General features: G+C 52.3%; 51 protein-coding genes and 3 tRNA genes (2 of these 54 running past the window's edge). 28 read left to right on the top strand and 26 right to left on the bottom strand.

The window, feature by feature from the left end; all coding sequences use genetic code 11:
- A protein-coding gene (locus J1784_RS19945; RefSeq protein WP_217150627.1) for a glutamine amidotransferase-related protein crosses the window boundary here: on the bottom strand, nucleotides 1-644 show its 5' portion. It extends 559 nt beyond the left edge of the window; only the first 644 of its 1,203 coding nucleotides appear in the window; the start codon lies at nucleotides 642-644; its stop codon lies off the left edge, out of view.
- 204 nt (nucleotides 645-848) lie between these two features.
- Here J1784_RS19945 and J1784_RS19940 point away from each other — a divergent pair, with 204 nt between their 5' ends.
- The 6 genes from J1784_RS19940 to J1784_RS19915 all read left to right on the top strand — a co-directional run bounded on the left by J1784_RS19940 (nucleotide 849) and on the right by J1784_RS19915 (nucleotide 7,865).
- Nucleotides 849-2,057 carry an aminotransferase class I/II-fold pyridoxal phosphate-dependent enzyme gene (locus J1784_RS19940; protein WP_217150626.1) on the top strand — a complete coding sequence of 403 codons (1,209 nt, stop codon included), beginning with the start codon at nucleotides 849-851 and terminating at the stop codon, nucleotides 2,055-2,057.
- A gap of 150 nt (nucleotides 2,058-2,207) precedes the next feature.
- Nucleotides 2,208-2,283: transfer RNA gene (locus tag J1784_RS19935), tRNA-Asn, on the top strand.
- 132 nt (nucleotides 2,284-2,415) lie between these two features.
- The gene (locus J1784_RS19930) at nucleotides 2,416-3,114 is read left to right on the top strand and encodes an RluA family pseudouridine synthase (RefSeq protein ID WP_217150625.1); all 699 of its coding nucleotides are present in this window, start codon (nucleotides 2,416-2,418) and stop codon (nucleotides 3,112-3,114) included.
- 198 nt (nucleotides 3,115-3,312) lie between these two features.
- The gene (gene shiA, locus J1784_RS19925) at nucleotides 3,313-4,632 is read left to right on the top strand and encodes a shikimate transporter (RefSeq protein ID WP_217150624.1); all 1,320 of its coding nucleotides are present in this window, start codon (nucleotides 3,313-3,315) and stop codon (nucleotides 4,630-4,632) included.
- Nucleotides 4,633-4,752: 120 nt separating this feature from the next.
- Nucleotides 4,753-6,201, top strand: a complete 1,449-nt coding sequence (locus tag J1784_RS19920) for an AMP nucleosidase (RefSeq protein WP_217150623.1) — start codon at nucleotides 4,753-4,755, stop codon at nucleotides 6,199-6,201.
- A gap of 233 nt (nucleotides 6,202-6,434) precedes the next feature.
- Nucleotides 6,435-7,865 carry an EmmdR/YeeO family multidrug/toxin efflux MATE transporter gene (locus J1784_RS19915; RefSeq protein ID WP_217150622.1) on the top strand — a complete coding sequence of 477 codons (1,431 nt, stop codon included), beginning with the start codon at nucleotides 6,435-6,437 and terminating at the stop codon, nucleotides 7,863-7,865.
- Between the two features lie 74 nt (nucleotides 7,866-7,939).
- Here the strand turns inward: J1784_RS19915 and J1784_RS19910 are convergent, their stop codons facing one another.
- Nucleotides 7,940-8,416: a DUF805 domain-containing protein gene (locus tag J1784_RS19910; protein WP_217150621.1), complete on the bottom strand. Its 477-nt coding sequence runs from the start codon at nucleotides 8,414-8,416 to the stop codon at nucleotides 7,940-7,942.
- Nucleotides 8,417-8,507: 91 nt separating this feature from the next.
- Nucleotides 8,508-9,578: a LacI family DNA-binding transcriptional regulator gene (locus J1784_RS19905; protein ID WP_217150620.1), complete on the bottom strand. Its 1,071-nt coding sequence runs from the start codon at nucleotides 9,576-9,578 to the stop codon at nucleotides 8,508-8,510.
- 278 nt (nucleotides 9,579-9,856) lie between these two features.
- Here J1784_RS19905 and J1784_RS19900 point away from each other — a divergent pair, with 278 nt between their 5' ends.
- Nucleotides 9,857-11,113, top strand: coding sequence for a maltoporin (locus tag J1784_RS19900; RefSeq protein ID WP_120506857.1), 1,257 nt, complete (start codon nucleotides 9,857-9,859; stop codon nucleotides 11,111-11,113).
- A 256-nt stretch (nucleotides 11,114-11,369) separates the two neighbouring features.
- Here the strand turns inward: J1784_RS19900 and J1784_RS19895 are convergent, their stop codons facing one another.
- From J1784_RS19895 to J1784_RS19870, 6 genes are all read right to left on the bottom strand, one after another.
- Complete coding sequence (locus tag J1784_RS19895; RefSeq protein WP_217150619.1) at nucleotides 11,370-11,687, bottom strand: PTS sugar transporter subunit IIB; 318 nt, start codon at nucleotides 11,685-11,687, stop codon at nucleotides 11,370-11,372.
- Nucleotides 11,688-11,765: 78 nt separating this feature from the next.
- Nucleotides 11,766-13,835 (bottom strand): beta-galactosidase, encoded by a 2,070-nt coding sequence (locus J1784_RS19890; RefSeq protein WP_217150618.1) that lies wholly within the window; start codon nucleotides 13,833-13,835, stop codon nucleotides 11,766-11,768.
- A 64-nt stretch (nucleotides 13,836-13,899) separates the two neighbouring features.
- The gene (locus J1784_RS19885; RefSeq protein WP_217150617.1) at nucleotides 13,900-15,111 is read right to left on the bottom strand and encodes a glycoside hydrolase family 53 protein; all 1,212 of its coding nucleotides are present in this window, start codon (nucleotides 15,109-15,111) and stop codon (nucleotides 13,900-13,902) included.
- 4 nt (nucleotides 15,112-15,115) lie between these two features.
- Nucleotides 15,116-15,967: a sugar ABC transporter permease gene (locus J1784_RS19880; protein ID WP_217150616.1), complete on the bottom strand. Its 852-nt coding sequence runs from the start codon at nucleotides 15,965-15,967 to the stop codon at nucleotides 15,116-15,118.
- A 13-nt stretch (nucleotides 15,968-15,980) separates the two neighbouring features.
- Entirely contained in the window at nucleotides 15,981-17,282 is a 1,302-nt protein-coding gene (locus J1784_RS19875) for a carbohydrate ABC transporter permease (RefSeq protein WP_217150759.1), read from the bottom strand.
- A 78-nt stretch (nucleotides 17,283-17,360) separates the two neighbouring features.
- Nucleotides 17,361-18,587 (bottom strand): extracellular solute-binding protein, encoded by a 1,227-nt coding sequence (locus tag J1784_RS19870; protein WP_217150615.1) that lies wholly within the window; start codon nucleotides 18,585-18,587, stop codon nucleotides 17,361-17,363.
- Nucleotides 18,588-18,863: 276 nt separating this feature from the next.
- Here J1784_RS19870 and J1784_RS19865 point away from each other — a divergent pair, with 276 nt between their 5' ends.
- From J1784_RS19865 to J1784_RS19850, 4 genes are all read left to right on the top strand, one after another.
- Nucleotides 18,864-19,967 (top strand): ABC transporter ATP-binding protein, encoded by a 1,104-nt coding sequence (locus J1784_RS19865; protein WP_217150614.1) that lies wholly within the window; start codon nucleotides 18,864-18,866, stop codon nucleotides 19,965-19,967.
- A 166-nt stretch (nucleotides 19,968-20,133) separates the two neighbouring features.
- On the top strand, nucleotides 20,134-21,285 hold the full coding sequence (locus tag J1784_RS19860) for an ABC transporter substrate-binding protein (protein WP_217150613.1): 1,152 nt from the start codon (nucleotides 20,134-20,136) through the stop codon (nucleotides 21,283-21,285).
- Nucleotides 21,286-21,336: 51 nt separating this feature from the next.
- Nucleotides 21,337-23,310 (top strand): catecholate siderophore receptor CirA, encoded by a 1,974-nt coding sequence (gene cirA / locus J1784_RS19855; protein WP_217150612.1) that lies wholly within the window; start codon nucleotides 21,337-21,339, stop codon nucleotides 23,308-23,310.
- 84 nt (nucleotides 23,311-23,394) lie between these two features.
- Nucleotides 23,395-24,363 (top strand): D-2-hydroxyacid dehydrogenase family protein, encoded by a 969-nt coding sequence (locus tag J1784_RS19850; RefSeq protein WP_217150611.1) that lies wholly within the window; start codon nucleotides 23,395-23,397, stop codon nucleotides 24,361-24,363.
- A 54-nt stretch (nucleotides 24,364-24,417) separates the two neighbouring features.
- Here J1784_RS19850 and tmaR read toward each other — a convergent pair whose 3' ends face one another.
- A complete protein-coding gene (tmaR, locus tag J1784_RS19845) occupies nucleotides 24,418-24,750 on the bottom strand; it encodes a PTS system regulator TmaR (protein WP_120130871.1) in 333 nt (110 codons plus the stop codon).
- Between the two features lie 157 nt (nucleotides 24,751-24,907).
- Entirely contained in the window at nucleotides 24,908-26,005 is a 1,098-nt protein-coding gene (locus J1784_RS19840) for an FUSC family protein (RefSeq protein ID WP_217150610.1), read from the bottom strand.
- 225 nt (nucleotides 26,006-26,230) lie between these two features.
- On the opposite strand from J1784_RS19840, the gene sbcB reads away from it, so the two are divergent.
- Nucleotides 26,231-27,658, top strand: coding sequence for an exodeoxyribonuclease I (gene sbcB, locus J1784_RS19835; protein ID WP_217150609.1), 1,428 nt, complete (start codon nucleotides 26,231-26,233; stop codon nucleotides 27,656-27,658).
- Between the two features lie 705 nt (nucleotides 27,659-28,363).
- Here the strand turns inward: sbcB and J1784_RS19830 are convergent.
- Nucleotides 28,364-29,740, bottom strand: a complete 1,377-nt coding sequence (locus J1784_RS19830; protein ID WP_217150608.1) for an APC family permease — start codon at nucleotides 29,738-29,740, stop codon at nucleotides 28,364-28,366.
- Between the two features lie 462 nt (nucleotides 29,741-30,202).
- Nucleotides 30,203-31,621, bottom strand: a complete 1,419-nt coding sequence (locus J1784_RS19825; protein WP_217150758.1) for a glutamine synthetase family protein — start codon at nucleotides 31,619-31,621, stop codon at nucleotides 30,203-30,205.
- A 355-nt stretch (nucleotides 31,622-31,976) separates the two neighbouring features.
- Here J1784_RS19825 and puuD point away from each other — a divergent pair, with 355 nt between their 5' ends.
- The 3 genes from puuD to J1784_RS19810 are packed head-to-tail and all read left to right on the top strand — an operon-like array spanning nucleotide 31,977 to nucleotide 34,706.
- On the top strand, nucleotides 31,977-32,780 hold the full coding sequence (gene puuD / locus J1784_RS19820; RefSeq protein WP_217150607.1) for a gamma-glutamyl-gamma-aminobutyrate hydrolase: 804 nt from the start codon (nucleotides 31,977-31,979) through the stop codon (nucleotides 32,778-32,780).
- A gap of 4 nt (nucleotides 32,781-32,784) precedes the next feature.
- A complete protein-coding gene (puuR, locus tag J1784_RS19815) occupies nucleotides 32,785-33,342 on the top strand; it encodes an HTH-type transcriptional regulator PuuR (RefSeq protein ID WP_112291936.1) in 558 nt (185 codons plus the stop codon).
- A 50-nt stretch (nucleotides 33,343-33,392) separates the two neighbouring features.
- The gene (locus J1784_RS19810; protein ID WP_217150606.1) at nucleotides 33,393-34,706 is read left to right on the top strand and encodes an NAD(P)/FAD-dependent oxidoreductase; all 1,314 of its coding nucleotides are present in this window, start codon (nucleotides 33,393-33,395) and stop codon (nucleotides 34,704-34,706) included.
- Nucleotides 34,707-34,761: 55 nt separating this feature from the next.
- Here the strand turns inward: J1784_RS19810 and J1784_RS19805 are convergent, their stop codons facing one another.
- Complete coding sequence (locus J1784_RS19805) at nucleotides 34,762-34,956, bottom strand: hypothetical protein (RefSeq protein WP_120130863.1); 195 nt, start codon at nucleotides 34,954-34,956, stop codon at nucleotides 34,762-34,764.
- Nucleotides 34,957-35,150: 194 nt separating this feature from the next.
- Here J1784_RS19805 and J1784_RS19800 point away from each other — a divergent pair, with 194 nt between their 5' ends.
- The gene (locus tag J1784_RS19800; protein WP_217150605.1) at nucleotides 35,151-36,878 is read left to right on the top strand and encodes a potassium/proton antiporter; all 1,728 of its coding nucleotides are present in this window, start codon (nucleotides 35,151-35,153) and stop codon (nucleotides 36,876-36,878) included.
- A gap of 41 nt (nucleotides 36,879-36,919) precedes the next feature.
- On the opposite strand, the gene osmE is transcribed toward J1784_RS19800, so the two are convergent.
- On the bottom strand, nucleotides 36,920-37,252 hold the full coding sequence (gene osmE, locus J1784_RS19795) for an osmotically-inducible lipoprotein OsmE (RefSeq protein ID WP_120506876.1): 333 nt from the start codon (nucleotides 37,250-37,252) through the stop codon (nucleotides 36,920-36,922).
- 243 nt (nucleotides 37,253-37,495) lie between these two features.
- Between osmE and J1784_RS19790 the strand changes: the two genes are divergently transcribed.
- Nucleotides 37,496-38,095: a cupin gene (locus tag J1784_RS19790; protein ID WP_217150604.1), complete on the top strand. Its 600-nt coding sequence runs from the start codon at nucleotides 37,496-37,498 to the stop codon at nucleotides 38,093-38,095.
- 6 nt (nucleotides 38,096-38,101) lie between these two features.
- On the opposite strand, the gene J1784_RS19785 is transcribed toward J1784_RS19790, so the two are convergent.
- The 5 genes from J1784_RS19785 to J1784_RS19765 form a co-directional block, all read right to left on the bottom strand.
- On the bottom strand, nucleotides 38,102-38,578 hold the full coding sequence (locus tag J1784_RS19785) for a GNAT family N-acetyltransferase (RefSeq protein ID WP_217150603.1): 477 nt from the start codon (nucleotides 38,576-38,578) through the stop codon (nucleotides 38,102-38,104).
- Nucleotides 38,579-38,962: 384 nt separating this feature from the next.
- On the bottom strand, nucleotides 38,963-40,033 hold the full coding sequence (locus tag J1784_RS19780) for an ABC transporter ATP-binding protein (RefSeq protein WP_217150602.1): 1,071 nt from the start codon (nucleotides 40,031-40,033) through the stop codon (nucleotides 38,963-38,965).
- Complete coding sequence (locus tag J1784_RS19775; protein WP_217150601.1) at nucleotides 40,026-41,795, bottom strand: ABC transporter permease; 1,770 nt, start codon at nucleotides 41,793-41,795, stop codon at nucleotides 40,026-40,028. Before J1784_RS19775 ends, J1784_RS19780 begins: the two co-directional genes overlap by 8 nt.
- Nucleotides 41,796-41,870: 75 nt before the next feature.
- Complete coding sequence (locus J1784_RS19770) at nucleotides 41,871-42,959, bottom strand: ABC transporter substrate-binding protein (protein WP_217150600.1); 1,089 nt, start codon at nucleotides 42,957-42,959, stop codon at nucleotides 41,871-41,873.
- Between the two features lie 199 nt (nucleotides 42,960-43,158).
- Nucleotides 43,159-44,049 carry an SDR family oxidoreductase gene (locus J1784_RS19765; protein WP_217150599.1) on the bottom strand — a complete coding sequence of 297 codons (891 nt, stop codon included), beginning with the start codon at nucleotides 44,047-44,049 and terminating at the stop codon, nucleotides 43,159-43,161.
- A gap of 137 nt (nucleotides 44,050-44,186) precedes the next feature.
- Between J1784_RS19765 and J1784_RS19760 the strand changes: the two genes are divergently transcribed.
- A complete protein-coding gene (locus J1784_RS19760; protein ID WP_217150598.1) occupies nucleotides 44,187-45,131 on the top strand; it encodes an AraC family transcriptional regulator in 945 nt (314 codons plus the stop codon).
- Between the two features lie 72 nt (nucleotides 45,132-45,203).
- On the opposite strand, the gene J1784_RS19755 is transcribed toward J1784_RS19760, so the two are convergent.
- Nucleotides 45,204-45,291 (bottom strand) — tRNA-Ser (locus J1784_RS19755).
- A gap of 195 nt (nucleotides 45,292-45,486) precedes the next feature.
- A tRNA-Ser gene (locus J1784_RS19750) sits at nucleotides 45,487-45,574 on the bottom strand.
- Nucleotides 45,575-45,843: 269 nt separating this feature from the next.
- On the opposite strand from J1784_RS19750, the gene yccA reads away from it, so the two are divergent.
- Together yccA and tusE are read left to right on the top strand one after the other, a co-directional pair.
- Nucleotides 45,844-46,509 carry an FtsH protease modulator YccA gene (gene yccA, locus J1784_RS19745; RefSeq protein ID WP_217150757.1) on the top strand — a complete coding sequence of 222 codons (666 nt, stop codon included), beginning with the start codon at nucleotides 45,844-45,846 and terminating at the stop codon, nucleotides 46,507-46,509.
- A gap of 107 nt (nucleotides 46,510-46,616) precedes the next feature.
- The gene (gene tusE, locus J1784_RS19740) at nucleotides 46,617-46,946 is read left to right on the top strand and encodes a sulfurtransferase TusE (RefSeq protein ID WP_217150597.1); all 330 of its coding nucleotides are present in this window, start codon (nucleotides 46,617-46,619) and stop codon (nucleotides 46,944-46,946) included.
- 6 nt (nucleotides 46,947-46,952) lie between these two features.
- Here tusE and yccX read toward each other — a convergent pair whose 3' ends face one another.
- Entirely contained in the window at nucleotides 46,953-47,231 is a 279-nt protein-coding gene (gene yccX, locus J1784_RS19735; RefSeq protein WP_217150596.1) for an acylphosphatase, read from the bottom strand.
- Nucleotides 47,232-47,329: 98 nt separating this feature from the next.
- On the opposite strand from yccX, the gene rlmI reads away from it, so the two are divergent.
- Both rlmI and hspQ read left to right on the top strand, forming a co-directional pair.
- Nucleotides 47,330-48,523, top strand: a complete 1,194-nt coding sequence (gene rlmI / locus J1784_RS19730) for a 23S rRNA (cytosine(1962)-C(5))-methyltransferase RlmI (RefSeq protein WP_217150595.1) — start codon at nucleotides 47,330-47,332, stop codon at nucleotides 48,521-48,523.
- 137 nt (nucleotides 48,524-48,660) lie between these two features.
- A complete protein-coding gene (gene hspQ / locus J1784_RS19725) occupies nucleotides 48,661-48,978 on the top strand; it encodes a heat shock protein HspQ (protein ID WP_217150594.1) in 318 nt (105 codons plus the stop codon).
- Nucleotides 48,979-49,075: 97 nt separating this feature from the next.
- Here hspQ and J1784_RS19720 read toward each other — a convergent pair whose 3' ends face one another.
- On the bottom strand, nucleotides 49,076-49,489 hold the full coding sequence (locus tag J1784_RS19720) for a CoA-binding protein (RefSeq protein ID WP_217150593.1): 414 nt from the start codon (nucleotides 49,487-49,489) through the stop codon (nucleotides 49,076-49,078).
- 189 nt (nucleotides 49,490-49,678) lie between these two features.
- On the opposite strand from J1784_RS19720, the gene J1784_RS19715 reads away from it, so the two are divergent.
- Together J1784_RS19715 and J1784_RS19710 are read left to right on the top strand one after the other, a co-directional pair.
- Complete coding sequence (locus tag J1784_RS19715; protein ID WP_217150592.1) at nucleotides 49,679-50,329, top strand: DUF2057 family protein; 651 nt, start codon at nucleotides 49,679-49,681, stop codon at nucleotides 50,327-50,329.
- A 117-nt stretch (nucleotides 50,330-50,446) separates the two neighbouring features.
- Nucleotides 50,447-50,908 (top strand): methylglyoxal synthase, encoded by a 462-nt coding sequence (locus tag J1784_RS19710; protein WP_217150591.1) that lies wholly within the window; start codon nucleotides 50,447-50,449, stop codon nucleotides 50,906-50,908.
- Nucleotides 50,909-50,978: 70 nt separating this feature from the next.
- Here the strand turns inward: J1784_RS19710 and helD are convergent, their stop codons facing one another.
- On the bottom strand, nucleotides 50,979-53,033 hold the full coding sequence (gene helD, locus J1784_RS19705) for a DNA helicase IV (RefSeq protein ID WP_217150590.1): 2,055 nt from the start codon (nucleotides 53,031-53,033) through the stop codon (nucleotides 50,979-50,981).
- Between the two features lie 194 nt (nucleotides 53,034-53,227).
- Here helD and J1784_RS19700 point away from each other — a divergent pair, with 194 nt between their 5' ends.
- Together J1784_RS19700 and yccS are read left to right on the top strand one after the other, a co-directional pair.
- The gene (locus tag J1784_RS19700; protein ID WP_112287387.1) at nucleotides 53,228-53,689 is read left to right on the top strand and encodes a YccF domain-containing protein; all 462 of its coding nucleotides are present in this window, start codon (nucleotides 53,228-53,230) and stop codon (nucleotides 53,687-53,689) included.
- A gap of 37 nt (nucleotides 53,690-53,726) precedes the next feature.
- Entirely contained in the window at nucleotides 53,727-55,868 is a 2,142-nt protein-coding gene (gene yccS / locus J1784_RS19695) for a YccS family putative transporter (RefSeq protein ID WP_217150589.1), read from the top strand.
- Between the two features lie 27 nt (nucleotides 55,869-55,895).
- On the opposite strand, the gene J1784_RS19690 is transcribed toward yccS, so the two are convergent.
- The gene (locus J1784_RS19690) at nucleotides 55,896-56,528 is read right to left on the bottom strand and encodes a TfoX/Sxy family DNA transformation protein (protein WP_217150588.1); all 633 of its coding nucleotides are present in this window, start codon (nucleotides 56,526-56,528) and stop codon (nucleotides 55,896-55,898) included.
- Between the two features lie 216 nt (nucleotides 56,529-56,744).
- Here J1784_RS19690 and sulA point away from each other — a divergent pair, with 216 nt between their 5' ends.
- Both sulA and ompA read left to right on the top strand, forming a co-directional pair.
- Nucleotides 56,745-57,251, top strand: coding sequence for an SOS-induced cell division inhibitor SulA (sulA, locus tag J1784_RS19685; RefSeq protein ID WP_120130844.1), 507 nt, complete (start codon nucleotides 56,745-56,747; stop codon nucleotides 57,249-57,251).
- Between the two features lie 357 nt (nucleotides 57,252-57,608).
- On the top strand, nucleotides 57,609-57,671 hold the 5' end (the start) of the coding sequence (gene ompA / locus J1784_RS19680; RefSeq protein ID WP_120130843.1) for a porin OmpA. Its footprint extends 1,014 nt past the window's final position; only the first 63 of its 1,077 coding nucleotides appear in the window; it begins with the start codon at nucleotides 57,609-57,611; its stop codon lies off the right edge, out of view.

The following is a 57,671-nucleotide window of genomic DNA, read 5'->3' as shown; positions in this document are numbered from 1 at the left end:
ATTACCTCATGCATATGATCTTCCAGCGCCTGCGGTGCGGCGTACACCATGTCCAGAGATAAAGACAACGCATCTGCAGCGTCACCCAGAGCAGCCAGTGTGGCAGGATAAATGCTGCATTGGTCTGACTGAGTGCCGACCAGCGCAATGCGCAATGACGGTCCGGTCTGTGGCGGCATGTTCTGATTTATCCAGCGCCCGTAGCGGTCACGCCACCAGCATCCCGACGTTTCATCGGTCTGTCCGTGGCGGCTGAATACATAGCCCTGATTGGCGCGCTCAACCGTCACCAGCTCATAATCCAACAAGTTATCCCGCACCTGTCTGGCGATTTGCGTGAACTGGATAATCTGCATCGGCCCGAGCGGAACAACCACATCCTGCGTGCCGTATGTATTAAGCAGGCCTTCCAGCTCCATGACTTTTCCGGCGCTTTGTGGATTCATCCGCTCAGTCCACAGCAATCCACTGGTCATCAGTTGTCCTTCACCGATGACGTGCTGACAGGCATCCGGATAACGTGCGATATCCCAACTCACCGGCAGGTGGGCTAACGGTAAATGTTTTTGTGCTGCCAGTATTGCCGCCATCGCCCCGTACAACGATGGCTCAGGTGTGTCATGTGCGACAAATATAAAAGACATAAGACAACCTTGAAATATAAAAGGAAAGTGACGGCACTTCGCAGGCTTCGGATCCAGCCATATGAGGTGCCCTGCCATTTCCACCGGTAAAATGCTGCTCAGCGCGAAGAAATTATGAGCAAAGCAAAAAGAAGAATGGTAAGTTTAAATTGGTTTTAATGATTCACATAATACAATTTTGTTATTGTTCAAACAGGGGAAACAATGTCTGCTGAATTTCTTGCACCACGTTTACGTCGGGTGCGCCCTTCGCCGACAGCGGCGATTTCCGACCAGGTTCGCGCATTTACTGCTTCTGGTTTTGATGTGATCAACCTCGGTGAAGGTGAACTCGATTTTGATACACCCCCACATATTAAGCAGGCAGGCATCGACGCGATTGTACAAGGTGACACAAAATACACCGCCGTTGCCGGTACCGCCGCATTAAAACAGTCCATCATTACTAAGTTTAATCGCGAAAATGGGATCAGCTACCGTGCGGACGAAGTGATTGCAGGCAGCGGAGCCAAGCAATTGATCTTCAATGCACTTTTAGCCACCGTTTCTTCCGGTGATCAAGTCATTATTCCTGCGCCCTATTGGGTTTCTTACCCTGATATGGTGGCACTGGCAGAAGGTGAGCCAAAGATCGTCCCTTGTCTGGAAAGTCATGGCTGGAAGTTGCAGCCGGAAGATCTTGCGACAGCAATTACTCCGCAAACCCGCTGGGTTATCCTCAACTCGCCAAATAACCCAACGGGCGCAGTGTATTGCGCGAAAGAATTAAAAGCGCTGGCCGCCGTTCTGCTGGATCATCCGCATGTGCTAATTATGGCGGATGATATCTATGAACAAATTTGTTTTACCTCCGGTGAATTCGCCACGCTGGCACAGGTCGAGCCGCGCCTGAAGGATCGCATCCTCACGGTCAATGGCGTTTCTAAAGGCTATTCGATGACCGGCTGGCGGCTGGGTTATGCCGGAGGCCCCGCCTGGCTGATTTCTGCGATGCAAATTTTGCAGTCGCAAAGCACGTCAAATCCAAGCTCAATATCTCAGGCTGCGACCGTTGTCGCTCTTGAACAGGGCAGCGAATTCATTACACAGTGGATTGAAATTCTGGCACGCCGCCGTGCCCTGATTATGAACTGTGTTAGCGCCATTGATGGTCTGAGTGCTGACATTCCGCCTGGTGCTTTTTACGTGTTTGCCAATTGCCAGGGAATGCTGGGTAAGACGATGCCTTCCGGTGAGGTTCTGAGCACGGATGAGGATTTCGCCGCCTATCTGCTAACGTCCGCTCACGTGGCGACACTTCAGGGTTCAGCTTTTGGCGCTCCAGGATATTTGCGCATCGCGTATGCCATCGATGACAAGCGTTTACAGGAAGCCTGCGACCGTATAACCCGCGCATGCGACGAATTACGCTGATTTTCAAAAGGTATGACTGAGCACAAAAACGGACCCTTTTGACTCTATTGTCAACAACTTGACCAAAGTATCAGCAAACGAACACATTTATAGAGTTTCCCCTTTGACATGCCACGGGGCAGTCGCTATTATTCGCCCCGTTCCAACGATTCCTCTGTAGTTCAGTCGGTAGAACGGCGGACTGTTAATCCGTATGTCACTGGTTCGAGTCCAGTCAGAGGAGCCATATTAGAAACGCCCGCTTAAGGAAACTTAAGCGGGCGTTTTGCTTTTGTGTTTTTTGCATCTGTCCGGTTAACGTCGCCACCTGCTTTAAAATTCGTTATCATCCGCTCCCACTCTTTCTCCGGTTAGCCTGATGTCTGCGATTATTGATACCTTTATTGCCCCGCCCTGCCATGAAACGATCGAGATCCTCTTTCAGGACGAGCATCTGGTGCTTATCAATAAACCCTCCGGATTACTCAGTCTTTCGGGGAAAAACCCACAAAATCTGGATTCTGTTCATCACCGGCTGGTAAAGCTATTCCCCGGCTGCACCCTGATACACCGTCTGGATTTTGGCACCTCCGGCCTGATGGTGCTCGCACGCAACAAAGCGATTAATGCCGCCCTGTGCCAGCAGTTCAGCCAGCGTGCAGTGACCAAAGTTTACAGCGCACTGCTCTGCGGTCATCTCGAGCAAGACGAAGGGACGATAGACGCACCGATTGCCAAAGACCCGGCGCTGTTCCCGCTGATGTCGATATGTGCCGTCAACGGCAAGCCGGCCCGCTCAGGTTACCGGGTGGTTGAGCGGTTTTATCATGAGCGGGAAAATGGCTCATCACTGCCTTTAACGCGGGTCCAGCTGATGCCGGAAACCGGGCGCACTCATCAGCTTCGCCTCCATTGCCAGCATCTGGGTCACCCTATTTTAGGTTGTGATCTGTATGGCGGCCTTTTGCAGCCCGGCACGGAACAGACTCCTAGACTGATGCTGCACGCCAGTGAACTGCACTTTGTTCATCCCGTTAGCCAGGAGCGGGTCGCAGCCAGCAATATCAGTCCGTTCTGAAAATCTAAGCCTCTGTAATGCCCCTGATCCGCACTCCCCCCAGCGTTAAATTCCCCTTCTTCCTGCAAAAGCGTTTTTAACCTGGCGATTGACGCTGTAGTCTCAGTAGCGGTTTTATTTAGCAACCGCCAGATAAACCCCCTTTACCTATTTTAATAACTAAAAAGTTTAGAAATCTGAGGAACAGACAGGACAATTATGGACTCCATGCTCACTGCCCCCCGCCCCGATGAGGAGACACCTTCCTATAACCGTGCCCGCCGCGCTGCCTGGGGAAGCTTCGTCGGAGCAGTCGTTGACTGGTTCGATTTTTTACTTTACGGCATCACCGCAGCGCTGGTGTTTAACAGCGAGTTCTTCCCGCAAATCGATCCAGCAATGGGCACGCTCGCGGCGTTTGCCACCTTCGGCGTTGGTTTTCTGTTTCGACCGCTCGGTGGCATTGTCTTCGGCCATTTCGGGGATCGTCTGGGCCGTAAAAAAATGCTGATGATGACCGTGTGGATCATGGGGATCGCTACCGCGTGTATTGGTATTCTCCCCTCATTCGCGACAATTGGCTGGTGGGCTCCGGCGCTGCTGGTCAGCCTGCGTGCTATTCAGGGGTTTGCAGTCGGTGGTGAATGGGGCGGCGCAGCGCTGCTGGCCGTTGAAAGTGCGCCATCCGGTAAAAAAGCCTTCTACAGCAGCGGTATCCAGATGGGTTATGGTGTCGGCTTGTTACTCGCGACCGGCCTGGTATCTCTGATAAGCAGCCTGACAACGGATGCCCAGTTCATGAGCTGGGGATGGCGTTTGCCGTTTCTGTTCAGCGTTGTGCTGGTGCTGGGCGCACTGTGGGTGCGTAATGGCATGGAAGAATCAGTCGAGTTCGAACGCGCTCGGGAAGAACAGCCCAAAGAAGCCAATAAAAGCTTACCGGTATTCGAAGCGCTGTTTCGCCACCCTGGCGCCTTTTTGAAAATAATCCTCCTGCGCCTGTGCGAATTGCTGACGATGTACATTGTTACTGCGTTCGCACTCAACTACTCGACGCACAATCTGGGGATGTCGCGTGAACTGTTTCTGAATATCGGACTGCTGGTCGGCGGTATCAGTTGCCTGACCATCCCGCTGTTCGCCTGGCTGGCAGACCGCTTCGGACGTCGTCGCATCTACATCACCGGCGCATTAGTCGGCGCACTGAGCGCTTTCCCGTTCTTTATGGCGCTGGAAGCCCGGTCAATTGTCGGCGTGGTGATCTTCTCGCTGCTGCTGGCAAATATCGCCCACGATATGGTGGTTTGCGTGCAACAGCCGATGTTTACGGAAATGTTTGGGGCGGGTTATCGCTACAGTGGCGCGGGTGTAGGTTATCAGGTGGCCAGCGTGGTGGGTGGCGGGTTTACGCCCTTTATTGCCGCCGCGTTACTGAATTTCTCAGGGGGCGCATGGCATTCTGTCGCCATCTATCTGATGGCCGGTTGCGTACTCTCGGCCCTCACGGCGATGTTTATGAAAACGTCTCAGCCGCACTGAACCGCGAACCTGTTAAAAAAGCATCATCCGGCTCATCTGACCGAATAAAACATTGGCGGCACGGGCCGGACAAGCCATATTTAAAGTGACTGATGATGAACGAAGCACAAAGGAAAACGCATGGATAACAAGTCCCTCACCGCTTCGCAGGCGATTGAGAAGCTCGAAGAGATGTACAACTGCTCTGTGGCCGCATTACGGGTGGCGATTAAAGACTTCATCGTTGAGGGGACGCTGCCTGAAAGTAATGCGCGTGCCGCCGGACTGTTTGTTTACCCGGAACTGCGCGTTACCTGGGACGGCGTAACGCCTGCTAAAAACCCGACACGCGCCTATGGTCGTTTTTCCCATCCCGGCCGTTATGCCAATACCATCACACACCCTGAATTGTTCCGTCATTATCTGCTGGAGCAGCTTTCCCTGCTGGAAGATGAATATGACGCGGTGATAGAAGTCGTCCCTTCCCAACAGGAAATTCCGTATTCCTACGTCATTGACGGCTCAGACCTGATGCTCGACCGTTCAATGAGTGCCGGACTGGCGAAGCATTTTCCAACCACTGAACTCTCGCAAATCGGCGATGAAACCGCAGACGGCCTCAGTTATCCCGGCGATATCTTCCCGCTGTCGCATTTTAATGCCCTGCGCGCTGATTTCTCGCTGGCGCGCCTGCGTCATTACACCGGCACGCTGATTGAACACTTCCAGCCGTATGTGCTTTTCACCAACTACACCCGTTACGTCGATGAATTTGTAAGCTGGGCATGCGCGCAGATTGCCGATCCTGACAGTCCTTATGAGGCGCTGGCGTGCGCGGGCAGCGTATTCATTACCGCTGAGACGCAGAATCCGGAACAGGCTGTGTCTGATCTGGCCTGGAAAAAGCATCAGATGCCGGCTTATCACCTGATTGCCCGCGACGGCGCAGGCATTACGCTGGTCAATATCGGCGTCGGTCCGGCGAATGCCAAAACCATTTGCGATCACCTTGCCGTTTTACGTCCGCACGTCTGGCTGATGATTGGTCACTGCGGCGGATTACGTGAAACGCAGTCGATTGGGGATTACGTTCTGGCGCACGCTTATCTGCGCGATGATCACGTTCTGGACGCCGTTTTGCCACCGGATATCCCGATCCCAAGTATTGCCGAAGTGCAGCGCGCGCTGTACGACGCAACCAAAAAGATGAGCGGAATGCCAGGTGAGGAAGTGAAGCAGCGACTGCGCACCGGTACCGTTGTAACGACTGACGACCGCAACTGGGAATTGCGCTACGCCGCTTCGGCACTGCGCTTTAATCTCAGCCGCGCCGTCGCTGTCGATATGGAAAGTGCGACAATTGCCGCGCAGGGTTACCGGTTCCGCGTACCTTATGGCACGTTGTTGTGCGTATCGGATAAGCCATTACACGGTGAAATCAAACTGCCCGGCCAGGCGAACAAATTCTACGAAGGCGCCATCTCAGAACACCTGCAAATTGGTATCTGTGCCATCGATCTGCTGCGCGCCGAGGGCGATCATCTGCATTCACGCAAATTGCGCACGTTTAATGAGCCGCCGTTCCGCTGAAAACTGCTCCGAATTCCCCTAAATAGTTCGGGTTGCAGGAAGGCGGCAAGTTTGATAATCCCGATGAACTTACATTCAGTAAGTGATTCGGGTTATTAAATGTAGCCAACGCATCTGCGGCACGAAATATGACGGGGAATTAAGGATTTCCCAAAAAAGACTTTGCATATTGCGAAGTCTTTTACCATCATAAATTAAAACGCTGTTCTACTTTCTTCCACACTGGAACTCTCTTGCAAAACGTCATCGTCTCTTTGCGCAAAGCCATCGAGCGCACGCCCTGGTATCCGAAAAGGCGTTCTTACCGTACTTTGTTCTGGCGCGAAATCACGCCCCTCGCTGTGCCTATCTTTTTTGAGAATGCCTGCGTCCTGCTGATGGGCGTGCTGAGTACTTTTCTGGTCAGCTGGCTGGGCAAGGAAGCAATGGCAGGTGTTGGCCTCGCTGACAGCTTTAACATGGTGGTGATTTCGTTCTTCGCCGCGGTTGATCTCGGGACTACGGTGGTCGTGGCCTTCAGTCTGGGAAAACTTGATCACGAACGCGCCCGCGCAGCTGCACGTCAGTCGCTGGCCATCATGACGGTTTTCGCCGTACTTCTCGCCATACTTCTGCAGTTTTCCGGGCATGTGATTATCGACATGATTGCAGGCAATGCGGAGCCGGAAGTCAAAGAACTGGCGCTTTCTTATCTGCAAATGAGTAGCTGGAGTTATCCGGCGGCGGCCATCGCGCTGATCGGTTCCGGTGCTTTGCGGGGTGCCGGGAACACCAAAATCCCGATGTTGCTGAATGGCGGGATGAACATTCTTAATCTGGTGATCAGCAGCGTGCTGATTTATGGCTGTTTCGGCTGGCACGGTCTTGGCTTTATCGGTGCCGGTCTCGGGCTGACGATTGCCCGTTACATCGGGGCGATTGCGGTCATTTTCGTGCTGATGGTCGGATTCAATCCATCGCTGAAAATCTCGCTGAAAAGTTATTTTCTGCCGCTTAACACCAATATTTTGCGAGAAGTGCTGGGCATCGGTATTCCGGCCAGTATTGAATCGGTGCTGTTTAACGGCGGTAAACTGCTGACGCAGGTTTTTGTCGCCGGTATGGGCACCAATGTTATTGCCGGTAACTTTATAGCCTTCTCGATTGCCGCATTGATTAACCTGCCGGGAAATGCGCTGGGTTCCGCGTCTACCATCATTGTCGGCACGCGTCTGGGTAAAGGGCAGATTGCACAATCCGAGCGCCAGCTGCGCCATATTTTCTGGTTATCAACTTTCGGGCTGTGCGTGCTGGCGTTCCTTTCCGTGCCGTTTGCCGGTTTGCTCGCACGTTTTTACACCAACGAACAAGATGTCATCGACGTCGTAAAAATTCTCGTCTGGCTTAACGCCGCCTTTATGCCGTTCTGGGCGGCTTCCTGGGTATTACCTGCCGGACTGAAAGGCGCCCGTGATGCGCGCTTCACAATGTACGTATCGATGCTCGGCATGTGGGGTTGCCGTATTGTGGTCGGCTATTTCCTCGGAATTGTTCTCGGCTTTGGCGTGGTCGGCATCTGGCTGGGGATGTTCCTCGACTGGATCGTGCGCGGGATATTCTTTTACTGGCGCATGGCGAGTGGTCGCTGGCTGTGGAAATACCCGAAAACGAAAAGAACTGAATAATTGCGGGACTGAAAAACGGGAAGAGTTTGCCGCGCGGCTGGCGGCAAACCTGGTATGACGTAAAAGGGCTGACGTTACTCCACAATCCGGGACTGTACTTCCTCCGGCGGCCGGGACTTCTGGCAGCAGAGGTAAATCATGACCAGCAGCGGAACCCAGCCGAGAAGAATACCCAGCACGATGGTGCCATTCGCATAGGTTTCAGGGCTGGCATATTGTTGCAGGATCATATTGAGTAAACGGGACACGATCCCCGCCAGATAAACGCCGCCAAACCACCAGCCTGAGCGGTTAATATCATGCATACGGCGGATGCCGACGGCCAGAATCGGCAATGCCAGCGCCAGCGCGTAAAGGGTATAAGCCATACCGGCATACATGACACCGTACGGATTGCCTGCCAGCGCCAGAACGGTCGCCACTGTCCCGGTCAGCAAAATCATCAGCAGAATATTAACTAAGGTGAATACCCAGAACTCTTTGCGGGTCGCCCGCCCTTCAAATTTTACGTAGCCTTTCCAGCCCTGTACAAAACACTGCCATACAGACATCAGCTCATATCCTTTTGTTTATCATTCGAAATCTTTCATATCTTAAACGTAATTAATAACATTCTGAAATCATTATTTGCCCGTGTCTGTTTCACTGACCGCGTAACTGCCGCGCCAGACTATCGAGCTGATCGGCTATCTGATTGAGATCTTTATCCTGCACACCCGGCGCACTTGTGGAGTTGCGAACCACCAGTCGGGCAGGCAGCACTTTCGAAGGCATATCTTCTTTCTCCTCAGCCAGCAAATGCTCAACCGCTTCTTTGCTTTGCAAATCGAGATCCAGCGAAACGGTGGTCAGTGCCGGATGGAAGAACGCGCTGTCGTAGGTGTCATCGTAGCCCACGATTGAAACCTGCTGCGGGATAGCGACATTGTGCTGATGCAGAGCGCTGATCACGCCCAGCGCCATCTGGTCGTTCCCGACAAGAATGGCGGTAAATTGCGGCGTTTCGCGCAGCATCTGCAATGCACTGTAGTACCCACTTTTTGCGCTCCAGTCGCCATGGATAACCGTCACCGGCACAATGCCCTTCTCTGCCAGCGTTTCCTGCCAGCTTTGCAGGCGCAAACGTGAAGAAACCGAATCATCCGGCCCCGCCAGTAAAGCAAAATCCCGATGACCGAGACCGAGCAGATATTCCACGCTGGCACGTGAACCGTCGGCTGGATTGAAACAGACATTGAATACCGGACTGGTCGGATCGACATCCAGAAACAGGCAAAGAATGTCGCGATTGTTTTCGAAGATGCGTTCAGCTTCGGCGCTTTCCAGCGGAATGTTGATGATGACCTTTTCGACGCGCTGCGATTTCAGCTCATTAATGGAATCCTGAATGCTCTGATTCACATCCTCATCAATCATGGAAATCAGCACCTGGTATCCGGCCTGATGGGCATATTTTTTGACCGACGCAGCAATCTGAGAAGGCGCGTGCAGCGCCAGAGACGTGGTCACCAGCCCGAGCGTAAAGCTTTGTTTTCCCACCAGTTGCTGAGCCAGCCGGTTTGGCACATATCGCAGGACTTCAATCGCCTGCTCGACCTTATGGCGCGTGGCGTCTGAGACGTTGGCCGACTTGTTTAATACCCGCGAAACCGTCTGATACGAAACACCGGCATAGCGGGCAACATCTTCTAATGTCGAACTTTTTGATTTCATTCTTTCCCCAGCGTGCAACCCGTGATGTAGCCCAATCTCATGATAATCCAGCCAAAGTACGGGATCTCATTTAAAAGTTCAATCTGAGGCAACGCCTCACCCATAAGTTATACGTTAACATAATGCATATTCGTGATTTAAATCACCAAGCGTTTATTTTAAACACACAAGTTATGGATCTAACTCACAATTCAGAATGTGCAAAATTGATCATTATTGTTTCTGGGTATCTTATAGATTCCGTTAATGTGAACGTCATACAATTATAAGGAAAACAAATGAAACACGATTTACGCACTCTGGCTGTGGCGGTTTCCCTCGCCCTCACGGCAGCTCCTGCAGTGGCAAACGATATTGATTTTCACGGGTATCTCCGTTCCGGACTTGGCGTTTCCGGTGGCGGCAGTCTGGAGCAATTCCAGAAAAACAAAGTCGGTCGTCTGGGCAACGAAAACGACACTTACGGCGAAGTGGAACTGGGTAGCGAAGTTTATAAAAAGGACGACGTCAGTTTTTATGTCGATTCGATGGTCAGCATGGTTTCAGACGGTTCAAATGATGACGAAAGTACCGTCAATGACGACGCGCAATTTGGCCTGCGTCAGCTGAATCTGCAAATTAAAGGGCTGGTACCGTGGGATAAAGATGCGGTCATCTGGGGCGGTAAGCGTTATTACCAGCGCCACGACTTACACATCATCGATACCAAATACTGGAACATTTCCGGTGCTGGTGCGGGTATTGAAAACCTGAAAATGGGCGAAGGTGCGTTGTCTCTGGCGTGGATCCGTGGCGATGCTAATGACGTGGATTACCGCGTGGATGGCAATAACGACGTGAACATCAACTACATCGACGTGCGTTATGCCGGTATCAAACCGTGGAGCGGCGCGTGGATGGAAATCGGTGCCGACTACGCCATGCCAAACCTGTCGCATGACCAGAAAGAGTACGGCGGCCTGTACGACGCGGATAACGGCGTGATGCTGACCGGCGAAATCAGTCAGGATATGTGGGGCGGTTACAACAAACTGGTGTTGCAGTACGCCAACAAGGGCCTGGCACAGAACATGATTTCGCAGGGCGGCGGCTGGTACGATATGTGGAACTACACCAATGACGCCACCGGTTATCGCGGCATCATCACCGGCCTTATTCCGATCACCAGCAAGTTCAGTCTCAACCACGTTCTGACTTATGGCCATGCCGAAAACATCACCGATTACACCGACACCACTGAGCTGGTTTCTCTGGTGGGTCGTGCGCAATACCAGTGGACAGATTATGTGCGTACCATCGGTGAAGTCGGTACGTTCTACCAGAAAGACGATTACAAAAATGGTTCGAACTACAAGCAAGGCGGTCAGAAATACACGCTGGCGATGGGTCTGGCAGCGGGTCCGGAGTTTATGTCCCGTCCTGAACTGCGTGTGTTTGCGTCCTATCTGAATGATTCTGAGCATGGCAATACGTTCGACGATCATACTAAATCAGATACGTGGAACTTTGGGGTACAAGTCGAAGCCTGGTGGTAAATTTCCTTCATTCTTGTAGCTGTTGCTGCGTTGGCTACAACTCCAATAATTTTGGAAATGTGAAGTAATATTGTAAAAAAAGAAATATCCTCATTGTTATAAAGCGACAGACAAAAACTTAATTTCTCTTGTAGGGGATCGTTACGTTTTTTCTCCGCACAGCAGCATCATTATTATATTTTATACAAAGCAGAAACAATAAAGGCAGCCTTGTGTCGGGCTGCCTTTATTTTTGACGTTATTTAAATAAAAAACCTTAATGACCTTTTAAGCCAAATTTCTCAGTCATTAATTTCTTCAGGCTGTCGGATTGCTTGCCAAATATGGCGTGCACTTCCTGACCGATGATCACCACGCCAATCGCGCCAGTCTGCTGGATAGACCCAGAGTTCACACGTTTCAGTTCCTTTACCGTCACCCGCAGACGGGTAATGCAGGCATCAACGTTAACAATATTATCTCGTCCGCCAAGTGCCTCGATTAATAACACCACATCGGTGGATGGCGGGATATCATTTTCAGGGGTTTTATTCTTCGCAGAGAATACATGCATAAAGTCTTTAATATTTACCATGATGAACACTCTCTTTCAGGAATGAAAAAAAACGTGCAACCGGGAAACCTGATTGCACGTCTGTATTAAAATAAAAACTTAAGAATGGGCAGATAACCGGCGTGTCAGGATCTGATATCCAAACGCCGGAAGCGTCAGTTTGCGAGGTAATATTCCACCATGCACCATGTCGCTGTAATCCGCCGTTAAGGTGAGGGTCTGGCTCTGCGCCGCATAGTTTTGCAGGAAGATAAATTCACTTTCACCGTCGGTACGCCGCGCTGCTGTCATTCCTTCTGGCAGGTCAGTGTCAATCGCCCGTGGAAGCCGCATTTCTTTCGCCAGCGCGGTATAAAAATCGGTGTGGAAGTTGTGATCGTTACGCGAAGCCAGATAATACGCCTGCCCTTTGCCAAGCAGATTGACGGTTACGGCAGGCATTCCGGCATAGAAATCATCGCCGTAGGTTGCCAGCGCAGCCGCGCCTTCCAGATGAATGACTTCACACAAAGCAGAGGCGCGATACGGGCCGTTTAACCCCAGCGCATTGCCTTCCACACCGCTGACGCTGTTGTGCTGATCGTCGGTCAGACTGTCAATTTCTTCCGACCAGATACCGAGTACCGGGCGCAACGGGCCGGGGAATCCGCTCAGGAAACATAAATCGCTTTCATTAACGATACCGCTCCAGTACGTCGCGACAAACCGGCCACCGGTCTGTACGAACGCAGTGATCCGCTCGCCGACGCCTGCACGCACCATATACAACATCGGCGCTATCACCAGGTCATAACCCGTCAGATCGCAGTCGGCGTTGATCACGTCCACCGCAATGCCCTGCGCCCACAGCGCGCGGTAATGACCGGCGACGGTGTTTTCATATTCCAGCCCCTGATTGCGCGGGCCAAGGGAATCGTCCATCGCCCAGCGGCTTTCCCAGTCAAATATAATCGCCACTTTCGCTTCCACTCGGCTGCCTGCCACCGGTGAAAGTGCAGATAAAATCCCGCCCAGTTCAGACACTTCACGCCCGACGCGGGTATCAATATGCCCGACGTGATCGACCACCGCACCGTGGAATTTCTCTGAAGAGCCGCGACTTTTACGCCACTGGAAATACTGTACCGAATCCGAACCGTGCGCGACTGCCTGTAAGGAAGACAGAATGTGCATACCCGGCCTCTTCAGTTTGCTGACCGGTTGCCAGTTGGTGAAACTCGGCGTCGATTCCATCAGCACAAATGGCTGGCCCTGTTTCAGCGTACGCATCAGGTCGTGATACATCGCGGTGTAAGCCGCCAGACTGATATCGTCTTTACGGGTGTGCCACATCGGGTAGCTGTCCCACGAGATGAAATCCAGCACGCTGGCAAGTTTCCAGTAATCGTAATCGTAGAAATATTCCATGAAATTAGTGGTCGCCGGCAACGCCGGATTCTCCGCTTTCAGCGGGCGGATTTCGTCGCTGCAAAAACGCGTAACCTGATCGGTGTTAAAACGGCGCCAGTCAAGATTCAGGCCATGAACGCCGCTTTCACCCTGCGGCGACGGCGATTCTATCTGCGCCCAGTCGGTATAGGTGTGGCTCCAGAAGGTGCTCCACCAGGCTTTGTTCAGCGCATCGAGCGTGACATAACGGGCTTTCAGCCAGTCGCGGAAGCGGGTCTGACAATAGTTGCAGTGACACTCGCCGCCGTATTCGTTGGAAATATGCCAGCCGATCACCGCCGGATGATGGGCGTAACGCTTCGCCAGCGCGCTGTTCATCAGCTGCACTTTTTCTGCATACACGGGCGAACTCATGCAGTGATTGTGGCGCCCGCCGTGCAGCGCTTTTACGCGGTCGCGGCCTACACGCAGGACTTCCGGATATTTTTGTGACATCCATGCAGGCCGCGCGCCGCTGGGCGTGGCGAGAAATACCGAGATACCGTTTTCATGCAATCTGTCCAGCACCTGATCCATCCAGCCAAACGTAAAATGACCTTCTTCGGGTTCCAGCGCCGACCAGCTGAAAATCCCGACAGACATGACATTACAGCGTGCCTCTTTCATCATTTCGACATCGCGGATCAGGACATCAGGGCTTTCCAGCCACTGTTCCGGGTTGTAATCCGCGCCATGCAACAGCCCGGAAATTTTACTGCTCAGAAGAGGGAATTTCGTCATGTTGGGTCCTTAGAAACTTTAAGAAAGTTAAACTCCCCGGCCAATGAAGCCGGGGAAAAAGGGATTAATTGAAGACTTTGATAGAAGGAAGAACCTGACCGTCGCAGTTGAACAACGCCTGATTTTCGCGGGCATTGCCCTCTTTCCAGTGGTCGTTGATGTAGGTCATACCGGCAGGTGTCGCCCAGCCTGCGCCGTCCACGGCGATCCAGGTCGGTTCCCAGTAGAACAGGCCTTTGCCACGATGATCCGGCACCGCGACCAGACTTTTGATCATGTCGCTGAGGAAATCGGCCTGTCCCTGCACCGTGCCCGGATAGCCGCCGTCTTTGGCTTCTTTTTCCGTAAAGCTGTTTTCGGCCGCGTCGCAGTTTTTGGTGGTATAGCCGTACGCCACTTCAACGACGATCACGTCTTTGTTGTAGCGTTTGCTGATGTCGTCCATGTTGGCCTGTAAGGCAGAAACCGGGCCATTCCAGTAGGTATAAAATGACAGACCGATGACGTCGTAAGGCACTTTGCGCTGATTGATTTCATCGAACCACCAGCGGAAGGTATCGTTCTTGGTGCCTTCGGCCAGATGCAGCATGATTTTGATGTCAGACGGATTCTTTTCATCCGCACGCACACCGGCAATTGCGGCATTCAGCAGCCCGGCCAGACGGTCAAACTCACCGCCGCCCGCACCCCAGCTTTTGCCTTCCGGCCATAAAATTCCGCCGTTCATTTCGTTGCCGACCTGCACCATATCCGGCTCGGTGCCCTGCTCGCGGAACTTAGCGATGACCTCGCGGCTGTAATCATGAAGAGTGGTTTTCAGCTGCGGATAATCCATTTTCTCCCAGCTTTTCGGCTTGAACTGTTTGCCGGGATCGGTCCAGAAATCGCTGTAGTGGAAATCGAGCAGGATTTTAAAACCCTGCGCTTTGGCGCGTTTCGCCAGTTCCAGCGTGGTGGCCAGGTCGTTATTGCCGCCGCCGTACGGATGCCCCTGCGCGTCTTTCGGATCCACCCACAAGCGCAGGCGCACGTAGTTGAAACCGTTTTGTCTGAGGATCACCAGCGCGTCGGTCTGTTTGTGGTTTTCATCAAAGAATTTGCCGCCGTGTTTTTCCACATCAATCAGCGTGGAGATGTCGGCCCCTTTGATGAAATCCGCCGGGACGTTGGCGACTTTTTTAATCACCACGTCCTGTGCCACAACAGAAAATGACATCGCCAGCAGCACGCAGGCCATTGCGCTTTTATTGAAAATCTTTTCAGAAAAGAAAGTCATCGAATTATCCTTTTGTACTGCCAGCCGTCAGGCCGGAGACGAAGTATTTTTGTAAGGCGAGATAGAAAATGGCGACCGGCACGGCAATCAGCACCGCGCCCGCGGCATACAGGGTGTAATTCGCGCCCATCTTTTGTGCGACCAGGTTGTACAAACCAATCGGCAAGGTGTATTTATCCGGCGTACGCAAAATGGTGCTGGAGAGAATGAAATCGCCCAGCGGCCCCGTGAAGGAAAACAGCGCGATCACCGCCAGAATCGGTTTCGATAACGGCATGATGATTTCGATAAAAATGCGGAAATTACCCGCGCCGTCCATGCGCGCCGATTCATCCAGATCTTTTGGAATGGCATCGAGATAGCCTTTCATCAGATAAGTGTTCATCGGGATCATGCCGCCGACGTAAATCAGCACCAGCGCCAGATGGCTGTTAATCAGACCGAGCAATTGCGCCAATACAAAGATGGCGATCAGCGCCGAAAACTGCGGGATCATCTGCAATAACAGAAAAAGCATCAGCCCGTCTTTACGACCTTTAAAGCGAAAACGTGAGAACGAATAGGCGGTGAAGCTGACGCAAATCAGGGTCAGGATCATGGTCAGGAAACTGATTTTCATCGAGTTCCAGTACCAGCCGACGTAATTCACTTCGCCGTTAAACAGGTCTTTGTAATGCTGGAACGACAGGTTTTCAGGAATAATCGACGTACTGAGCAGGCTGTTACCGGCATTCAGCGACGCGCCGACGGTCCAGATCAGCGGATAAATAATAATGACCGCCACTATCAGCAACAGGAAATAACTCAACCCCAGGCGGATAAACCGGTTTCTTTTAATACTGCTGTTCTTACTCATACCCTTCTCCCGGTTACGCCATATCATCTTGTTTAAATGAATTGGTTGAGCGGAATTGCCACAGCGCAATACCGACCACAAATATCGACAGCAAAATCGTAATGGTCGCGGCAATGGCATATTGCGAAGATGACATAGTGAGTTTATATATCCACGACACCAGAATATCCGTTCCGCCTGCATTTGAACCGGCAACTGCCGGACCACCGTTATTAAACAGATAGATAATATTGAAGTTATTAAAGTTGAAGGTGTATTGCGTAATAATAATCGGTGCAATGGAATATAAGACCAGCGGCAACGTAATGGTTTTAAGCTTCTTCCACGTGCTGGCACCGTCCATCGTTGCCGCTTCATATAAATCGTTCGGAATGGCCTGCAATACGCCGGTGGTCATCGCGAATACAAACGGGAAACCCAGCCAGGTCTGCATCATGATAAGCGCCGTTTTGGTCCAGAACGGGTCCGTCAGCCAGGATTTCGGCTCAATGCCTAACGCCGCCAGAATACCGTTGTTAATCACGCCAAAAGAGTCATTGAACATTCCGGCAAACACCAAAATGGTGACAAAGCCCGGTACTGCCCACGGCAAAATCAGCACGGTGCGGATCAGCGCCTTGAAGCGCAAATCTTTCTGGTTCACCAGAATTGCCAGCATCACGCCCACGGTACATTGCAGCGTGGTCGCCAGCACCGTCCAGACTACCGTCCATTGAAGGACATCCAGCAGAGTCGAGCGCCAGATATTGAGCGTGAAGATATTAATAAAATTTTTGAAGCCCACCCAGTCAACTAATTTAGCCGGTGGCGTGTGATACAAATTGTAATTGGTAAACGCAATCGAGAAGCCGAATATAATCGGGAAGACCACCACAAACACCAGTAAAATAAATCCCGGCGTAATCATTAAATACGGAAAGCCTTCGCGAAGAAGCAAATGATATTGCTTACGTACACTCGGTAATTCCATGCCTTTATCACGACGTTTACCGTTTGCCCACGCATCGCGCAGACTCCAGTAATAAAAGCCCACGCCAAACGCCCCGATTAATACGCTGATAATGCCTTTAGCTAACAGGAATATGGAATTATCACGCGGCACTTCTTCGCCCAACGTATACAAACCCCATAATCCCTGACGCAGGAAATCATAGAAGACGCCGGCAAAACAAATAAGAATGATAAAAAACAATACTCCCTTGGCCCATTGCCGGTTATAGAACTGCCCGAAACCGGGGATCAGCGCCAGCCCCAGCGCAGCCGGTGCATGATGACTGGCGTTGAGCGGCGCCTGATTTTCTTCATGAAGACGCATAGACACAAAGATGTTCCTTTCACTGGTGAGGGCGTGAATTCACGCCCTCCTGTCAGACGTACAAAGTGTGTTACCGGATCACTCGTTGCTGGCTTTCGCCGCCTCGATTTGCATCTGGATATTTTTCACCGCATCGTTGAGCGCAGCTTCGACCGGTTGTTTGCCGGTTACACCCAGCTGGATACCGTTGTTGGCCGGGCCCCAGACTTCCTGCATTTCCGGAACACCCGGCATCGCCGTTGCGCGGGTAGACTGTTCGGCCACCGCGTTGGCTTTCTCATCGTTCTTGATCATCGGATCGTTAACCAGTGCTGTCAGTGCCGGGATTTCTTTGGTCACTTCGTACCGCACTTTGGCGTATTTCGGCTGGTTGATGAAGGTGATGAATTTCTCGGCCAGCGGTTTTTGCTTGCTGTAGGTCGATACCGCATACCCTTTCACACCAAGGAACGAGCTCATCGGTTTACCGTTTGGCAACAGCGGCAGCGCTTTCACGCCATAGTTAATGCCCGCGGCCTCATACGGCTGGAAAGCCCACGGGCCGGTGATGACGGCTGCGGCTTTCTTCTCGGTAAACAGTGAATCAATCGCGTTAAGCCCGTTTTCACCGACAATCCCTGCCGGGAATAATCCGCCGGCATAGAATTTTTTCAGGTAAGTGATGGCTTCGACGCTGCCCGGTTTATTCAGGCCGATATCCTCAACGTTTACCTCGCCTTTGGCGTCTTTCCCGAAGATGTAGCCTCCCATTGAGGCCATCGCGCCGTAGGCGTAATACACTTCGTCAAACTTGGCCAGCAGGCCGTATTTGCCTTTCGCCCGCTCTTCTTTGGAGAAAGTGTAATACTCGTCGAGGCTCGCCGGGGCCTGTGGCAGCAGGTCTTTGTTGTAAATCAGCACCAGCGTTTCAACCGCCTTCGGCACACCGTAAGTCTGGCCTTTCAGCTGAAATGCGTTGATGGCTGACGGCGTAAAGCTGTCGGTAAATGCTTTATCGAGCGTCAGCGGCGCCAGTAAACCCTGCACGACCGCCGTACCTAACTGGTCATTGGGAATGACGACGACGTCGGGGCCGATACCTGCCGGACCATCCAGACGTAATTTCTCCGTTTGTTGTGCATAAGGCGTTTCCTGCACAACGACTTTAACGTTGTTCTCTTTTTCAAAATCTTTCACCGCGTCGGAGATACCGGAAGATTTCTTAATATCTTCCCAGACAAGTAACTGGCCCTCTGCTGCCCGGACGGCCTGGCTGCTCAGACTTAATGACATCATTACCAGGGCAGTAAGGTGTGTAATTTTCATTGTTGCTCCTGAATGTGAAGGTATAACATTTTTGTAGGGTTAGTAACGACATTAAATCCACCGGCAACATTAAAAAACCCTTAAAAGCTGATTTGCAGAGGGCTAATGTCGGGATAAAATCTATGTTATACGTTAAACTTACAAGCTAAAAATCACTACAAAAAGATGCGGATTGTGTGATCTTCTCTCCAAAATTCGAACCCGCCTGTGCAAACGTTTACACAAGGTGGTTATAGTCCGAAACATCAGCGGTATGAATTCTTTATGAGGTCAAACATGTCCAGCATCAGACTTAAAAATGTGGTCAAACGTTTCGATAAAACCGTGACGTTGCATGGCATCAATATTGATATTGAGGACGGCGAGTTCACCGTTTTCGTCGGGCCATCGGGATGCGGGAAATCCACCCTGCTGCGCATGATTGCCGGACTGGAAGATATTACGGAAGGAGACGTTTACATTGGCGAGCAGCGGGTGAATGACGTCGACCCTTCCCGGCGCGGTGTGGCGATGGTGTTTCAGTCCTACGCGCTGTATCCGCACATGACGATTGCCGAAAACATGGGTTACGGGCTGAAAGTGAACGGCGTGCCGAAAGAGGAAATTCGCCATCAGGTCGAGATGGTCGCCAAAACATTGCAGCTTTCTCATCTGCTGGACAGAAAACCGAAACAGCTTTCCGGCGGTCAGCGTCAGCGCACCGCCATCGGGCGCGCAATTGTGCGTAATCCGCAGGTGTTTATGTTCGATGAACCGCTGTCTAACCTCGATGCCGAATTGCGTGTGGATATGCGTTTACACATTTCCAAGCTGCATCAGGAACTGAAAACTACGATGGTTTACGTGACGCACGATCAGACCGAAGCCATGACGCTGGCGGATAAAATCGTGGTGATGAATTACGGCAAAGTCGAGCAGATGGGCGCGCCGATGGACCTTTACTACAATCCGGTGAATCAGTTTGTGGCCGGTTTTATTGGTTCACCGAAGATGAATTTCCTGCCTGCCGAAGTCCTGAGCTGGCAGCCGGAAAGGCTCGAAGTGCGCCTGACACCAGAGAAAACCCTGACGTTAGCGCTAAGCACCTCTGAACTGGGGGCTGGCGATAAAGTGACGCTCGGTATCCGTCCTGAACATCTGCTTTCGCAGGAAACCGAAAACGTGCTGGAATTTAACTGCGAAGTGGTCGAGCGGTTGGGCAACAGCACTTATCTGTTCGGCCAGTGTTACGGTACCGACGGTTTTAAAATGCTGCTGCCGGGCGATATGGCATTCAACCCTTATCAGAGCCTGACCACCTGGTTCGATGCCAAACGCTGCATGGTCTTTTGCGAAGACGGCCTGCGTATCAGCGCCCCAAGCCTTTCCCATCTGCATTAATCTTATTTAACCCCCCTTTCACTGTGACTCGATCCGCCCTTTCCGGGCGGTTTCCAGCCGTGTCTCATTCATCAGCCTGATACGAAATGTAAACAGCATTGATAATCGTTATCATTTCTTTTAATGTTGCCGCCTCTTCAGGGAAACGTAAAGGAATCGGAAGAAGATGAATTATCAGCAGAATACTTTCAGTACGCTCTCCGGCAAACGAATTGCTGGCGGATTAGCAGGGCTCACGTTCGGGCTGATCAGTATGACGGCGCAGGCTGTCACCGTAACAGATATTGCCGGGCGCACGGTCACGGTGCCGGATGAAATTCAGCGCGTAGTGCTCGGAGAAGGCCGGTTGTTCTTCGCCCTTTCCCTGCTCGAAGGGCAGAAGCCTTTTGACCGCATTGTCGGCTGGCAGGGGGATTTCCGTAAGCTTGACCCGCAAACCTATGCCACGTATCAGGCCAAATTCCCGCAAATCGACAAAATCCCGCTGATTGGCAATACCAGCGCCGACAGCATCAGCCCTGAAAAAGTGCTCACGCTGAACCCGCAACTGGCGATCTTTGGTTTATCTGGCCACGGGCCGGGAAAAGAAAGCGAGCTGGTGAAGCAACTCCAGAAAGCCGGTGTACCGGTGGTGTTTGTTGATTTCCGCACCTCTCCGCTCAAAAACACCCTGCCAAGTATGGAACTGCTGGGCAAAGTGCTGAACCGCGAAAAACAGGCGCAGGACTATATCCGCTTCTATCAGGACAATATCAAACGCGTCACCGATGTGACCAAAGACATTCCTGAGCAGGATAAACCGAAAGTCTTCATCGAGCTGCGTGCCTCGACGGCCGATGAATGCTGCCGCTCAGCCGGTAACGGCAATATGGGTGATTTTATCAGCCAGGCGGGTGGCGTGAATATCGCCAAACCTCTGCTGCCCGGCCCTCTCGGTCAGGTGAACCTGGAAAAAGTTATCGCCTCGCAGCCGGACGTGTATCTGGTCAGCGGTGGCGCCAAACCGCCAAAAGCGGGCGATTCGTTGCCTGCCGGTTTAGTGCTGGGTGCACAGACAACGCCTGAACAGGCGAGTGCCAGCCTTAAACCGCTGCTGGCGCGTAAAGGCATCAGCACGCTGAAAGCTGTCGAAGATGGCCGCAGTTTTGGCATCTGGCACAACTATTACAATTCCCCGTACAACGTGCTGGCCGTACAGGTCTTCGCTAAAGCGTTTTATCCGCAGAAGTTTGCCGACCTCGACCCGCAACAAACACAAAAACAACTTTATAAACAGTTCCTCGCCGTCGAACCGACCGGCACTTACTGGACAGAGTAATAGGGACACAGCTCCGGGCTGCCGGGGCTTTTTATCTCACGGAGAGAAGAAATGGCTAAGGCTAAATTTACACCGGCGGTTAAAGCCGGGCTGCTCGCGCAACTTATTGCTGCCGCGATGCCGGTGATGGCGGAAGACGCCAGCGAAGTGAAAGAAAAAGAAGAACAGATGGTGGTGACTGCTTCCTCCATCGAACAAAATCTCAAAGATGCCCCCGCCAGTATCAGCGTGATCACCCGCGAAGATCTGCAAAAGAAACCGGTACAAAACCTCAAAGACGTACTGAAAGACGTTCCCGGCGTGCAGATAACCAATGAAAGCGACAACCGTCAGGGCGTGAGTATCCGCGGACTGGGCAGCGGCTATACGCTGATTTTGGTCGACGGCAAACGCGTGAATTCCCGCAACGCCGTATTCCGCCATAACGATTTTGATTTAAGCTGGATCCCCGCTGAATCAATCGAGCGCATCGAAGTGGTGCGCGGGCCGATGTCATCTTTATACGGCTCCGACGCGCTGGGCGGCGTGGTCAACATCATCACCCGCAAAGTTGGCACCCGATGGCACGGCACGCTGAGCGCCGACACTACCGTTCAGGAACACCGCGATCGCGGCGACAGCGGCAATGGCAACTTCTTCGCCAGCGGCCCGCTGGTTGACGATTTACTGGGTGTAAAAGTGTATGGCGCGCTGGGTAAACGGCAGAAAGATCAGGCCAGTTCCGCCAGCGGCAGCACCGGTCAGCCACGTATCGAAGGTTATACCTCACGCAACGCCAACGTCGAATTTTCACTGACGCCGGATGAAGATCAGGACATCACTTTCGGTTACGGCGCAGACCGCCAGGATCGCGATTCCGATACGTTGGATAAAAACCGCATCGAACGCGAAAACTACTCGGTCGGCCATAATGGGCGCTGGGGACTGGCGAATACTGAACTGCGTTTCTACGGTGAAAACATCGAAAATAAAAATGCCGAAACCATCACCTCGAAAAACAATTCTCTCGACGGCAAAGTCGTGGTGCCGCTGGGCGATTACAACCAGTTCCTGACGTTCGGCGGCGAATACCGCAACGACAAACTGGAAGACGGCGTGAACATGAAAAACGGCGGCAGCACGCAGGCCAATCAGTACGCGCTGTTCCTGGAAGATGAATGGCGGATCTTCGAAAGTCTGGCGCTGACTGGCGGCGTGCGTATGGACGACCACGAAAACTACGGCGTCAACTGGAGCCCGCGTGCCTATCTGGTCTACAACGCCACCGACACCGTGACGATGAAAGGCGGCTGGGCATCGGCCTTCAAAGCGCCGTCGCTTTTACAGCTCAGCCCTGACTGGCAAAGCGCTTCGTGCCGCGGCAGCTGTAACGTGGTAGGCAGTAAGGATCTGAAAGCCGAAACCAGCGAAAGCGTGGAATTCGGCCTGTATTACGCCGGTCAGGAAGGAATGTGGGAAGACGTGACCGCCAGCGCCACAGTATTCCAGAACGATATCGACGACATGATCACGGTTATCCGCACCGCTAACCGCAGTCTGGCACCGACGTATCAGAACTTTGCTGGTTTCGATGCCAGCGGCAATCCGATCTTCCAGTATTACAACGTCAACAAAGCGCGGATCCGCGGACTGGAAACCGAATTCGGTTTACCGTTGACCAACCAGCTGAACCTCAGGCTGAATTACACTTACAACGACGCCCGCGACCTGAGTAACGGCGGCAACAAACCGTTGTCCGAACTGCCGTTCCACACCAGTAACGCGACGCTCGACTGGAAACCGCTGGATGCCTGGAGCTTCTACCTTTCCGCTAACTACAAAGGCAAAAGCCGCACCGTCACTGACGACAACGCCACGCCGGGCGGATACACCATCTGGAACACCGGCGGTTCGTATGCGGTCAATAAAGCAGTGAAAATTCGCGCAGGCGTACTGAACCTGACGGATAAAGATCTCAACCGCGACGATTACAGCTATAACGAAGATGGCCGCCGGTATTTCGCCGCCGTGGATTACAGTTTCTGACAATAACCTCCCGCCGGGACACTTCACGTCCCGGCAGTTTCAGTGCTATATCTCTTTATCATTATTTTCAGATAAGGGATTTCCATGCTACTGCAATGCCTCATTCTTGATGATTACCAAAACATTTCCCTTTCGCTGGCTGACTGGCAGGTACTTTCGCCGCAGGTAGAATGCCGCGCACTTACCGAACATATTGAAAACGAAAACGTACTGGCCGAAACCCTGAAAGACGCGGAGATCCTGGTGATTATGCGTGAGCGCACTCCGTTCACCGCTGCGCTGTTTGCCCGTCTGCCAAAGTTAAAACTGCTGATCACGTCCGGTATGCGCAATGCATCAGTAGATCTCGCGGCAGCGAAAAAGCACGGTGTGACCGTATGCGGAACCGGCAGCGGACAGGCCGCACCGGTGGAGCTGACCTGGGCGCTGATCCTCGGACTGGCGCGGCATCTGGTGACTGAAAATAATGCATTACGCCACAACGGTCCGTGGCAAAGTACGCTCGGTTTTGGCCTGAGTGGTAAGCGACTAGGTTTGCTGGGACTGGGCAAAATCGGACAGAAGATGGCGCAAATCGCCCAGGCATTTGGCATGGACGTCTGTGCGTGGAGCCAGAACCTGACCGCCGAACGCGCTGCTGAGCATGGCGTGACACTTTGCACATCGAAAGAAGAATTGCTGCAAACCAGCGACGTGGTGTCCATCCATCTGGTGCTCGGTGAACGTACGCGCGGCTTGCTAGGCACTCAGGATCTTGCACAGATGAAGCCCTCCGCCCTGCTGATCAATACCTCGCGCGCGGCGATTGTCGATCAGACGGCCCTGCTCGATGCGTTACAAAACGGTGTGATTGCCGGTGCCGGGCTGGATGTGTTTGACGTCGAACCCTTGCCTGCTGACCACCCATTCAGAATGCAACCCAACGTGCTGGCGACGCCGCATCTGGGCTACGTTTCCGACGGCAACTATCAGGTGTATTTCACTGAAGCCGTGGAAGATATTCAGGCGTTTCTGGCGGACAAACCAGTACGTGTGCTGGAACAGAGCAAATAACAGGCGTAAAAAAACCGGGCACATACCCGGTTTTTGCTTCAGGCGGCGACGAAATTACTTGGTTTCGTTGGCTTTGATTTCGCCCATCGCTTTCAGCTTCTTGGACATTTCACGACGTTCTTTCGACAGGTCTGCATTGCGGATGATGTAATCATCAACACGATCTTCATAGTCGCCGCGCATGCTGGCAATGATCGCCTGAATTTCGTCGATGCTCATACCCTGCTTGATGTAATCGCTCAGGTTGTCGAGCAACAGAACACGTTTCTGGTTGTCACGGATTTTCTTTTCGTTGTCAGCAATTTCACGTTGTAATTTGTTTTTACGACGGAAAATGCGCACAAACTCCAGAACGTCCTGGAAACTCGGCTTATTGATATTGTCCATTTTAACACCTTCGATTAAGTTACACAGATTCAGTGACTGACTTGTCGCATCCCGTTTTGCCACCTGAAAGAGTAGCGTAGCAAAGAATGGTTTGCGCACTCAGATAATCGTCCAATGGCTTTATCTTACCCGTTTTAGGCCACAGACAAAAATCCCTTCATGCTTTCGTTGTTTTACCGCTGCTTATTTGAGCGTCTTCTTTCTGCATCGTCATGGTGATGAGGTCGCCCATAGACTTCAGTTGTTCCGCCACCTGCGCGCTCAGCCAGACATAACCATAGACCTGCGCTTCCAGATGATTTGCCGCATTCATTTCTACCATAAGCGCTTTCAGTTCGTCCGCAGACTCATTGAGCTGATGATTGATGGTCAGTTCATCACCCTTCGTGCCGTTCATCAGCATAAGACTGAGTTTTTCAAGCGTGCTGAGCATCAGCAACTGCGCACTGCGCAGCGTGCGGGCATTGAGCATCAGAAAATGGCTTTCACGCGAACTCCAGTAAGCATCGGCCAGCAGTTCCAGCGTACACAACAGGTTGCGGCTCAGCGTCTGGATAGCGTCAAACACTTCGCGTGGTATATGTGATTCTTTACTGGCGGGCGCGAACAAAGAACGCATCTTGATCATCTGGCTCATAGACGTTTTCATTTTGCCGTGCAGATGCGGACGTTCGAGCATATTCGGCGACAGCCACGCGCTGTAGAGTTTGTTCAGCGACATCAGGTAATCGGCCATCTGCATGCGCCAGTGAACAAACGCGCGCTGCGGATAAATACTGGCAAAAAACAGCGCCAGCAGGGATCCGAAAATCACATCGCCCGACCGCCAGAGTGCCATTTTCATATCCCCCGGCCCCGCCCCGCAGACGACTGCCAGCGTAATACCAATCAGCAACGCCATATACGGACGTTTACCGAGCGTCAGATAGCCGCAGACAAACATCACTATGCCGCACCAGACCAGCATTACCGGAAACGAATACAGCTCAAGCCATAGGGCAATCAGCCCGGAAGCTGCGCCCAGAACGGTGCCCGTAATGCGCTCAAGCACCCGCTGGACGACATTTCCCCAAAACGAAATCGGCCCCATCACCACCACCAGAGTGATCAGCGGCCAGGTACCTTCGGGGATTTCAGTCAGCCGGACAATCAGAAATGTCAAAATGAACGCCACCGCAATACGCAGGGCGTGAGTGATGCGGTAATTACGGTAAATGACGTTATCCAGCTGAGAAATTTTCTTATCGAGACGCACGTTGGGCCTGCCGTAAGGCTTGAATTCAGATTAGGCGGTAGTTTAGCCGAGTTGTCACAGGCATTCACCCCGGTTATGTCAGGGTTTTGGCTGTTTGATGCCGGATAAGGTGTCGTTTTTAGCGATGGATTCCACCTCAGTGCATTTTGTCATGACATCATTGTGGCGGATGGTATCCTATCTGGAGTTCGTCCCCATTCCCGCAGTGATAAGGTTATTTTCGTAATGTCAGACAAGCCGCAAAAAACTTTTTATTTCCATGATTACGAGACCTTCGGTAAGAATCCGGCGCTGGACAGGCCGGCGCAGTTTGCCGGAGTAAGAACCGACGAAGATTTCAATATCATTGAAGAACCTCTGGTAATTTATTGCCGCCCTTCTGACGATTATCTGCCAGAACCTGAAGCGGTGATGATCACCGGCATTACGCCACAAATCGCGCTGGAACGTGGCGTGATCGAAGCCGAGTTTACAGCGCAGATCCATAAAGCGTTCAGCGTGCCGGGCACCTGCATTGTCGGGTATAACAATATCCGTTTCGACGATGAAGTCAGCCGTAATATCCTTTATCGCAACTTTTATGACCCTTATGCCTACAGCTGGCAGAACGGCAATTCCCGCTGGGATTTGCTCGATGTGATGCGTGCCTGTTATGCGCTGCGCCCTGAAGGCATCAACTGGCCGGAAAATGATGACGGTTTCCCGAGTTTCCGTCTGGAACATCTGACCAAAGCTAACGGCATTGAACATGAAAATGCGCACGACGCGATGGCTGACGTCTACGCCACCATCGCGATGGCGAAGCTGGTGAAACAGGCACAGCCGCGTCTGTTCGGTTTCCTGCTGGAACACCGCAGCAAGCATAAGCTGAATACGCTGATCGACATCCCTGCCATGGCACCGCTGGTGCATGTCTCCGGTATGTTTGGTGCTGCGCGCGGCAACACCGCCTGGGTCGCGCCGCTGGCGTGGCATCCTGAAAACAAGAACGCCGTGATCATGTGCGACCTTGCCGGTGATATGTCGACGCTGTTAGATCTTAATCCTGATGAAATGCGTGAACGTCTTTACAGCCGCCGCGACGCGTTACAGGCAGGTCAGTCTCCGCTGCCGATCAAACTGGTGCATATCAATAAATGTCCGGTGCTGGCTCCGGCCAAAACGCTGTTGCCGGAAAACGCCGAACGTCTGGGCATTGATCGTCAGCGCTGTCTTGAGAATTTGCAGCTACTGCGCCAGAACCCGCAGGTGCGCGAGAAAGTGGTCACGATGTTTGCTGAGGCCGAGCCCTTTACGGCATCTGATGACGTGGATGGCCGCCTTTACGATGGCTTCTTCAGCGATGCCGATCGCGCCGCAATGCGCATCATTCTGGAAACCCGCCCGGAGAACCTTCCTGCGCTGGATCTGACCTTTAACGATTCGCGCATCGAGCCGCTGTTGTTCCGTTTCCGTGCGCGCAACTACCCTGCCACGCTGACTGACGCCGAGCAAAAACGCTGGATGGCACATCGTCAGGACAAACTGACGGACGAACGTGTGCAGGCGTATATTTTAGAGCTTGAGTCGCTCTATAACTTGCATGAGGGGGATGTTGAGAAGATGGCGCTTCTCAAGGCGCTGTTTGAATACGGGAAGAAACTGCTCGGGTGATTTTGGGGATTCCCCAAAGGCCCCTTTTTGAATAGTGCAAATTTCGGTTTTTCAAAAGCAGTGAGTTACCGTCGTTAAAAACTGACCGAGTAAATTTCGGTTTCTCACGTGCAATGATCATTTAACTCGTTGCGCCGAAACCGCCCAAAGGAGGGAAGTGCTTCCCCTCCTTTGGATACCTCCGCGCTTTTTTACTGCGCGCTATCGCAAGCACGACGGACAAGTTCTGTCACTTAAGCGAGTGGCGCAAAATGTCATCGCTGCGCGATTCCCGAATTTCAGGTTTCGAGCCATATGTCTCGAACCGTTCATTCGGTGCCATTTTTGAGCACGCCAATCCACTTTTCTAAAAGATAAACATCAGTTTGCTGTTGAATTTAAGATCGTGCGGGCGATTCAAAAATCTTGCTGAACGGAGCGGCTTCGAGACCTATGGCTCGAAGACCGAGAGAAGGTACCGCACAGCGGCAAGATTTCCAGCCTGTCGCAATAGCACCTGAAACATTGTAAAAAGCGAAGCGCGTAGTGAAAAAAGCGAGGAGAGTCGAGAGAGGAAAAGCACTTTCCTCTCTCGTCGGTTTCGGCGCAAAAGGCCATTTGACAACCTTTATTGAAAAACCGAAATTTTCATAAATCCGACTTTCGAGGCCGCCATTGCAGCGGCCATCTGCAAAAAAGTTTCCTGCCCTTTCTAAAGGGCAAACATCAAGCTTCCGGCGCTATCTCACCACTCATCTGCGGCGGCTGCTTCCTGAACGCATTGGTGATAAACGCCAGATACCCGAGACCAATCGCGCCCCAGACTAAGCCCAGCGTCATCGAGCTCGCTTCCAGATTCAGCCACAGCGCACCAACAGTCAGCGCACCAATCACCGGCAGGACCAGATAGTTGATGTGATCTTTCAACGTGCGGTTACGTTTTTCACGGATGTAGAACTGTGAAATTACCGACAGGTTCACAAAGGTGAACGCCACCAGCGCACCAAAGTTAATCAGCGCGGTTGCCGTCACCAGATCAAACGTCACCGCTGACATCGCCACTACGCCCACCAGCAAGACGTTGAACGTCGGGGTACGCCATTTCGGATGCACATAACCGAACAGTTTTTCCGGGAATACGCCGTCACGGCCCATCACGTACAGCAGACGGGAAACACCCGCGTGCGCTGCCATACCGGATGCCAGAACGGTCACACAACTGAAGCACAGGATGACAGACTGGAAGAACTTACCTGCCACGTACAGCATGATTTCAGGCTGTGACGCATCGGGATCTTTAAAGCGCGAAATGTCCGGGAAGTACAGTTGCAGGAAGTAAGACACCACAACAAAGATCACGCCGCCAATCAACGCGGTCAGGAAAATCGCTTTCGGAATAACTTTGCCTGCATTCGGGGTTTCTTCAGACAGTGAGCTGATGCCGTCGAAGCCCAGGAACGAGAAGCAAAGTATGGTTGCGCCGGTGATCATCGGCACCACGTGCGCATTCTCACTGAAGAATGGTTTAGTGGTTGCCAGCGTGCCCATGCCCTCGCCCATGTAAACGCCACGGACTAACAGACCCAGGAAGACCACCATGATCGCGACCTGTACCACAACAATAATGCTGTTGAGGTTAGCGACGACCTTAATGCCACGCAGGTTGAACGCGGTCATCATACCAACCAGCGCCACCACGAATATCCACGACGGTATGCCAGGGAAGATGGCTTCCAGATAGATTTTCGCCAGCAGAATGTTGATCATCGGCATGAACAGGTAGTCCAGCAGCGATGACCAGCCGACCATAAAGCCGACGTGCGGGCTGATGGCTTTTTGCGCGTAAGTATAAGCAGAACCGGCAGACGGGAAACGCTGCACCAGTTTGCCGTAGCTCACGGCAGTAAACAGTACGGCGATCAGCGCGAAGATATACGCGGTGGCGACGTGACCATCGGTCAGGCCGGAAACGATGCCGAACGTATCGAAAATGGTCATCGGTTGCAGATAGGCAAGCCCCATCATGACGACCTGTACCAGTGTCAGAGTTTTACGCAGTTGTACGCGCTGAGTGGCCGGAGCGGCAGATGTATTAGCAGACATGGCTCAGCCCTCCCTGGATTGCAGACACCGGGCGCTTAAACGCCTCTGAAAGCAACGAACAGGGAAAACTTCGTGAGTTATTACCAGTAAACGGGGGATAGATCTTCACGTCGCTGATTGCGAAGGTGAAGGCTGTGCGAATTTGGCCGCAGCTGAAAGAAGCACCGGCGGGCACCGGTACAGGTTTGAAGTATTGCCCCATGTTACATTTCCTCATAGTGGCGACCGTTTTTAATTTGGGATCGCACACGAACCTTGTTATCTATCCGGATCTGGGTCCGGCCTCTGTTGAATTAGTTTGGGTACTGCATATACAAAAAAAATAACCGGCGCCTTTAAGCGTCGGTTATCTGCAGTGCGGCGTATTTTGCACAAATCACGCATGAATGACAACATTCAGAGGCGTCGAGTTACGAATTCTTTTCCAGTTTTAAACATCCGTGCATGTGCATTAACCATTTACTACGCGTTTTTCAGCATCCAGTCTATTTCCGTCTCCGTTACACGCCGTTCAAACTGCAACAATTCGTCAGATTTACAGGTGTGATAGACCTGGGAAAAACGTTCACCAAGGATTTTTTTCAGCGCGGGCTGCTCATCAAAATCATACAGCGCATCGCTCTGGCGGATAGGCAGCGGAATACCTTCCTGTTCCAGACCGTTACCGGTGACGGGTTCCGGTAATGGCAGCTCGTTATCCAGACCATACAACATGCCCGCCAGCACGGTAGCGACCACTAAATACGGGTTGGCATCAGCTCCGGCCACGCGGTATTCCACTCGGTGATCGGCGGTTGTGCCACACGGAACACGCAGCGCAACGGTGCGGTTATTGTGGCCCCACGACGCCTGCGTCGGCACATACATGCCTGGCTGGAAGCGGCGGAAGGCATTGATGTTCGGCGCTAACACCGCCATCGAGGCAGGCATTAAAGCAATCATTCCGGCGAGAGAGCGTTTCATCAGCTCAGAATCTTCGCCACCGGCACCGGCAAACAGGTTTTTGCCGTTATCGTCGAGCACGCTCAGATGGATGTGCATCCCGCTGCCCGCGTATTCATCGTACGGTTTCGCCATAAACGTGGCGTCCATATCGTGATTTTCTGCCACCAGACGCACCAGACGTTTTAGCATCAGCGCGTAATCGCAGGCACGCAGAATGTTTTCACTGTGATGCAGATTGATTTCGAACTGTCCCGGCGAAGACTCAGCCACCGCGCCGTCCGCAGGTAATCCCTGAATGTGCGCCAGACGGTCAATGTCACTCAGCACATCGGCAAAGTGATCGAGATTATCGACGGAGTAAACCTGGGTATGCATGCTGCGTTCCTGCGTGCCAGGCGTACACGGCGGCTGAATATAGCCTTGTGCATCGCGCTGCCTGTCGAGCAGATAGAACTCCAGCTCTACCGCTACCACCGGGAACAAACCCCGCTGGCGCAATGTTTGCCAGATATGATTCAGCACATTGCGTGGTTCAACGTTAAAGGGAGTGCCATCTTCGTCAAGCATGGTCAGAAGCAGCTGACCGATATGTTCAGGGTCGGAAGCTGACGGCGTTAAAGTACCGGGAACCGGAATACAGATGCGATCGGGTTCGCCCAGTTCCTGGCCTAACCCGGCTTCTTCCACGACATTACCGAGAATGTCCATAGCGAATACCGATGCTGGGAAATAACAGCCTTTTTCGAGTTTACGGAGTGCTGAGACGGGAATGCGTTTGCCGCGGAAGGAGCCATTGAGATCGGTGAGCAGGACGTCGACGTGAAGGGTTTGCGGGTGACGCTCCAGGTACTGAGTAACTTCATCCTGGAACGCGCTACTTCGCTCTTCAGCGTGCTTAGCGAGGGGTTCGCTAATCTCTTTTTTGATTTCATTCATCAGTTCAGTCGCTTGCATAGGGTTTCCGCCATTTGCTGGTTTCCGGCATGTCAGGCACCACCATGATGCCAGCCGGTTATCTTTACCGGGTCATTACTCTGTTCAATGCAGTGCTCTCATGGTCTCAGGATCCTCTCACTCTTGTTCAAAGCTCTTTTATGCTCAAAATAACAGCCATATGATTAACCCTAGCCTTAACATTAATTATTTGCAACACCTACATATGCGCAACATATCCGTTTGAAAAGCGACCTGAGCGCTGCTAAATTGGTCAATGTAAGGTCAATATTCTGAGCAGTAACGTGCGGGGAGGTGCGTGCTGTCAGCAAATTCATCTACTCAACGAGGCGGTATTATGGGCAATATATTTTCCACGGCACCTGCGGGAAAAGAGACGCGCTACAGACCTGTCATCGGGGTAGTCATGTGTGAGAACACAGTCGATGAAAATCCTGCCCTGACGGTCCACGAAAAGTATCTGGACGCCATCTTTAACGCCGATGCCCTTCCCGTCTGTCTGCCACATGAACTGGCAGCACGCGAAGGCGCAATAGACCAGATTCTGCGCGGTCTGGACGGCGTCTTCCTCACCGGCAGCCCCAGCAATATTGAGCCCCATCAATACGGTGAAGAAGGCGTCGAGGAGCTGGCCGATCCCGGCCGCGACCGCCTGAGTTTGCAGTTAATCCGCGCAACGCTGGATAAGAAGATCCCACTGTTCGCTGCCTGTCGCGGATTGCAGGAACTGGTGGTTGCCACCGGCGGCAGTTTGCACCGTAAAGTGCAGGACGTGCCGGGATATATGGATCACCGCGAAGACACCACTTTGCCGCACGACGAGCAATACGCGCTGGTGCATCCGGTGCATATCGAACCCGGTGGCTTACTTTCAGAATTGTTACCCGATTATCAGCAGTTTCAGGTGAACTCCCTTCATGGTCAGGGGGCCAACCGTCTGGGCGAAGTACTGACCGTGGAAGCACGCGCACCGGACAATCTGGTGGAAGCCGTGAGTGTCCGCAATCATCCGTTTGCCCTTGGTGTGCAGTGGCATCCGGAATGGCACAGTCTGACGGATCCCGTATCCCGCCAGCTGTTTGACGCTTTTATCGCTGCCTGTCGCAAAGGCCATCTGGCCCGGAGCGCACGAGAGGAATAAAAGGATGAGCGAAGTCAGTCTGGCGCCAGGTCGCCGGCTTTCTGAAATTCGCCAGCAACTCGGTATGTCGCAACGCAAAGCCGCCGAGTTGTCTGGCCTGACACACAGCGCCATCAGTACCATCGAACAGGACAAAGTCAGCCCCGCCGTGAGTACATTGCAGAAGTTATTGCGGGTTTACGGGCTGTCACTTTCAGAGTTTTTCGCCGAGGAACATAAAAGCAACGAGCCGCGCATCGTGATTAATGCGGCAGATTTAATCGAAATCGGCAGCCGTGGCGTGTCCATGCGCATGGTCCACAACGGCACGCCGAACCACACCGTCGCCATGTTGCTGGAAACCTACCAGCCCGGCAGCACCACGGGCGACAAAATAAAACATCAGGGTGAGGAAGTCGGCACCCTGTTAGAAGGAGAAATCATCTTAACCGTCAACGGTCAGAGTTACCCGCTGCGTGCGGGGCAAAGTTATGCCATTAACACCGCGAACCCTCACAGTTTCAGTAATATTTCGACGCGGATTTGCAGGATTGTTAGCGCACATACCCCTAATACCTTCTAGTTGTCATCGATTCTGGGCGAGGCAACGGAACCCTAAAGAAGGATGTCACCATGAGTGCTCATACAGGAAGTCCCCGCGCTGCCGGTGTGCCGCACACCGACAGCTATTATGCCAGTTCCGTCAACGAGCACGCGCCGTGGCCGGAACTGACTGACAATATTGAGTGCGATGTCTGTATTGTCGGTGCCGGTTATACCGGCATTTCTTCTGCTTTATATCTGTGCGAAGCCGGGTACGACGTGGTGGTGCTTGAAGCCGCCCGCGTCGGCTGGGGCGCCAGCGGGCGAAACGGCGGACAGGTCGTTAATTCCTACAGCCGCGATATTGATGTCATTGAAGAACGCTACGGACGTCAGACCGCCGACATGCTCGGCAGCATGATGTTTGAAGGCGCCAGCATTATCCGTCAGCGCATCGACCAGTACGCCATTGACTGCGACTATCGCCCCGGCTGCATTTTTGCCGCCCTCAGTGCGCGCCAGCTGGCGAAGCTGCGCGACCAGCAAAAGCTGTGGAACCGTTACGGCCATACCGAACTGCGTCTGCTGGATGAAACGGCGGTACGACGTGAAATCGCCACAGACCGTTACGTTGGCGGGCTGCTGGATAAAAACGGCGGTCACCTTCACCCGCTCAATCTGGTGCTGGGTGAAGCAGAAGCGGTGCGCCGTCACGGCGGACGTATTTTCGAAGGCTCTGCGGTCACGCGCATCGACCACGGCGAACCGGTGTTAGTCCATACCGCCAAAGGTCAGGTAAAAGCGAAATATGTGATTCTGGCAGGTAATGCCTATCTGAGTCAGCAGCTTGCGCCGCGCCTGACGCGCCTCAGCATGCCGTGCGGCTCGCAGATTGTCGCTACGGAGCCGCTGTCGGACGACATGGCGCTATCGCTGCTGCCGAACAATTACTGCGTGGAAGACTGCAACTATCTGCTCGATTATTTCCGCCTGACCGCAGATAACCGGATGCTGTACGGCGGCGGCGTGACGTATGGCGGCAAAAATCCTCCGAATATCGATTCAGTGATCTTGCCCAAACTCAACCGCACCTTCCCGCAGCTGAAAGGCGTGAAAATCGATTACCGCTGGGGCGGCAATTTCCTGCTGACGTTATCGCGCCTGCCGCAATTCGGGCGGCTGGAAAATAACATCTATTACATGCAGGGCGACAGCGGGCATGGCGTGACGCTGACGCATCTGGCTGGAAAACTCATCACCGAAATGTTGCGCGGCGACGCTGAACGTTTTGATGCGTTCGCCCGCCTGCCTCATATGCCGTTCTTCGGTGGCCGCAATTTCCAGGTGCCATTTACCATGCTGGGCGCGGCGTACTATTCCCTGCGCGATCGTTTAGGCGTGTAAACTCTGATCCCCGCAGAATTTCTGCGGGGATTTTACACTGGCAAAAAACAGTCCGTCAGCCTTTGCCCGCGACCGGGAATTCGCTGTCAGTGCCCACTTCGGGCAACTCATTCAGATCTGGCTCGATCCCTTGCGAAATATAATCTTTTGCTGCAATCGACTGCTCATTGCCCGCCGCATCGCGGATCAGCACATGTTTGATCGCCCCGTCTTTCATCACCTCGCGGTGTACACCGGTAAATTCACTCATTGTGGTTTCCTTTTATATGAACTGCGCATAGACATCGCTCACCTCTAAGCATAGTTTTTTATTCTTAAGTGCAACTAATAAAAATCCTAAATGAGCCCAGCAACGCGCTCATTTTCCTGATAAATTAGAGGGATTGTCACTGATGACGAAACTGCACGCCCCCGCACCACTCATGCCTTACAAGGAGAACGCTCTTGGACGCCAGCACGATTAATACACTTTTCTTTATTGGCGCCCTGTTAGTCGCAGCGAGCATTTTGCTCAGTTCGTTCTCTTCTAAGCTTGGCATCCCTATTTTGGTCATTTTCCTCGCCATCGGCATGCTGGCGGGCGTTGACGGAATTGGCGGTATTGCCTTCGATAATTACCCTGCGGCATATCTGGTCAGTAATCTGGCGCTGGCCGTCATATTGCTCGACGGCGGGATGCGCACCCGCGCCTCTTCTTTTCGCGTGGCCTTGTGGCCCGCGCTGTCGCTGGCGACCGTCGGCGTACTGATTACTGCCGGTCTGACCGGTCTGGCGGCCGCGTGGCTGTTCAACATCAACCTGATGCAGGGCTTGCTGATTGGCGCGATTATTGGCTCGACCGATGCAGCAGCCGTATTCTCACTGATTGGCGGAAAAGGCCTGAACGAACGAGTCAGCGCCACGCTGGAAATTGAATCGGGCAGTAATGACCCGATGGCGGTATTTCTGACCATCACCCTGATCGACATGATTTCTAAAGGTCAGCACGGCCTGAGCCTGATGTTTGTGGTTGATGTGGTGCGACAGTTTGGTCTTGGCATTGTGTTCGGTGTCGGCGGCGGCTGGCTGCTGCACAAGCTGATTAACAAGATTACGCTGGCGGCCGGTCTGTATCCGCTGCTGGCGTTCAGCGGCGGTTTACTGGTTTACGCAGCCACTATGGCGCTGGAAGGCAGCGGCATTCTGGCGGTATATCTGTGCGGTCTGATGCTCGGCAATATGCCAATCCGCAACCGTCACGGGATTTTGCAAACCTTCGACGGACTGGCGTGGCTCAGTCAGATTGGTATGTTCCTGGTGCTCGGTCTGCTGCTGACGCCAAGCGATCTGCTGCCGATTGCCATTGCGGCGCTGGCGCTGTCGTTGTGGATGATTCTGCTGGCGCGTCCGCTTTCAGTGTTCGTCAGCCTGATCCCGTTCAAAAACTTTACCCTGCGGGAACGCTTCTTTATCTCGTGGGTCGGCCTGCGCGGTGCGGTGCCGATCATTCTGGCGGTATTTCCGATGATGGCCGGGCTGCCTAACGCCACGCTGTATTTCAACGTCGCGTTCTTTATCGTGCTGGTTTCTCTGCTGTTGCAGGGCACGTCTCTTGGCTTTGCGGCGAAGAAAGCCAAAGTGCTGGTACCGCCACAGCCGACGCCGATTTCACGCGTCGGACTGGATATTGATGTATACAACGACTGGGAACAGTTTATCTATCAGCTGGGTTCGGATAAATGGTGCGTCGGTGCGGCGCTGCGTGACCTGCAAATGCCTCAGGCAACGCGCATTGCGGCCTTGTTCCGTGGCAAAGAGATGCTTCATCCGACCGGCAGTACCCGACTGAAAGAAGGCGATATTCTGTGCGTGATCGGGCAGGAAAAAGATTTGCCGGAGCTCGGCAAACTGTTCAGCGACAGCAATAAAGTGGTGCTGGACGACCGCTTCTTCGGTGACTTTATTTTGCAGGCAGATGCGCCGCTGGATGCTATTTCACAGTTGTATGGTCTGAATCTGGAAGAGACGGTGGATCAGTCGCAAACGCTGGGACATTTTGTGATCAGGCTGCTCGGTGGCGAACCGGTTATCGGTGACCATATCGAATGGGACGGGCTGACGTGGACGATTGCGGAAATGGACGGGAATCAGGTGAGTAAAGTCGGCGTGAGGATTGTGACGCAGAAGGCTTAATGTTTAACGCCTTCCCCTCTCACGAGGGGAAGGCGTTTAGATTACTGACCAGCCTGCGGGTCTTTATCGTAGTCTGAACAGGTCTGATAACCTTTGTTCATGACATGACCGGTGTCGTTATAGCTAACGAAGTAGGTCTGAGCTTTGCCATCACGCGGAGCAACCGCATAAGTCTGGCAAGTCCCTTTAGCATGGATAAGCGTGGCTTCAGTCGATGGCGGCCCTGCAATCGCACGAACCTGAGATTTGGTCATACCGACCTTAACATCGCTGACGACCGGCTCTTTAACGTAACTCGCCGCACGATCGTAAGTCTGACACCCTGCCAGTACAGAAACTGCTGTAGCAACCACAAGTAACATTTTCTTGTTCATAAACTTCTCCTCCTGAGTACTTTTTGTATTGTTAAGCATAGAGGACATAAAGGATTTCGCCAGCCAATATGACTTTTATATGTTGATTGCTACAGATTTTAAGTTTTTTCTGATAACCGCCGACCAGTCCTGCTCAGGCCTTTCTGAAATCTTTTTATGTTTCCAAAAAGAGGATTTTCAGGTTTTTTTGTTCTATACATGAAAGAGGTAAGCCATTGATTGCGCGATAAGGAGCCATGCCTGATGCTTTTGGATCGACGCCGGTTTGTTACTTTGCTGGGCGTGCTCGCCCTGATGCCGATGCCCCGTATGGCCTTCGCGACTCCCAGAGAGGTTGCTATGGATACTTTACTGATTGATAAACCCGACGGCGGTGTGCCGAATAACAAATTACCGGTGCTGATATATCACCGCGTCATTCCGCCTGATACCGCTGATAATGCTGAATACCTTGAACATCTTTTCCGCACCAACGGCTGGCCGCCTCAGTGGCGTTATCCGGTGTATACCTTTACGCATTTTCACTCCAACACGCCTGAAGTGCTGGGCGTTTATGCCGGTAGCGCCAAACTTCAACTGGGCGGTGAACACGGCAAAATTCTCGAGGTGAAAATCGGGGATGTCATCTTACTTCCGGCGGGGATCGGCCATAAACAGATTTCCGCCGATGAGGATTTCATGCTGGTCGGCGCGTATCCACCGCAGATGAAAGCTGATATCTGTCATGACGAGCTGCCGCAGCTGGCCGCACGCACTAAAGCCGTCAATGCGGTGCCGCTGCCCGCGACGGATCCGGTGACCGGACACACCGAAGGCAGCATGCTGGCGTGGCATAAAGAGTAAAACCGATCACAGCGGCAGCATCATCACCGTGACATGCTCCCCCACCAGTTCGCGTTGTTCGGCTTCCTGCCAGCCCAGACGGGCATACAATGCCTGCTGATCCGGCGTATACAGCCACAGTGCGTCAATGCCAGCGGCGCGGGCTTTTTCCACACAGGCACGCACCAGAGCGCTGCCGATGCCTTTTCCGCGCATATGCACACAGGTAAAGACTTCGCCCAGCCAATATTCCCGATCCGCACGATCGGCCAGTTCATAACGGATCACACTGGCGGTGCCCGCAATCTCTTGTTTATTCGCCAGCGCCACCAGGGTGAACTCATGGTGACCGGCGCTGATACGCGCCTGTAACCGCTGACTGATCCGCGCCGGTTCCGCCCAGTGTTCAAACGCCGACCATTCTTCATGAAGAAGTTGTGAAATCGCCGGGATATGCGCGGTTTGCCCTGCAAGGGAAACAATTTCAAGTCCGATACTGTCCATTCCAATGCCGCCATATCACTGATGTGTCTCATCAATTTGTCTGCCGACGATCATTCTGTCAAGCCTGAACGATTACGCCGCCGTCAGGGCGAAACGGGCGACTGCTTTTTCCAGCCTCTCTGCAGGATGTTGGTGAGCACCACAGTGGAGAAGATTTGTAAAGCTGAAAACAGGGTGATAACGCAAATTACCCCAAAAAGTATTCCCCGGGGACGTTGGACGAAAGCAGATCGAAACAATCTGTTGAATGGCATTTTACCAGTAAGTGAACGGATGGTTAAATTCATGATTATTCTGCATTATTTAAATAAGAAGCAGAATTTTACGCGCGGGAAATGACAGAAATATTTCAGGGAGCGGCGCGAAACCGCTCCCTGCGATCCGTTACTGCTTAGGAAAAATCCACACATGCTGCTCTGGTAACTTCAGATGACAATGCTGCGGATCGCGCACATCGGTGCCGTACGCGCGAATGACAAAATCATCGCCGGAAGTGCGGAACAGATATTCCCAGCGATCACCGAGATACATGCTGGTCAGCAACGGTAATTCCAGCTGATTCTCGCCTGGCCCGTCGGCCAGTACCACGCGCTCGACGCGGATCACCGCCGTGCCTTCCTGCCCGATCTGCACGCCTTCGCCCGCTTGTCCCCACAGCACCCAGCCACGGCCTTCGATGCGCGCTTTTCCGTCTCGCACTTCTGTGACTTTGCCGTGCAGACGGTTGTTGCTGCCCATAAATTCTGCGGTAAATAAGGTTTTCGGCGAGCCGTACATTTCCTGCGGCGTGCCCTGTTGCTCGATTTTACCGTTGTTGAGCAGCAGAATGCGGTCGGAAATCGCCATCGCTTCATTCTGGTCGTGCGTCACCATCAGCGCCGACAGCCCGAGTTTGATGATCAGCTCGCGCAGGAACACGCGGGCTTCTTCTCGCAGTTTGGCATCGAGATTCGACAGCGGCTCATCAAGCAGAATCACCGGCGGGTTATAAACCAGCGCACGTCCAATCGCCACACGCTGTTGCTGACCACCGGAAAGCTGATGGGGATGGCGTTTGCCCAGATGCCCCAGCCCCAGCTGATTCAGTACGTCCTGCACGCGCTGAGTGATTTCACCGGCGGAGACTTTGCGCAATTTCAGCGGATACGCCACGTTCTCGAAAACGGTTTTGTGCGGCCACAGGGCATAAGACTGAAACACCAGCCCGAGATTGCGCTCTTCAGCCGGAATTTCACTGCGCGGGGTGCCGTCGTAAACTTTGTTTTTGCCGATGACGATGGTGCCTTTAACCGGTTTTTCCAGCCCGGCGACCGCACGCAGTAAGGTGGTTTTCCCGCTGCCGGAAGGCCCGAGTAATGACACCACTTCGCCACGTTTCAGATCCATCGAAACGCCTTTTAACACCGGGTTGTCGCCGTAAGTTAAGTGCAGATTGTCGACCGATAATTCAATCATGTAATTTCACTCCAAAACGAAGGGCAATACTCAGACCTAACACCACCAGCAGGATGTTAATAAAGGAGAGCGCGGCCACGATATCAATGGCGCCCGCCGCCCACAGGGAAACCAGCATCGAGCCGATGGTTTCCGTGCCCGGCGAAAGAAGATACACACCGGTGGAATATTCGCGCTCGAAAATCAGGAACATCAGCAGCCATGAGCCAATCAGGCCGTAACGCGACAATGGGATGGTGACGTGACGGGTGATCTGCCCGCGGGTTGCGCCGGTACTGCGCGCCGCCTCTTCCAGCTCCGGCCCGACCTGTAACAGCGTCGAGGAAATCAGCCGCAGACCATACGCCATCCACACCACGGTGTACGCCAGCCAGACGCTGAAGATGGTACTGCGCAGCGAACGCAGCCAGACCACCAGGTTATCGCGCAGCCACTGCGACCACGGCATACCTGAAAGCCAGCCGGATTTGAGCGCGTTATCGAGCCACATCGGCAGGAACAGGAACACCCACAGGAACGCCAGACCGGCCAGCAGCCCCGGAACCGCGCGCGGCACCAGTACGCTGTAATCGAGGAAACGGGTGACGCCGTCCGGTTTACGGTGCATCGCGATGCCGATAAACAGATAACAGGCCACCGCCAGCGCGCCGCCGATCACACCAATCGCCATAGAGTTGACGATGGCGCGCAGCAGATTCGGCTGTTCCCAGATAGTGCGGAAAGTGTTGAGGGACAGCTCATCCCAGATGGACACGCCGACGCCCCAGTTAGAGATAAACGCACGCAGCATCACCCCAACCAGCGGTACGCCAATGGTTACTGTCAGCCAGAATGCCACCACAGCACCGGCCACCCAGCGCCATTTGCCGAGCGGCAAGGCACGCGCCTGCGAGGCTTTACCTTTCACCGTCACGAAACGGTTTGCGGTGCGCATCAGGCGGCGCTGCAACATCACCAGCGGAATAGTGATACAAATCAGTACTACGGCGACGGCGGCCATCAGGTGATATGACGGCGTCCCGAGTTTGTTGGTCAGCTGATACAGATAGGTCGCCAGCACCATGTTGCCTTCAGGGTCACCGAGCACCAGCATCAGGCCAAACACTTCCAGCCCGAGGAAGAACAGTAAAACGGTGGCGTAGAGAATCGACGGGCGCACCATCGGCAAACTGACGGCAGTCATCACCTGTAACGGCGAGGCTCCAGCCGTTCGCGCGGCTTCTTCAACATCCGACCCGACGCTGCGCAGCGCTGAGGAGATATAAAGATACGCATGCGGAACGTGCGTCAGACCGGCAATCACCACGATGCTCGACATGTCGTAGATATTCCACGGCACAAATCCGATGATGTCCTGCGCCCAGAGCGAGAAGAACCCGACCGGACCGGCGGCCACCACATATCCAAAACCTAATACCATCGGCGAGACGAAAATTGGCACCAGGATCAGCGGTTCAATCACGCGTCTGCCCGGTAGATCCGTGCGCACCATCAGGAACGCCAGAATACCGCCGAGCGGGATGGCGATTACCACCAGGCCGAACGCCAGAATAAAGCCGCTTTTCAGCGCCTTGTAGAAATCCGGATCGGTAAAGATGAATCCAAAGGATTCGAGGCTCCATTCTTTTGACGGGGAAAAGAACGGGGCGGAGAGGAAACTTTGTATCACGATGAACGACAATGGAATGTAGATAACCAGCGCCGTTATCAACACCACAATGCCGCGCGGCAGGCTTTGCCACTTTCTGCGCAATGCATTCATGTTACTTCCCTTCGGTTAGCAGAAAAATCAGGCAAGAGAAAGGGAGGCGCGCAAATTTGATGCGCGCCCCAACTGCTATTTTTGGGCAGCGGCGCGCCACTGTTTGATGTAATCCAGACGTTTTTTCTGTTGCAGGTATTCCAGCAGAGTTTCATCTACCGGGATTGGCTTGAGTGCCTTGCCGAGCATTTTGGTCATGCCGTCGATGTCGTTTTTACCCTCGATATCGTTGCGGATGGACGGAATGTCAGCCTGATTGGCCAGAATGCTCTGCCCTTTTTCTGACAGCACGTAGTCCAGCCACAATTTGGCGGCGTTGCTGTTTTTCGATTCCTGACTGATGAAGGAAACGCGGGAAAGTACCAGGGTGTAATCCTTCGGATAGGAAATACCCAGGGATGGATCCGTTTTGGCGCGGGCTTCGGCGTAAGACCCGAGGATATTGAAACCGATCAGGTTTTCGCCGGAAGAAACACGTTCCATCATGGTGCCGGTGGAAGACTGCACCGCTAAGCCGCCTTTGGCGACGTCAGCCAGCGTTTTGAAATAGTTCGGGTCGGCTTTGAAATCCTGCACGGACAACATAAAGCCGAGGCCGGATTTCTCAATATCGTAGGTCGTGACTTTCTTGTTGAATTTTTCGGTCTGGCTGGAAATCAGTTTTGCCAGCGCCGCATGAGAATCTGGTACGTCACCGGCCGGGATCAAACGCTTGTTATAGATAAACACCACCGGTTCATACGTCGTGCCGTAGGCTTTGTCTTTCCACACCGCCCATTTTGGTAACTGGCCCTGTTCAGGCGATTTATATTCCTGCGCGTAATCAGTCGCCAGTTTCAGCGCGGTATCCATGGAAGAGCTCCAGACCACGTCGCCGCTGGTGCCGCCCGCCGCCTGTTCACTGATATAACGGTTGTACAGCTCAGTGCTGTTCATGTCGTTATATTCGACTTTGATCCCCGGATAAGTGGCCTCGAACCCCTGAATCAGCGGGCCGGCGTCTTTGGTGTCGGTGGTGGAATACACCACGACTTTGCCTTCTTTGGTCGCGGCATCGACGATTTTTTGATAGTCGGCCGGATAGCCCTGAGGTAATGCAGACATTGCAGAGGAAGACATCATTACAGCCACAGCAATCAGAGAGATACGTAATTTATTCGACATTATTGTTAACCTCTAGTTACATTTGGGAAACTAAAAATCAACATAACGCATAACATCGGACAGGCAATAGGGTAACGTTTTTATCTTCCCGATTTGTGATTCGGGGCGTTTTTTAGGCAATTAACTCCATTAAAACCACGGCGAAAAAAGCAAAACAGGCCATCGGAATGACCTGTTTTTTAATGTCAGAAAACGGGAATTAATTAAAATATCCGGCGGTATCTAGGTCGGTCAGTAAATCCTGATGTCCCGGTTTCCAGCCCAAAATATCGCGGGTGATCTGGCTGGACGTCGGATTATTCAGCGACGCAAAATGCGTAAACCAGCCAAAATGCGCTGCCAGATCCTCTCCGCTTTTACTGACCACCGGCAGGTTCAGGTGTTTACCAATCAGCGTGGCAATCTCACGAAACGGCACGCCTTCCTCTGAGTTCGCATGATAAATTGCGTTCGGCGCGCCCTTCTCCAGCGCCAGTACAAACACCTTTGCGGCATCAAAACGGTTCACTGCTGGCCAGAGATTTCCGCCATTCCCCGGATACGCTGATTCACCTTTTTCACGTGCCGTCGCAATAATCAGTGGCACAAATCCGTGGTCGCCCGCGCCATGCACAGACGGCGGCAGGCGTACCAGCGAAACGTGCACACCCTGCTCTGCCAGCGTAGCCACGGCCAGATCAGACGCCACGCGCGGGTTATGTCCCTGTGGATCCGGCAAATCATTTTCTGTCGCCAGCTTCCCGCCGCCCACCAGCGCCGTACCAGAAGTCACGATCAGCGGTTTATTGGTGCCTTTCAGCGCCGCGCCTAACGCAGCAATTGCCAGCCGGTCTTTTTCACAATTTTCCAGAAACTTCGAAAAATCATGAATAAAAGCGGTGTGGATCACGCCGTCGGCCTGCGCCGCGCCGGATGTCAGACTGTCCAGATCTTCGATACTGCCGCGAAGCACGTCAGCACCGACATCCGTCAGCACCTGTGCCGAGGCATCTGAACGCGCTAAACCGAGCACCTTATGGCCTGCGCGCAGCAACTCCTGCACCACCGCAGAACCGACAAAACCTGTTGCACCTGTCACGAATACACGCATTTCGAATTCCTCTGTTGTTGGCTCAATCTGTTGTTAGCTGAAACCGCTCAACCTTACGTAACAGAATATAGGCGCTGGAGAAAAGACGATCTATGCGCTAATGTCCTTATTATCTTTGCAATCGTCCGGAGTCGCTGATGGATCCTCTTTCTGATGTGTTGTCGCTGCTCAAACCGCGCAGCTATATGTCCAAAGGTTTTGAAGCCGGCGGCGAATGGTCAGTGCAATTTCCTGATCATTATCAGTCGATAAAATGTAATGCGATCATTACCGGTGAATGCTGGCTGGCGGTTGATGGCGTGCCCGCCGCAGTACATCTGCAGGCCGGAGACTGTTTTGTGTTACCGAGCGGTCGCCCGTTCCGGCTGGCCAGTGATCTAAGTATTCCTCCGGTCGATGCCGTGCCAATTTTCGAGCAGGCACGCGACGGCGGAACGGTTTCCTGCAACGGCGGCAAAGATTTCTTTCTCACCGGCAGCCGGTTTGCGGTCAATGGCACTAACGCCTCAACCCTGCTGGCGATGTTGCCGCCGGTAGTGCATATCTCGAAAGAATCCGACCGGCAAAGTTTGCGCTGGGCAGTGGAATGTATGATGCAGGAACTGCGTGATGAACGGCCTGGCGGATTGCTGATCGCGCAACATATGGCGCACATGATGCTGGTACAGGCGCTGCGGATGCATGTTGATAACACGCAGGAAGGAGAAAACAGTGGCTGGTTTGCGGCGCTGGCGGATAAGCAGCTTTCCCAAGCGCTGAATGCGATGCATGAAAATCCGTCTCACCGCTGGACAGTTCAGACACTTGCTGAACGGGCGGGTATGTCGCGTTCTGTATTCTCGCAGAAATTTAAGCTGGCCGTCGGCAGCGCGCCGCTGGAATATCTCACGCGCTGGCGGATGTTGCTGGCCGGAGACCGGCTGACAAACAGTAAAGAACCGGTATCGGCCGTGGCGCTTTCGCTGGGTTATGAATCTGAAAGTGCTTTCAGTACGGCGTTCAAACGCACGCTGGGGTGTTCACCAAGGCAGTACGGGCAGAAAGGGGAAGCGGGCGAGGAAAATGCGGCACTTGCGGAGTGAGACGAATTTCAGACACAATTTTCAGACACAAAAAAAGCCGCTAATTGCTTAGCAGCTTTGATGTGTTGTTTATGGCGGAGGAGGAGAGATTCGAACTCTCGAATGGTTTCCCATCGCCGGTTTTCAAGACCGGTGCCTTCAGCCGCTCGGCCACCCCTCCGTAAACAACAAGCACTTTGCGACATCAGTCGTTCAGTACGGGGCGTAGTATACAAGACAGAAAAAAAGATGCAAACATTATTTTCAGCCTAGTTTGTTGATTTTATGAGCATTTAAATCGTGTTCGCAAACATACTCACAAATTGCAGATACAAAAAAAGCCGCTAATTTCTTAGCAGCTTTCTTGTGTTGTTTATGGCGGAGGAGAAGAGATTCGAACTCTTGAATGGTTTCCCATCGCCGGTTTTCAAGACCGGTGCCTTCAGCCGCTCGGCCACCCCTCCGCAACGAAGCGAACTATAAACAGTGCCGATCCTCTTGTAAAGTCTGATTCTGTTCGTTTGCCTGAAAAACAGGCATTCCGTTCTTAAACGGCGATTTAAGCATCATTACGGTGGTTTTGACATCAGGAAACCGCGCCCTGCCCGCCCTGAGCAGGTAAAGAAGGGTAAAACGTCTTTAATGACGCTTCGCAACTACTTACACTGCAATCTGTTTGTATTTTCACCGACTCCAACTTTTTGTTAAGAGTGAGAATTTTATTATGAACCGCATGGATCGTATCGTTGCATCTTCGTCATCATCACGCGCTGGCTCGCTGCTAAGCACGCACCGGGTGCTGCGTAATACTTATTTCCTGCTTGCGCTGACTTTGGGCGTTTCCGCGATCACTGCAACGGCAAGTACGGTTCTGAGATTGCCGTCTCCGGGCTTTCTGCTGACGATCGTCGGGTTTTATGGCCTGATGTTCCTGACTTACCGCACGTCGAATAGCCCGGCGGGTATTTTATCTGCGTTCGCGCTGACCGGCTTTATGGGTTATACGCTGGGGCCGTTGCTGAGTTCGCTGCTTTCTGTCGGTGCCGGTGACATCATCATGCTGGCGCTGGGCGGTACCGCACTGGTGTTCTTCTGCTGTTCAGCCTACGTGCTGACCACGCGCAAAGATATGTCGTTCCTTTCCGGCATGATGATGGCAGGTTTTGTTGTCCTGCTGATTGCGGTGATTGCTAACCTGTTCCTGCAAATTCCTGCGCTGTCATTGGCGATCAGCTGTCTGTTTATTCTGTTCTCCGCAGGCGCGATTTTGTGGGAAACCAGCAACATTATTCATGGCGGCGAAACCAACTATATTCGCGCGACCGTTAGCCTGTATGTCTCGCTGTACAATATCTTTGTCAGCCTGCTGAGCATTCTGGGCATGACATCACGTAACTGATGATGCCTGATGGTCATTGAAGCCCCGCTCTGATGCGGGGCTTTTTATTTTGTCTGACCGGCGTTTTTGCTAAACTGATCGCCGCATTTTTACAGGTCTGAGGTTGTATGCTGCAGTTTGAAGGTCAGGTTATTGAAACCGACGCTCAGGGTTACCTGAAAAACAGTCAGGACTGGCAGGAAGGTATGGCGCCCCTGCTGGCCGAAGAAGAAGGCATTGAGCTCACCGACGCCCACTGGGAAGTCGTTCGCTTCGTGCGCGAGTTTTATCTCGAATTCAATACATCGCCTGCCGTACGCATGCTGGTAAAAGCGATGGCGCAGAAATATGGCGAAGAAAAGGGCAACAGCCGCTATCTGTTCCGGCTGTTCCCGAAAGGTCCGGCTAAACAGGCAACCAAAATTGCCGGTCTGCCAAAGCCGGTGAAGTGTCTGTGAAAGACGTCAGTATTTGATTTTAAAATCGCTGTAATGGCCGGGTGCGGTCGGCTCACTGAGCACGCGATCCACCCGTGCATGCTTTGGCCCGCCCTGCTTCAACCAGGCCAGCAGTTGTTCCACCTTTTCCTGTTCGCCGCACGCCACCACTTCGACGCTACCATCCTCAAGATTTCTAGCGTAACCGGTCAGACCTAAACCGGTTGCCTGATGTTGGGTCGCAAAACGAAAACCGACGCCCTGTACCATGCCGTACACATAGGCGGCTATACTGACTGTTGCCATAATTTTCTCTCCGTTAGCGGTATGGTTCGTTGCAATTTCACCTGCATGACCGGACAATGTCGCTCTTTTTTGTCTCCGAACCGACAGAACCTAATTTTATGACTGCACGTTTAATTCTGGCCAAAGGCCGTGAAAAATCACTTCTCCGCCGCCACCCGTGGGTATTTTCCGGCGCGGTACACCGTGTCGAAGGTAAAGCCAATTCCGGCGAGACTATAGATATTGTAGACAGTCAGGGAAAATGGCTGGCACGCGGTGCTTATTCACCGTCTTCTCAGATCCGTGCGCGCGTCTGGACGTTTAAGCAAGATGAAGACATCGACATTGAATTCTTCATCCGCCGTCTGCAACAGGCACAAAACTGGCGTGATTATATAGCCAAGCGCGACGGGCTGGACGGTTACCGCCTGATTGCCGGTGAATCCGACTGTCTGCCGGGCATCACCATCGACCGTTTCCAGAACTTCCTGGTACTGCAATTGCTTTCTGCCGGTGCAGAATATCAGCGTGCGCCGCTGATTGCTGCGCTCCAACATTGCTATCCGGAATGCGCCATCTGGGATCGCTCCGATGTGGCCGTGCGTAAAAAAGAAGGTCTGGAACTGACTCAGGGGCATGTGGTCGGTGATGAGCCGCCCGCCCTGCTGCCAATTCAGGAACACGGCATGAGCCTGCTGGTGGATATCAAAGAAGGCCACAAAACCGGTTTCTATCTCGACCAGCGTGACAGCCGCCTTGCCGCGCGCAACTACGCCGCTGGCCGTAATGTGCTGAACTGCTTCTCTTACACTGGCGCGTTCGCGGTTTCCGCACTGATGGGCGGTTGTACTAACGTCACCAACGTGGATACCTCACAGGCGGCACTCGACGTAGCCCGTCAGAACGTTGAACTGAACAAGCTGGATCTGTCAAAAGCCGAATTCGTGCGTGAAGACGTGTTCCAGTTACTGCGCAAATACCGCACCGAAGGCCAGCAGTTCGACATGATTGTCATGGATCCGCCAAAATTCGTTGAGAACAAAAATCAGCTGGCGAGCGCCTGTCGTGGTTACAAAGATATCAATATGCTGGCGCTGCAACTGCTGCGTCCGGGCGGTATCCTGCTGAGCTTCTCCTGTTCCGGCTTGCTGCCAACAGACTTGTTCCAGAAAATTCTGGCTGATGCCGCGCTCGATGCTGGTCGAGAAATTCAGTTCGTTGAGCAGTTCCGTCAGGCCGCCGATCATCCGGTAACCGGTGCTTATCCGGAAGGCCTGTATCTGAAAGGTTTCGCCTGTCTGGTGATGAACTAAAAAAAATCTGACTGACTAAGCACGGCGTGCTGCACTGACGACACGCCGTCGAATTTTTAGCAGAAAGAGCGGTCATAACTTGAAATAGCGCGTTTAATCTCCATATAGAGATCAATGAATTATTTCGGGAGGTGACTATGATTGCCAGTAAATTCGGTATCGGCCAGCAGGTTCGCCACAGACTGTTAGGTTACTTAGGTGTGGTGATTGATGTCGATGCAGAGTATTCGCTCGAAAAGCCCGGTGTCGATGATGTCGCCGCTGACGATTCTATGCGCACCGCTCCCTGGTATCACGTTGTGATGGAAGACGAAGAAGGCCAGCCGGTGCATACCTATCTGGCTGAAATTCAGATTGATCATGAAGCTGCGCATTCTCATCCGGAACAAACATCTCTGGACGACCTGGCTGAATCCATCCGCAGTCAGCTTCAGGCGCCACGTCTGCGTAACTGAGTCAAATCCTGCGGGACACTGTTAAAAATTAAAAACCGGCTTCGATGGCCGGTTTTTTTATTGTCTGATTCTGATGCAGAAAATGATGTTGTGAGAGTTATTTTTCCATCCCCAGACGCGGGATTTCAATTTTCGGGCAACGGTCCATTACCACTTTTAACCCGGCCTCTTTCGCCAGTACCGCCGCCTGTTCATTGATAATGTCTAACTGGAGCCACAGCACTTTAGCTTTAATGGCAATCGCTTCCTGCGCCCCGCCATATGCGGCATCGACATTACGAAATACATCGACCATATCCACCGGATGCGGGATTTCTGCCAGTGAGCCGTATGCTTTTTGCCCCAGTAATTCCTTCCCTGCCAGCTTCGGACTGACCGGGATCACCTCATAACCCTGAGAAAGCAGATACGCCATTACGCCGTAGCTCGGGCGCCCCGGATTATCACTGGCACCCACCAAGGCGATGGTTTTCACTTCCTCAAGAATCTTGCGAATATCATTATCTTGCACGGAATTATCTCCTTTTACCTGTATAAGCTGAGTGTAACGCAGGCTGGCTATTCCGACAGCCCGTGGATCAAAAAGGAGACATACCTCACCCGGATAGTGTTAATTAAAAACATTTTGTAAAACTTTGACACAATATCGTCATTGCTGAATAATAGACGATGAGCAATTTGGTATCCGGGGAGAAGAAGAATGAAAGTCTGTCATGCGCTGGTCGCATTAGCGAGTCTCAGCCTGATGGCGTCAGCTTCGGCGACCTCACTCAAATTGTCCCCGGATGTTGACCTTCTGGTTATCGATGGTAAACAAATGTCTGGTGCCATTCTTAAAGGCGCGGACAGCCTCGAACTCGACGGCGGTCAGCATCAGATCCTGTTTCAGGTCAGTAAGAATCTACGCACCGGCGTAACACCGATGTATCACTCCCCTGCCCTTATAGTGACGTTCAACGCCAAAAGCAATCGCTCCGTTTCCTTCGTCCTGCCTAAACTGAGCAATGAAACAGAAGCGGCGCTATTTAACAAGCAGATGAACTATCAACTGGTTGATGAACAAGGACGTCAGATAGCGACGCAGCGTGATGTTCTGAATATGTTCAATCCCGTACACACCGCTGACGCTGAAAAACTGATGATGACGTACAATTTGTCCGGCGCACGCGCGGCGGTTCCTTCGTTCGCTAAAGGAATGACGGATAAAAAATCGGCACTGGCGCAGGGAACCCCTTCGCAAATTTCAATCGCTTATCTCCATCCGCTCTGGACTCGCCTGGCAGCAAACGCCAGCTTCGAACAATTTCTGCTCTGGTTTAAACTGCCCGGTGAACAAGAGCAGACCTCGTAATTTAACCTGCGTCACGCATTCTTTCTCTTAACGCCGAATTATTGCCCCCGCTCTATGCAGTAAAACGGAGTTTCAGTATTCTGTGATCCACTCTTACTTCGCGTTGAAGGGAATTTGATGGAATACACGACCCGTACGATCGCAAAACAAAAACATATTGCTCTGGTCGCGCATGACCACTGTAAAAACACCCTGATGAAATGGGTCGACAAAAATGTCGCCGAACTCTCTAAACATACCCTCTACGCGACCGGCACCACCGGTAATCTGGTGCAGCGAAATACCGGTATCAATGTAAAAAGTATGTTGAGCGGCCCGATGGGTGGCGATCAACAGGTAGGTGCGATGATTGCCGAAGGCAAAATCGATTTGCTGATTTTCCTGTGGGATCCGCTGAATGCGGTTCCGCATGATCCCGATGTCAAAGCCCTTTTACGTCTGGCAACCGTGTGGAATATTCCGGTGGCAACTAACGTGGCGACAGCGGATTTCCTGATCAACTCCCCGATGTTCCAATCTGAAATCGAAATTGTTATTCCCGACTATCAACGCTATTTATGGTCACGCCTGAAAGAGTGATGTGGAAACTCGCACTGATATACGTCAGATAGCAGAAAAGTAAAACCCGGCCATTGCCGGGTTTATCACTTCAGGGTTTACGCTGCGCCGGAACGCCGATGTTTTCCAGCTGTTCCACAAATACTGACGGACGCTGTTTATCCTGCATCAGCCAGACCTGATGCTTCGCCCGCGTCATAGCCACATACAATAAACGCCGCTCTTCAGCATCCATAAAATCTTCCGGTTCGGGAAGCAGAACTTCTTCCAAAAGCGATTCCCGTGCAGCAGCCGGGAAGCCATCGTTCCCTTCATGCAGCCCGACGATAATCACGTATTCTGCCTGCTGTCCCTTACTGGCATGAATCGTCATGAATTCCAGATTAAGTTTTGGCCAGCGCGTCGCGGCTTTTTCCAGAATTTGCGGTCGCAGATGGTGATAACGCGCCAGCACCAGGATTCTTTCGTCGGCAGTGACATATCCGCTGAGCTTATCCAGCAGTTTTTCCATCTGATCCTCAGGCAGGATAACGACGTTCTTCTTATTGCCTTTGGTCAGACTGTTCAGCGGTTTTTTCAGCTGATAAGGGTTTTGCTGGACAAACTTATTGGCAATCTCACCGATACGATCGTTGAACCGGTAAGTAGTATCCAGTTCGCATTGCGCCCCTTCGCCAAAGTTTGTGGCAAAAGCGGTGGTCAGCGAAAGTTCTGCCCCGCTGAAGCGGTAAATTGCCTGCCAGTCATCCCCCACGGCATATAAACTGGTGTGTTTGTTGAGCTTGCGTAATGCCGAGAGCAATAGCGCGCGCTGTGGCGAGATGTCCTGAAATTCATCAACCAGAATATGCTTCCACGGGCTGACGAAACGCCCTTTTTCCAGAATATTGACCGCCTGATGGATAAGCCCGGAGAAATCCACTGCGCCTTCATCTTTAAGCGCTGTTTTCCAGGCTTTCATCAAAGGAGCCATCAGACGAATGCGCTTAGTGAACAGATCTCGGACTTCTTCCGGCGCGCTTTCAATCATTTCTGCCTGACTGCCGCCGTGCATACGCATCAGGCTGAGCCAGCGTTCGAGGCGGCTGCCCAGTCTTTCTGCCAGCGATTTGTTTTTCCAGTAATCACCTTCAGGCACCGTCCATTCCAGCTCGTCGGTCATCCACTGCCGCCAGCCGCTGGCCTGTACTTTTTTCTCCGCACACTGCTGCTGCCAGGTTTTGATCAGCAGACTGCGACGCGCTTTAGCATCCGTTTCAAGTTTGCTTATCTTCGGCGCTTTCTTGCTGCCTTCCTGAATAATTTGTAACGCCAGCGCATGGAAGGTTTTGGCTTTAATTCCGTCCGTGTGCAGCCGTTCTTTGATGCGGGTATTCATTTCATCCGCAGCCTGACGTCCGAAGGCCAGCAAAAGAATTTGCTCAGGAAGCGCCTCCTGGCGACGTAACAACCAGCCTGCACGGGCCACCAGCACGGAGGTTTTACCGCTGCCTGCACCAGCCAGCACCAGAACTGAATCCTCACCGTTAACCACGGCGCGACACTGGCTCTCGTTAAGCGGCGACACCTCGACGGTATCAAAAAAATCACGATTGTCCGCAATGACCCGCTCGGTCCAGGCCAGATTACGCTGCGTCACGCTGCGTTTACCCTGTTCCAGCCAGCGCAGGCAGGTCCGGTAATCGTCACGGCAATTGTCAAAATCATTGAGACGTTCGACAGGCACCGGCACCGCAGAAAAAGCTTCCTGAATATCTTTTTGTACATCGGCTAAATCGGCCCGTTTGAACCATTTATCCTGCTGCTCAATCTGAGTGATTTTTTCGATTTGTCCATGCAAGACACTGGCACTTACCCCGCTCATTTCCTGACTCCAGGTCTGCCAGATATTGAGGAGGTACTGATAAAACCGCTGAGTTTCCTGCCATTCGGTGCCGTGAAGCCGTACGACTTTCTGTTCAGGCAACTCAAATTCCAGTTCGCCCCAGACGATGCCGCGCTTACAGCGGATCTGGATAAGCTGATTGAAAGGGATCAGGTAGTGATGTTTATCGCCACTGACTTCCACGCCCGCATTAAGCAGACGCACCCGGTTATACGGATGCTGCGCCAGATGTTTTCCGAATGAGGTCGACTTCAATTCCATATCATCACACCGTGTTTTCTCTAAAATTCCTGACGGAAAGGTAATGTTTATTATTTTACATGCAAGTGTATTTAAGAGTTTACCTTTGATACGTGCAGGCGATCCACGTTCCAAAACAGAGTAGAATAAGAAGTATGTTTCTTTCAGCGAAACATGAAATCATTTAACTTTTAATATCTTCGGGAAGAGCAGACATGCGCACAGTTCTTAATATTCTCAACTTTGTTTTAGGTGGTTTTTTTACCACTCTCGCCTGGCTGTTTGCCACACTGGTGAGCATCGTACTGATCTTTACCCTGCCCCTGACCCGCTCTTGCTGGGAAATCACCCGTCTGTCTTTGATGCCATTTGGCAACGAGGCTGTTCACGTTGATGAATTGTATCCTGAAAAACGCAATGCGCTGATGTCCGGCGGTGGTACTCTGTTGAATATATTCTGGTTTATTTTCTTCGGCTGGTGGTTATGCTTGTCGCACATCATGGCGGGCATCGCTCAATGTATCAGTATTATCGGCATCCCGGTGGGCATCGCGAATTTTAAAATCGCCGTGATCGCACTTTGGCCGGTCGGGCGCAGGGTCGTTTCTGTCGAACTCGCCAGACAAGTTCGTGAAGCGAATGCCAGCCGTCTGATGAAAGATGGACGCATTCGCTGATTTTTATCATTTTTGATTTTTTACGTGGGGTTTTTTAGTGCTTTCGATTGCACCGGGTTTAAGGCGATATGCCTATAACAGCAATGTTCTTTATCACATCAGGATTTTCATTGCTCTGACAGGCGCGGCGGCCGTTCCGTGGTGGTTGGGTCAAATTACGCTGACCATTCCCCTGACGCTCGGTGTTGTTGCTGCCGCACTGGCTGACCTTGACGATCGTCTGGCGGGGAGGCTGCGAAATCTGCTGATCACACTGGTGTGCTTTTTCATCGCTTCCGCATCAATCGAATTACTTTTCCCGTATCCGTGGCTATTTGCGCCAGGTCTGATGCTCTCCACATGCGGGTTTATCCTTCTCGGCGCACTAGGCCAGCGTTATGCCACCATTGCTTTTGGCGCGTTACTGATTGCCATCTATACCATGCTGGGTACCAGCATGTACCACATCTGGTATCAGCAACCGCTGATCCTGCTGGCCGGTGCTATCTGGTATAACCTGCTGACGCTGGCCGGCCATATTATCTTTCCTATCCGGCCGTTGCAGGATCAGATTTCGCGTTGCTTTACGCAACTCGCAGCGTATCTGGAAGCCAAAGCGACGCTGTTTGACCCCGATCAGGAAGACAATAATCAGCAACTGGTTGAGCTGGCGATGGCCAACGGACAGCTGGTGTCCACGCTAAATCAGACTAAAAATACGCTGCAAACCCGTCTGAAAGGCGACCGGGGACAGAAAGGTACCCGCCGGACGTTGCATTATTATTTCGTGGTGCAGGATATTCATGAACGCGCCAGTTCATCGCACGTGAAATACCTCAGGCTGAGTGAACAATTCCATCACAGCGACATCTTATTCCGCTTCCAGCGGTTAATGAGTATGCAGGCGCGGGCCTGTCTGCAGCTGTCACAATGCATTCTTTATCGGCAAAAATATCAGCATAACAGCCAGTTCGAGCGCGCGTTTGCCCGGCTGGAAGAAGCGCTGAAACGCCTGGAATCTCAGGGCGAGCATCGGGATATGTTGCAGGCACTGCGCCATCTTTTACGCAATCTGCACGCTATTGATGCACAACTGGCAAATATTGAATCCGAGCAGTCACTGCCTGAAAATAATGAAACCGGCAAAAACACCTTCGCCGAAGACCGCCTGACCGGACTTGATGATATCTGGCTGCGTATATCTCGCCATTTCACGCCGCAGTCAGTCTTATTGCGTCACGCGGTGCGAATGTCTGTCGTGTTGTTTGTCGGCTACGTATTTATCCAGGTCAGTGGTCTGGATCATGGCTACTGGATATTGCTCACCAGTTTATTCGTCTGTCAGCCCAACTACAGCGCTACACGCCGCCGTCTGGCACTGAGGATTGTCGGCACACTTGCCGGTATCGCGCTGGGTATTCCGATACTGTATTTCGTGCCTTCAATTGACGGGCAAATGATCCTGATCGTTATCAGCGGTTTATTGTTCTTTGCCTTTCGCACGGTGCAGTACGCACAGGCGACGATGTTCATCACCCTGCTGGTGTTGTTGTGCTTTAACTTACTGGGCGAAGGTTTTGAAATCGCCATTCCCCGCATCATCGATACGCTGATTGGTTGTGGTATTGCCTGGGCTGCGGTGACTTTTATCTGGCCAGACTGGAAATTCAGGCAAATCGAACACGTCGTCAGCAAAACCTTCGATGCGAACTGTCGTTACCTTGACGCTATTTTGGTGCAATACCATCAGGGAAAAGACAACAGTCTCGATTACCGTCTGGCGCGCCGTGATGCACATAACTGCGATGCGGAGTTGGCGTCCGTCGTGTCCAACATGAGTTCTGAGAAGAATAACGATACAGCCACTCTGGATGCAGCATTCCGGCTGCTGTGCCTGAATCATACGATGCTAAGCTATATCTCTGCGCTGGGCGCACATCGTGAAAAACTCAAAGATGCTGAAACCCTGCGTTTGCTGGATGACGCCGTCTGTTGCGTGGACGGAGCTCTGCACCATCTGCCTTCTGAAGCGGATCGTATTCAGCAAGCTCTTGAAAATCTGACCACCCGTATTCAGTTAAGAACCACAGATTCGGACAGTAAAGAACAGCTGGTATTGCAGCAAATTGGATTACTGGTGGCTCATTTACCTGAACTCACCAGCCTTAATAGTAAAATTCTGCCCGTTCAAAGTTCCTGACAACTCTGAGCCGTTATGCGTTGCGGCTTAGTGCATCGTCAGGGGATATTGGTCTTGCTGATGGTTGAACCATTGAGTTAATAACTCTCTGGACGCCATCGGCAAGGCGGCTTCATGAAAACCCAGTATTGCCCCTTCCAGCGCCATCAGTAAGTGAATGCCCAAATTCTTTTTTTTTACTGCGCACAATTTCAGGTATGCCTTGCGCGCCCCCTGCATCCGAAGGTCACCCGAATTTTCAATCCCCACCTGCCAGAGCATCCGCTCAAGTGCCAGCGTGAGATTAGGCAAGTCTTTCAATCGCAGGGCTTCACTATTTTTCTTAGATTCAATTTCACGTCGCATGCCTTTTAACGCAACTTTAGCCAGCCTCAGGAGTATCTGAGGATCACTCCATTGGTCATGACTGACTTTGAAATATCGTAAATGCACATCCATCCCCCGCTTGCGGTAAATCAGCCGCTCCATTTTTTTCCGGCAAAAGTGAGCTTCATTGTCATCATTCGCCCGCAGGTATAATTCCCCGTCAGAAACCAGACCGAACATGGCGCTGTCAGCTGATAAACTGAACCCGCCAAATTGCGTGCGCGAGCGTATATTGCCTAGTGAGGCAAAGAGTTCCAGACATTCAAGCACTCTTTTTTTTGATTGATTTATCATTGCGTTATCCTTTTCACATTCATTCCTTACATCCAGTTTGAGTTACCAGAACCGCTAAATGCAAAATACGCAATGTCGTGTGTAGCAACAAACATAAAATGCAGTTGCAGGGTATTGCCTTCAAAATTTGCGAGATGTCTTGGAAAAATTGGGTTGATCTTTGCCCATCGCCAGAGTACTGTACATTCATACAGTAACTCACTGGGGTACATCTCTATGCGAACTCAACACCATACAAATCATCATTTTAGTCAGCTTGCTTTGCCCGTTTCCCGTGCACAGGTAAATACGTCTGCATCCTTGAATAATGGTCTGATCACTGAGTTCGTCTATAGTGCGAGCCAACCCGCTTTTGCCCAGTTACTGCTCCCCCTGCTGCAACATCTCGGCATGCAATCACGCTGGTTATTATGGCTGACCCCTCAGCAAAAACTGAGCCGCCACTGGTTATCACAATCCGGTTTACCGGTAGATAAAATGGTTCAGGTCAATCAGATAACCGCGATGTCCACCGTCGATGCAATGGAGAAAGCCTTACAGACGGGTAACTACAGTGTCGTGCTCGGATGGTTGCCAGATTTGAATGATGCAGAGAGGGAAAGATTGCAAATTGCTGCGCGTCAGGGGGGAGCTTACGGCTTCATCATGAAGCCAACAAATGAACAGAATTCAGCTTGTGGACATCACTCAACAGTAAAAATTCACTCTTCCGTATACCATTAGTTCAAAATAGGAATGTTCCTACGAAAATAATGCGGAACTTAGTGATTTGTGCTGAGAAAGGTTCAGAACCCAGTAAAAATGGGCTTCCTGAATGTAGATTGCCTTCACAAATTGTCAGCAATTAGTCAAAGCCGTTAAGAAATGTGTACGTTTTTCCCTTTTTTTCCACGGTGTTAACACATCAAGCTTGTAAGTTTCGCGCCACGTTGTAGACTTTACAACGCCAAGGTTGCTCAATAATGCCAACGTAAAGTGGCAAGTTCTGAAATGAAGCAATAATCTTGGCGTAAGGATTTTAACCAAGGGCTTAAAAAGCATAAAGCTCAATTGCCTATTTGGATGATAACGAGGCGCAAAATGAAAAAGACAGCTATCGCATTAGCAGTGGCACTGGCAGGTTTCGCTACCGTAGCGCAAGCC

This window comes from Rahnella ecdela (genome assembly GCF_019049625.1).
Taxonomy (GTDB): Bacteria; Pseudomonadota; Gammaproteobacteria; order Enterobacterales; family Enterobacteriaceae; genus Rahnella; species Rahnella ecdela.
This window is presented reverse-complemented; position numbering and strand designations above follow the sequence as displayed.

Excerpts from the sequence above, each read along its gene's own strand:
- J1784_RS19940 (WP_217150626.1), top strand. The coding sequence starts at position 849 with ATGTCTGCTGAATTTCTTGCACCACGTTTACGTCGGGTGCGCCCTTCG.
- J1784_RS19930 (WP_217150625.1), top strand. The coding sequence starts at position 2,416 with ATGTCTGCGATTATTGATACCTTTATTGCCCCGCCCTGCCATGAAACG.
- shiA (WP_217150624.1), top strand. The coding sequence starts at position 3,313 with ATGGACTCCATGCTCACTGCCCCCCGCCCCGATGAGGAGACACCTTCC.
- J1784_RS19920 (WP_217150623.1), top strand. The coding sequence starts at position 4,753 with ATGGATAACAAGTCCCTCACCGCTTCGCAGGCGATTGAGAAGCTCGAA.
- J1784_RS19910 (WP_217150621.1), bottom strand. The coding sequence starts at position 8,416 with ATGTCTGTATGGCAGTGTTTTGTACAGGGCTGGAAAGGCTACGTAAAA.
- J1784_RS19905 (WP_217150620.1), bottom strand. The coding sequence starts at position 9,578 with ATGAAATCAAAAAGTTCGACATTAGAAGATGTTGCCCGCTATGCCGGT.
- J1784_RS19900 (WP_120506857.1), top strand. The coding sequence starts at position 9,857 with ATGAAACACGATTTACGCACTCTGGCTGTGGCGGTTTCCCTCGCCCTC.
- J1784_RS19895 (WP_217150619.1), bottom strand. The coding sequence starts at position 11,687 with ATGGTAAATATTAAAGACTTTATGCATGTATTCTCTGCGAAGAATAAA.
- J1784_RS19890 (WP_217150618.1), bottom strand. The coding sequence starts at position 13,835 with ATGACGAAATTCCCTCTTCTGAGCAGTAAAATTTCCGGGCTGTTGCAT.
- J1784_RS19885 (WP_217150617.1), bottom strand. The coding sequence starts at position 15,111 with ATGACTTTCTTTTCTGAAAAGATTTTCAATAAAAGCGCAATGGCCTGC.
- J1784_RS19880 (WP_217150616.1), bottom strand. The coding sequence starts at position 15,967 with ATGAGTAAGAACAGCAGTATTAAAAGAAACCGGTTTATCCGCCTGGGG.
- J1784_RS19875 (WP_217150759.1), bottom strand. The coding sequence starts at position 17,282 with ATGCGTCTTCATGAAGAAAATCAGGCGCCGCTCAACGCCAGTCATCAT.
- J1784_RS19870 (WP_217150615.1), bottom strand. The coding sequence starts at position 18,587 with ATGAAAATTACACACCTTACTGCCCTGGTAATGATGTCATTAAGTCTG.
- J1784_RS19865 (WP_217150614.1), top strand. The coding sequence starts at position 18,864 with ATGTCCAGCATCAGACTTAAAAATGTGGTCAAACGTTTCGATAAAACC.
- J1784_RS19860 (WP_217150613.1), top strand. The coding sequence starts at position 20,134 with ATGAATTATCAGCAGAATACTTTCAGTACGCTCTCCGGCAAACGAATT.
- cirA (WP_217150612.1), top strand. The coding sequence starts at position 21,337 with ATGGCTAAGGCTAAATTTACACCGGCGGTTAAAGCCGGGCTGCTCGCG.
- J1784_RS19850 (WP_217150611.1), top strand. The coding sequence starts at position 23,395 with ATGCTACTGCAATGCCTCATTCTTGATGATTACCAAAACATTTCCCTT.
- tmaR (WP_120130871.1), bottom strand. The coding sequence starts at position 24,750 with ATGGACAATATCAATAAGCCGAGTTTCCAGGACGTTCTGGAGTTTGTG.
- sbcB (WP_217150609.1), top strand. The coding sequence starts at position 26,231 with ATGTCAGACAAGCCGCAAAAAACTTTTTATTTCCATGATTACGAGACC.
- J1784_RS19830 (WP_217150608.1), bottom strand. The coding sequence starts at position 29,740 with ATGTCTGCTAATACATCTGCCGCTCCGGCCACTCAGCGCGTACAACTG.
- J1784_RS19825 (WP_217150758.1), bottom strand. The coding sequence starts at position 31,621 with ATGAATGAAATCAAAAAAGAGATTAGCGAACCCCTCGCTAAGCACGCT.
- puuD (WP_217150607.1), top strand. The coding sequence starts at position 31,977 with ATGGGCAATATATTTTCCACGGCACCTGCGGGAAAAGAGACGCGCTAC.
- puuR (WP_112291936.1), top strand. The coding sequence starts at position 32,785 with ATGAGCGAAGTCAGTCTGGCGCCAGGTCGCCGGCTTTCTGAAATTCGC.
- J1784_RS19810 (WP_217150606.1), top strand. The coding sequence starts at position 33,393 with ATGAGTGCTCATACAGGAAGTCCCCGCGCTGCCGGTGTGCCGCACACC.
- J1784_RS19805 (WP_120130863.1), bottom strand. The coding sequence starts at position 34,956 with ATGAGTGAATTTACCGGTGTACACCGCGAGGTGATGAAAGACGGGGCG.
- osmE (WP_120506876.1), bottom strand. The coding sequence starts at position 37,252 with ATGAACAAGAAAATGTTACTTGTGGTTGCTACAGCAGTTTCTGTACTG.
- J1784_RS19790 (WP_217150604.1), top strand. The coding sequence starts at position 37,496 with ATGCTTTTGGATCGACGCCGGTTTGTTACTTTGCTGGGCGTGCTCGCC.
- J1784_RS19785 (WP_217150603.1), bottom strand. The coding sequence starts at position 38,578 with ATGGACAGTATCGGACTTGAAATTGTTTCCCTTGCAGGGCAAACCGCG.
- J1784_RS19780 (WP_217150602.1), bottom strand. The coding sequence starts at position 40,033 with ATGATTGAATTATCGGTCGACAATCTGCACTTAACTTACGGCGACAAC.
- J1784_RS19775 (WP_217150601.1), bottom strand. The coding sequence starts at position 41,795 with ATGAATGCATTGCGCAGAAAGTGGCAAAGCCTGCCGCGCGGCATTGTG.
- J1784_RS19770 (WP_217150600.1), bottom strand. The coding sequence starts at position 42,959 with ATGTCGAATAAATTACGTATCTCTCTGATTGCTGTGGCTGTAATGATG.
- J1784_RS19765 (WP_217150599.1), bottom strand. The coding sequence starts at position 44,049 with ATGCGTGTATTCGTGACAGGTGCAACAGGTTTTGTCGGTTCTGCGGTG.
- J1784_RS19760 (WP_217150598.1), top strand. The coding sequence starts at position 44,187 with ATGGATCCTCTTTCTGATGTGTTGTCGCTGCTCAAACCGCGCAGCTAT.
- yccA (WP_217150757.1), top strand. The coding sequence starts at position 45,844 with ATGGATCGTATCGTTGCATCTTCGTCATCATCACGCGCTGGCTCGCTG.
- tusE (WP_217150597.1), top strand. The coding sequence starts at position 46,617 with ATGCTGCAGTTTGAAGGTCAGGTTATTGAAACCGACGCTCAGGGTTAC.
- yccX (WP_217150596.1), bottom strand. The coding sequence starts at position 47,231 with ATGGCAACAGTCAGTATAGCCGCCTATGTGTACGGCATGGTACAGGGC.
- rlmI (WP_217150595.1), top strand. The coding sequence starts at position 47,330 with ATGACTGCACGTTTAATTCTGGCCAAAGGCCGTGAAAAATCACTTCTC.
- hspQ (WP_217150594.1), top strand. The coding sequence starts at position 48,661 with ATGATTGCCAGTAAATTCGGTATCGGCCAGCAGGTTCGCCACAGACTG.
- J1784_RS19715 (WP_217150592.1), top strand. The coding sequence starts at position 49,679 with ATGAAAGTCTGTCATGCGCTGGTCGCATTAGCGAGTCTCAGCCTGATG.
- J1784_RS19710 (WP_217150591.1), top strand. The coding sequence starts at position 50,447 with ATGGAATACACGACCCGTACGATCGCAAAACAAAAACATATTGCTCTG.
- helD (WP_217150590.1), bottom strand. The coding sequence starts at position 53,033 with ATGGAATTGAAGTCGACCTCATTCGGAAAACATCTGGCGCAGCATCCG.
- J1784_RS19700 (WP_112287387.1), top strand. The coding sequence starts at position 53,228 with ATGCGCACAGTTCTTAATATTCTCAACTTTGTTTTAGGTGGTTTTTTT.
- J1784_RS19690 (WP_217150588.1), bottom strand. The coding sequence starts at position 56,528 with ATGATAAATCAATCAAAAAAAAGAGTGCTTGAATGTCTGGAACTCTTT.
- sulA (WP_120130844.1), top strand. The coding sequence starts at position 56,745 with ATGCGAACTCAACACCATACAAATCATCATTTTAGTCAGCTTGCTTTG.